Source organism: Mesomycoplasma ovipneumoniae, assembly GCF_038095995.1.
Taxonomy (GTDB): domain Bacteria; phylum Bacillota_I; class Bacilli_A; order Mycoplasmatales; family Metamycoplasmataceae; genus Mesomycoplasma; species Mesomycoplasma ovipneumoniae_F.
Genome location: NZ_CP146005.1, coordinates 980415 through 1038085 on the forward strand (window position 1 = coordinate 980415; position 57671 = coordinate 1038085).

Sequence of the window (57671 nt, forward strand, 5' to 3'; positions counted from 1 at the left end):
TTCCAGAAAATCTTCCTTGGGCAGAGTCGTATTTTAAAAGGTGAGCTAAAACAGATGCATCAGTCAGATCATTAATTGCAACAACCTCTAAATTTTCATCTTTAAGATCTAGAAGTTGGCGAAGTGCTAATCTACCGATTCTTCCAAAGCCGTTAATTGCAATTTTTTTCATTTTATTCCTCATTTCATTAGTCTAATTTTTTTAAAAAAATTGACTAAAATTTTTTTTATAGTAAATTTTACCACTTTCTTACTAGTTTACTTTAAAATTTCAATTATTATTTTATTTTTGTATAAAATTCTTAGTATAAAACCCAGAAAGGCTTATATGACTTATTCAGTTGAGAAACTTAAACTTTTAAAAGGGCTTGAAGCTGTAAAAAAACGACCTGGAATGTACATAGGTTCAACAGACATTAACGGACTTCATCAATTAATCTGAGAAATTTTTGACAATGCAGTTGATGAAGTAATTGCTGGTTTTGCAAATGAAATTAAAGTGGTAATAAATCTTGATAATTCAGTTGAAATTAGCGACAATGGTCGCGGAATTCCGACTGAAATTCACAAAAAGACCGGTAAAACTGGTGTTGAATTAGTTTTTACAGAACTTCATTCAGGAGCTAAATTTTCTGATGAAATTTATAAAACCGCCGGCGGACTTCACGGAGTTGGCTCATCAGTTGTGAATGCATTATCGAAAAAAATGGAAGTTTTTGTTTCTCGTAACCAAAAATTGTTTTATACATCTTTTATTAACGGTGGAAAAATTGAAAATAGAACCCAAGAATTAGGTCCTAGCAAAATTAGTGGCACAAAAATAGTATTTTTGCCCGATTTTTCATTTTTTTCTCACAAAGAATATGATCCTGACATGATAATTTCAAGGTTACAAGAAACTTGCTTTTTAGTTAAAAATTTAAAAATCGAGTTTGTTGATCTAAAAAACGGTATTGAAAAAACTTTTCAATTTAGTAAAGGAATTGAAAATTTTGTTGAATTTTTAAACAAAGATAGCCAAAAAATTCATGACAAAATTATCGCTTTTAAAGAAAAAAGTCAAGAAATCATAGTAGAATTTGCATTTCAGTATGTTGATTCTCAACAGGAAAATATAATCTCATTTGTTAATAATGTAAAAACAAATTTAGGTGGAAGTCACGAAAATGGCCTAAAAGCCGGAATTGTAAAGGCAATTAATACTTATGGTCAACAAAATAATTTACTGAAAAATAAACAAATTTTTGACTTTAATGATGTAAAAGTTGGGCTTTCCTTAATTCTATCGCTGCGAATTCCTGAGCCAATTTTGGAATTTGTCGGCCAAACTAAAAATAAATTAGCAACAGTCTTGGCAAAAACAGTCACTGAAGAGGTCGTTTTTAGAAATTTAATGTCCTTCTTTATTCAAAATAAAGAAACCGCTCAAAAAATTATTACTTTTTTACTAAATGTTTATCAGCAAAAAGAAAAGTTAAAATTAAGTCTAACAGAAACAAAAATTTCTAAGTCAGTTGCAAAAGAAAAACGAATATTATCAGGAAAATTAACCCCTGCAAATTCAAAAAAAGCTATGAATCGCGAGCTTTTTTTAGTTGAAGGTGAATCAGCTGGTGGTTCAGCAAAACTTGCCCGAAATCGTGAATTTCAAGCAATTTTACCGCTCAAAGGTAAAATTGTAAATTCACAAAAAACTCGACTAATTGAAGTTTTAAAAAATGAAGAAATTATTGCCATTATTAGCGCTTTAGGAACTGGAATTGGTCAGAATTTTAACCTTAAAAACTTAAATTATGGCAAAATCATTATTATGACCGATGCTGACAATGACGGTGCTCACATTCAAATTTTAATTTTGACCTTCTTGTTTTATCATATGCGTCCTTTGATTGAAAATGGTTTTGTTTATATTGCCCAACCGCCTTTGTACCGAATTAGTGAAAAAAATAAGAAAGACATTTATATTTGAGAAGAAAAAGAATTCCATGAATATGTAAAAAAACATCCAAATGCTCAAATTCAGCGTTATAAAGGTCTTGGTGAAATGAATGCATCCCAACTTTGACAGACAACAATGGATCCTGAAAAACGAATTTTAGAAAAGGTTTTAATCGAAGACCTTGAAAAAGTTGAGGAAAATTTCCGCATTTTAATGGGAGAAAGAGCTGATTTGCGTAAAAATTGAATTCAAGAAAATGTTGACTTTTCACTTGAAGATAGTTTTATTGACAATTTAAAGGAGCCAGTCTATGAGTAAAAATTTCGATATAATCATTAACTCCAAGTTAGATCAAATTTTGGCTGAAAAATTTACGCGCTACTCAAAATATATAATTCAAAACAGAGCAATTCCAGATGTTCGTGACGGACTAAAACCTGTTCAGAGACGAATTCTTTATTCAATGTGACAGCTTGGTCTAAAAAATACTAAAAATTACAAAAAATCAGCCAGAGTTGTCGGAGATGTAATTGGTAAATTTCACCCTCACGGAGATTCATCGATTTATGATGCGCTAGTTCGGCTGTCTCAAGAGTGAAAAATCAACATCCCACTTGTAGAAATGCACGGAAATAAAGGCTCAATTGACGATGACCCCCCTGCTGCAATGAGGTATACCGAAGTTAGACTAGCCCAAATTAGTGAACATTTACTTGAATTATTGTCAAAAAATGTCGTAAATTTCTATCCTAATTTTGATGATAGTGAAAAAGAACCCACAGTTTTACCAGCAATTTTTCCTAACTTGTTAATTAACGGGGCAATTGGAATTGCAAGTGGTTTTGCTACCGAAATACCTCCTCATAATTTAGTTGAAGTAATCCAAGCTGTAATTTTAATGATCAAAAATCCTTTAATTACAAACGCCCAGATTTCTAAAGTTATTTTAGGCCCTGATTTTCCCACAGGCGGAATAGTTTATGGAAAAGCCGGAATTCTAGATGCTTTTGAAACCGGAAAAGGAAAAATTCAAATTTCATCATCATACAAAATTTCTGAAAAAAACAAGCAAAAAGTGATCGAAATTTCCTCTATTCCTTTTGGAATTTCAAAGGCTAACTTGATTCAGCAAATCGACACAATTCGATTTGAAGAAAAAATTAGCGGAATTAAAGAGGTTATTGACCAATCTGATCAAAATGGTGTGCTTATTTTTGTCGAACTTGAAAAAGACGCAAACGCCGAATTAATTCTTAATTATTTGCTGCAAAAAACAGATATGCAAATTTATTATTCCTATAATTCGGTAGCAATTTGTAATAATTCGCCAAAATTACTGTCAATTAAAGAAATGATTGCTTATTTTCTCGAGCATTTAAGAAAAGTTAAACTTGGCGAATTTAATTATGAACTTTTTAAAAGCAAAAAAAGGCTTGAAATTATAGAAGGATTTTTAAAAGTTGCCGATATAACTAATGAAGTAATTGAAATTATCCGTAAATCTGATAATTCAAAAGCGGGTGTAATTGCTGATTTAGTTAAATATTTAAATTTTACCGAAGTTCAAGCTGAAGCAATTGCTTCGATGCGTTTGTATAGATTGTCTAAAATTGAACAACAATCATTTTTAAATGAATCTAAAATTTTAGCCCAAAACATTGAAGAATTTCAAAAACTTATTGAAAATAAAGAAGAATTTGACCTTCATTTAATTTCTATGCTAGAAAATTTTGCTAAGATTTATGGTTCTCCGCGAAAAACTAAAATAGTTGACAAAGAATTGCAAGTAAAAATTAACCATCAAGATCTAATTAAGGATGAACAGTTTTATTTTTGAGTTTCTAAGAGTGGTCTTTTTAAAAAAATGAACATAAAAAATCATGCAGTCGATGAAATTGAAAAAATTCAGTTACCTTCAGAGGATTTTTTTGTTTTTCAAGGTAAAATAAATCAACGTCAAAAAGGGCTTTTTTTAACAAATAAAGGTGATGTTGGTATGTTATTAGCTCATCAACTCGAAGAATTAACGCTAAAAAATAATCCAAATAACTTAAAAATTTCTCTTGGTCTTAAAAATGACCACGAATTAATTAATTCTTTTTTTCTCGATGACCTAGATTCTAATCATTTTTTACTTTTTATAACTAAATTTGGTTATGCAAAAAGAATGCAACTAAAAGAAATAGCAAAAATTAGACCAAATAATATGATAAATTGCTTTAAACCAAAAGAAGGTGATGAATTAATTAGCATTTTTTTAGAAAATAAATTAAAAAACATCGTCTTAATCACATCGCAAAATCGCGCACTAAAAATAAGTGTTTCAGATGTTCCAATTTATGGGCGTATTTCTTCAGGTGTAAAAATTTTAAAACTTCAAAAAAATGAAAAAATTGTTGCATCTGTTTTAATTAATTCCTCTGAGAAAATCGCGGTTATTGATAATTATTCGCGTTTTGAAAAAATTGCATCAGAAAAACTTCATTTTGGTAACAGAACAATTGCTCCCAAAAGCTTTGATTCAAAACTTGATTTTTCTATAATTCCAAAAAGTGTCGAAATTTATAGTGAAAATTTGCAAATTTTCGATTTTGACACCACTTTAAAAATTGTTCCAGTCCAAAAATTTATCAATTTTGACCCTAATCCTAAAAAAAATTATAAATTATTTTTAACAACTGATAAAAATAACGAAAATTTACCAAATTTTATTGAACAAAATCAAGCAAATTCTAGTAAGATTTTAAAGACTAAACTTCAAGAAATAAGTGAAATTGACATAAATTTAATTCTTGAAAAGATTGAAAAGGAATAAACAATGGATAAAAATTTCTATAAAAATTCGCTCAATATATTTTCCACAGATTTCTCAATGAAAGCTAATTTGCCTCAAAAGGACAAATTTTTTACTGAATTTTGAAAAAATGAAGACATTTATCAAAAACTTTTAAAAAAAAATATTAATAATCCAAGATTTATTCTTCATGACGGGCCTCCTTATGCAAACGGTGACATTCATATTGGCCATGCTCTTAATAAAGTTTTAAAAGATATAATAGTTCGATATAAATCAATGTCTGGTTTTTATTCACCTTTTGTCCCAGGTTGAGATACTCACGGTCTTCCAATTGAAAATAAAATTATTAACCAAATTGAGACAAAATCGACATTAGAAATTCGCCAAAAAGCCAATGATTTTGCTAATTCACAAATTTTAGTTCAAAAAAAACAGTTTGAAAAATTGAATTTATTAACAGATTTTAGCCAAATTTATCAAACAAATGACCCATCTTATGAAGCAAAGCAACTAAAATTATTTAAAAAAATCGCCGAAAAAGGTCTAATTTATCGTGCTTTAAAGCCAATTTATTGATCTCCTTCAAGTCAAAGTGCCCTAGCTGAAGCCGAAATTGAGTATCTAAATCACCGTTCTCCTTCGATTTTTGTTGCTTTTGAAGTTAAAAATGGCAACAATTTTGTAAAAAGTAGCGATAAAATCATCATTTGAACAACAACTCCTTGAACACTAATTGCAAATGCAGGGGTTGCTGTTGGTCTAAATTTTGACTATGTTAGAGTAAAAGTTGGATCAAATTTTTACATTTTAGCAGAAAAATTATTACAAATATTAGCCTCAAGTTTTGAGTGAAATTCTTATGAAATTATTGACACATTTTTAGGGAAAAACCTTGTAAATATCGAGTATTTTCATCCTATTTTTGACAAAGTTTGTCCTATAGTTTCAGGTCACCATGTTACTTTGGATGCTGGTTCGGGTCTTGTTCATCTTGCACCGCTTTTTGGTGAAGATGACTACTGGATTGGTCGAGAAAATAGCCTTGAAATGGTTATGCACGTTGAAGATGATGGAAAATTTAATGAAAAAGCAGGACAATTTTCTAGTCAATTTTATGATTCAGCAAATAAATCAATAACCGAATATCTCAAAGAAAAACAGTCACTTTTAAAATTAAGTTTTATCACCCACTCATTTCCTCATGATTGGCGAACATTAAAACCCGTAATTTATCGTGGTACACCTCAGTGATTTGTTTCTGTTGAAAAAATTAAAAAAGAGCTTGAAACAGCGATAAATGAAATTGAATTTCCTGAAAAATGACTCAAAAACCGCTTAACAAAAATGATAATTGACAGAAAAGACTGACTAATTTCACGCCAGAGAAGTTGAGGAATCCCGCTGATTATTTTTTATGACAAAAATAAAAATCCTGTTTTAGATAAGCCAGAAATTTTTGACCATATAATTTCACAAGTTCAAGAATTTGGTTCTTCAATATGATACCAAAAAACAGCTGACGAACTTTTGCCTCCTAAATATCAAAATTTAGGCTGAACAAAAGAAAACGATATTTTGGATGTCTGATTTGATTCAGGTGTTAGTTTTCTGGCCGCAAATATTAACAATGAAAAACCTCCTTTTGATATTTATTTAGAAGGATCTGACCAATATCGCGGCTGATTTAATTCATCTTTAATAAATTCGGTGATATATTTTGGCTTTTCACCTTATAAAAAATTATTGTCTCACGGTTTTGTTGTTGATTCAAAAGGGAACAAAATGTCAAAATCAAGAGGAAATGGAGTTGATCCGCTTGTAATTTTGAATAAGTACGGCTGTGATATTTTTCGACTTTGGGTTGCAAATAGTGAATATTATAATGACATTGTTTATTCAGAGTCAATTTTTGAGCAAAATGTTGAAATTTACCGTAAAATTCGCAACACAGTTCGATTTTTAATCACAAATTTAGCAGATTTTGAACCAAAACAATATGAATTACAAGAAGTTGACCTGTTTATATATAATAAAATTCAAAAGCTAAAAAACGAAATAATTCAGTATTATGATGAATATCGTTTTGTCCGTGTTGTAAAAATAATTAATAATTTTATAATTGAATTTTCTAATTTTTATCTGTCTATTGTCAAAGATATTTTGTATGCTGATTCAAAAAATTCAGCAAAAAGACGCTCAATTCAATACGTTTTTTATGAACTTTTATTAGTTTTAAATATCGCAATTGCTCCAATTATGCCAACAACAGCTGAAGAAATTTATCAATTTGTTCAAAAAAGTGAAAAGCAAACATCAATCCACCTGGAAAATTTCTTTAAAAAGTCTAATTTTGATCCAAAATTAGATGAAAAATGAGTTGAATTTTTTGATGTCAAAAATTCAGTTTATCAACTAATTGAGCAAAAAATTCAATCAAAAGAAATAAATCGTTCAAATGAAATTGCGGTTGTTTTAGACTCTAATGCCTCAAATTTTCTAAAATCACTTGATCTTGTGAAATTATTAATGGTTGCAAAAGTCGAATTTAAGGACAAAATAAGCATTTATAATCTTAATTGACCTAAATGTCTAAGATGTTGAAACCATTTTGAAACAATCCAGGATGTTTGTGACCGTTGTTTTGAGGTTTTGAATGAAAACAAAAATTAACCTCGTTATCAGATATATTAATTCAAAATATATTAAAATCGGCAAAAAACGCTTATTAATTAACATTTTGATTGCTTTTTTGGTTATTCTGGTTACTCTATTAATTGATCAACTAACAAAAAATTTAATTTTTACCTATGATGAGTATAGAGAATCAACCGATAAAGGGTTTGTCAAAATTATTTCATGAGGTTTTATTGGTTTTCGTCCGCTTTTGCATCAAGGTGTAACTTCGGGAATTAATAATATTATTGGTTTTACAGGTATTCATATTTTTGCCTTTTTATTAAGTTTGTTACTTTTGATTTTGATTCCCTTTTCAAAAAAATATTCCCTAACAATTTTTATGGCCATATTATTAGGTGGGAATTGAGGCAATGAAATTGACCGAATTTTGGATGATAATCATGTAAAAGACTTGCTTTTTCTGCCATTTGTAAGGTCAAGTGGGACATTTAATTTTGCAGATATTTTTATTTTTGTCGGCCCCATTGGAATTTTTATTGTCTCTCTTTATGATCATGCTCAGCCTTGAATTTCAAAAAAACTCAAAAATAAAATCTTTAGGAAAAAAAGTAAAAATTAAAAAAAACGCTGTAATTTACAGTATTTTTTACAAATAAGACTAATAATTTGTCAAAACAGTTGAGTTGCCCAGTTTGATGGTAAGAATTTACTGTTTAGTGAATATAAATATGAAAAATACCCGTAAATACGGGTTTTTTAACGCTAAAATCTTAATTTTTATTACTTTAAAATTAGCCTTTTGCAAAAAAAAAAAAAAAAATGCTCCCGAGTTTCCCAGTTTGATAAGGTAATTTTAAAAAAGCATCTGGTTTTAGGCACTTTTTTAAGTTTTTCGGTAAAAGTTAATAACAATTTTATTAGTGATTTATTAAGATATCAAAGTAAAAATCATACCTATTTCAAATATTCGGATCACTAGGAACACCATCTCGATTTTTAAATGTTATTTGCTGATCTAAAGTGTTAAATTCAACCCTTTGCCTTAATTTTTGCAACATCGTTACTAAACCAACCTCAGTTAATTGATTGTTTTCAAATAACTTGTTATCACTAATATGTTTGTTGATTTTAAATATTATAGTTTTTAAAATAACTAGTGAGATAAAACACAAAAGTGTATGAGCTAGAATGTGCTCGTCAATTCTTAAAAATACGGGCCGAATATTCAACAAACCTTTTAGACTTCTAAAATTAGCTTCAATATTCCACTGTTTTTGGTATTTTTCAACTATATCTAAGACATTTAAATTCAGTATATTTGTTTCATAAACATAGTAGCCATCAAATTGTTTGTCTTTGTCAATTTTCCCGAGTTTCCCAGTTTTAAGACAAAAATTCACTTTTTAGTGAATATAAATATGAAGAAACACCCGTAAATCGGTGTTTTTTTAATGTAAAACCTTAATTTTATAAGTAGCATTTGGTAGCATTTTAAGTAATTTTATGGTATAATTATAAATTATGAAAAAACAAAAATTAACTAAGTTGGTTTAGTATCGATGTTGCAAAAATTAAGACAAAGGGTTGAATTTAACACTTTAGATCAGCAAATTATATTTAAAAAACACGATGGTGTCCCTAGCGATCCAAACATTTGAAATAGATATGATTTTTACTTTGATATCTTAATAAATCACTAATAAAATTGTAACCAACTTTTACCAAAAAACTTAAAAAAGTCCCTAAAACCGGATACTTTTTTAAAATTACCTTATGAAACTGGGAAACTCGGGTTTGTCTTTGTCAATTTTACTTTGATCTAATTCAAATTTCATGTTTGAAATTTCCTTAAAATATTTAGGTTTTTTACCAAACAATTTGTTTACTTCAATAAAACCGTCTTTATTTTGTTTTTTAATAAAACTTTCGATTTGCTCTTCACGAGCTTTTCTGTCTTTTATCGCTCTTTTTGTACTGTAAGTAATAATTCTTCTTCTAATATTTTCAGTGTATCTTTTATTTTTATAAGATGAATAAAATTCTTCTTTTTTATACTTAAAATCCGCATTTACATCAACATAATCCCTTGGATCTAGTAAATAATTTTTGAATTTTTGAGTCCCTACCTTTGCACGATATGAAATAATAAAATTATAGTTTCTTGATTCAAGAAATCGAATATTTGCAGCAGTTGACATGCCGCGATCAGCGATTATTGTCATATTTTTGATATTATATTTGGATTCAACATCTAATACAAAAGGGATTAATGTACTAGAATCGCCGGTATTTCCTTTAAAAACTTTAATATGAAAAGGAATACCATTTTTATCACACGCTAAGCCAATGACAATTTGGTCTTCTTTGAATTTAGCATCTTTAGAATAGCCAGGAATTCTTAATCCATTTCTTTCAAATGTCTCAAAATAGATTGTTGATGAGTCAAAATAAAATTCACTGTCCCTTTTTCCAAGTTCGCTTGTTACCATTTTGTTGACACTATTTAAAAGTTGATTTTGTGACTCAAAGACAAGATCTAGGAGTCTATAAAAGCTATTTTTGGAAGCATTTATTTGATTTGAGTAGTCATCCTTTTTATCAAAAGCATTAATAATGCTGCCAGGATCAGTGATCCGTTTTGAAATTAAGTAGTTAAAAATTTCTTTCATATTTTTATGTCTACTTTTAGGAAGTGATTCAAAAATATTGTGCTTTTCAATAAGTTTTTCAATTAATTCCCCGCCAACAAAAACCGAACCTTCGATTATTGCGGAATTTTTAATAGAATCAAGTAAAATAGCCTTGACTTTATCTTTGTCATCTAAATTTGAAAACAATTTCAATTTTTCTTTGATAATTTGAACAGCATTTGGATTAATTTTTTCCAAATTCCGCTCATTTCCTAAACTAAATCAACGTTTTGGACCTTTGGAATAACCTTGTGTTCAGCCAACATATTTATATGGTTTATCTTTTGAAGATCCTCAAACACTAAATAAAAACAAATTTTGTTTTTTCATAATGTATAATTATACCATAAAATTACTTAAAATGCTACCAAATGCTACCAATAAAAATTAAGGTTTTACATTCAAAAAACACCGATTTACAGGTCTTTTTTCATATTTATATTTACTAAAAAGTGAATTTTTGCCTTCAAACTGGGAAACTCGGGAAAATTAGCCTTTTGCAAAAAAAAATGCTTGGTTTAAGAAAAAATTAAGGTATAATTACAATCAGTTAAGAATAATTAATAAATTTGGATATTGAATTAAGGGGGAATTAATTATGTTTTTGCCATAAAAAAATCAGAAAATGCGAATTATCCATTATATTTTCAAATATGATGGTATGCCTTAAATTTAACCGTTTAGAAATCTATATAAATTTAGGGCTTTTAATTATTGTTCTTTCAAAACTTCACATATTTTTTTAGGCTCAATGCAAACAAAAATGAGTTTTCTATTTGTATTGAGTTTAAATAGCAGTTGTATTTTTTTATGATTTTTGTTAGCGTTTTAACTAAAAAAGGTAGTTTAAATATTTCATATTTTGCTTTTCAAGTTAAAAATTTTAGTTTTTTTAGTTTGCTTTATTTGATTAATAAGTAGATTTTTCTTTCGTGAGTGTTAGATTTAAAAAAACACTGTAATTTACAGCATTTTTTACAAATAAGACTAATAATTTGTTAAGACAGCGCTAATTTTTCCGTCTCAAATATTGGCGCTTTCAATTTTAACATCAATAAATTCACCTAATTTAAATCGATGTTTTTTATTATATAAACAAAAATTATCTTCCGCTAACACATAGGGATCATTTTCGCTATCAGGAAGACTTTTATTAATTATTAAGGCATCAAACATTCCGTCAATTTCAACAAAAAATCCGGATTTAATAATAGAAGTTATCTGTGCCCTAAAGGATTTTCCAATCAAATTTTGGACATATTCAGCTTTTTTTATATTTATAATTTTTCTCTCTAAATTAAATGCTTTTTGCTCTAATTCAGTTGTGGAGTAGGAATTTTTTTCCAAAATTTCCTTATAAGTTTCAATGTCATCGCTTTTTTTAAACAAAAAGTTATGGATAATTCTATGCAATAATAAATCAGGATAACGACGGATAGGGCTAGTAAAATGACTATAAAAAGTAGCCGCAAGACCAAAATGACCTTCATTTTCAGTGCTATAAATTGCTTTTTGCATCGTTCTTAAAATTGAATATTTAAGAAAATTGTCATTATTTTCTAGTTTTATTTGATTAATTTTATGTGCAAACTCTTTAGAACTAGGATTTAATTTTAAGCTATGTTGTATGCCTAAAGATTTAATGACTTGATTAAAAATTGTTATCTTTTCAGGATCAGGGGTTGCATGAATTCGGTATAAAATCGGAATTTTTTTCTTGGTTAAAAATTCCGAAACATTTTCATTTGCCCTAATCATAAAATTTTCAATTAATTCTTCAGAAATTCCTCTTCGTTTTAGTTTTAGGGATTGAGTATATCCTTCTTGGTCTAAAATAATTTTAACTTCATCAAGCGCAAGGTCAATATAGCCTTGTTTTTTCTTGAAATTTGACAAAATAGTGTTTAAATTTAGACACTTTTTTAACATGTTCTCTAAATCTGTATCACCAAATGAAAATGAACCGGCAAAAAAATTATTTACTTTTTCATAAGTTAGACGCCATTTTGAATTAATTACAGAAGGGTAAATTTTAATGTATAAATTTTCACCCTTTTTATTTATAAGAGATTCCATTGTGATAGTAAATCTATCGACATTAGGCATCAAAGAGCAAATTCCGTTTGATAATTCTTCAGGTAGCATAGGAATTGCCATGTGCGGCAAATAAATTGAAGTTCCCCTTTTTTGGGCTTCAATATCGATTGCTGAATCCTGTTTTACATAATGTGCGACGTCTGCAATATGAACTTTTAAGAGAAAATTTCCCTCTTTTGTTTGTTCAATAGAAATGGCATCATCAAAATCTTTTGTGTCATCGCCATCAATTGTTACCACGAGTTCATTTCGCAAATCTACTCTATTTTTGTCGATATTTTTTATTTCTTGTTCAATTTTTGAAGATTCAGCTAGAACTTCTGGGCTAAATGTGTCAGTAATTTCTGACTCAATTATAGGAATTTTTACATGTAAAAAAGGCTCTGATTTGTGTCCAATTTTTTGAATAACATCTAGTTTTAGCACATTTTTTTGATAATCAATAATTTTTACTTTATAAAAATTATTGATTTCTAGATCTTGAGTTGAATTTCAGCGAAAGAAAAAATTCCCCTTAAAATTAATAGGTTCAAAATCTCAATATTTATCATTTTTAACAACTTTTCCGATTAAAAATTTAGTGTTTCGCTGAATAATTTTAGTAACAACACCGAAAAATTGATCACTTTTGAATCTGTCAATATAAATATTGATTTTGACTTCATCCCCCTCAAGAGCATTTGCAGTAAATCTTCCGGGTATAAAAATATTATTTTTTTGGGCTGGATTTTGTTTATCTTCAACAAAACCAAACGAGGATTGGGTAGCGCGGAAAATACCAACCCGAGTTTCTATGAATTTAGGTCAATAATATTTGCCTTCCAGAGTTTTGAAAACCTGGAAATTTTCAATTAAAGTGCTTATTTGGTGCGTCAAATGTTGGTTTAAGTCAAAAGGCACGTTAAATTTTCTAACAATTTCAATAAAAGTCTTTTCATCTTTAAGAAAATTTTTGAGTTTTTCGTGAGATATAATTTCCATGAATTTTACAACAACCTAATTACTAACGATAGAGCTAAAAAAATAAAGCCCAATATAAACATTGCTCATTTTGTGAACTTTTTGATACCACGTTCTTTTGATACTTGGAATAAATCCAAATCGCTCGATCCGATTAGTGCTCCTGAGAATGAGTTTGAATGTGGTGACATAATTAGCGAAACTAAAACAATCAGGAAACCAAAAATCGCAATAAAAATAACTAAAACTGTTTTTAACATGATTAACAACCAAAAATAAGTTAAATTATACTATAAAAAAGCTAATTTCTAAGCCAAAGTTTTCAAAAAGAAAATTAAAAACTTAAAAAAATTAGAAATTTTATTAAATTCTTTTACTTCAACAATAATATTTTGTTTTTTAAGTAAGTCAATGTGATTCAAAAGCTTGTTTAAAATTTTACCTTTAAAAAATAAATTGGTTTCATACTGAAAAAATAAAGATCTAGCATCTAAATTCGATGTCCCAATCATTCCGATATTATCATCAATAATTATTGCTTTTCCGTGAAAAAAGATTTCCTTAAAAAAGTAAATTTTAGCACCTTTTTTAAACAGTTTGTATGCAAAATAGTGATTAAAAGTTTTGATCAATAAAATGTCATTTCTGCCTGGTATAAAAATTTCTACCTCTATTTTTGCAAGTAAAACATCTTTTAATGCGTCGATAATTTTTTGTGTTGGCACAAAATATGGCGAAAAAAGCTTAATATTTTTTTTGGCCGAATAAATACTTTTTAAAATAAAACCCTCAATCAATGAGTCAGGTAAATTTGGCCCGTTTTGAATAACAACGCCTAAATTTTTTATTTTAGTAGATTGGGTGCTGTTTTCTTCAGGTTTGCAAAAATTATTAATTTCAGATTTAGAAATATTTTTTTTACCTCATTTTGACCAGTGAAATAGGAAATTTCGGCAATAAGTTTCGACAATTTCGCCTTCAAGTCGAAGATTTAAATCCATTCAGTAGCCATAATTTTTATCAAAACCTGAGTATTCTTCAGAAATATTATTTCCACCAGTATATACAATTTTTCCATCAATTAGAAAAACTTTTCGGTGGTTTCTATAAAAACTTTGCCCTGAAATAAAAGGCACTTTGAAGGCATTAAACAAAAGAACTTCAATTTTTTGACTTCTTAATTCAAGTCATTGCCGTGTTTTTATGTAGTAAGTTCCAAAAGAATCGACGATAATCTTAACTTTTATGCCTTGTTTGCGCTTATTAATTAACAGTCTTTTTAATTTTTTCCAAATAAAGTCGTTTTTTACAATATAAATATCAATAAAAATGAATTTTTTCGCCTTTTGAATGTCGTTAAAAAGTTTTTCAAAAAAACTATGACCATCAACAATTAATTCGCCGGTAAATTTTTGAACAGGTGATAAAAAATATTTGCTTGAATAAACCAATAAATCTCGATCAGTTTTAGGAATTTTTTCTAGCAACTTTTCATCAGTTTTACTTGAGCCAATAAAATACTGATATTGTGAAAAATAATGCTTAACATTTTGGTGATTTGAGTATTTTCGCCCTAAAAAAATATAAGCAATTGGCCCGATTATTGGCAAAATAGAACAAGCAATCAGCCATGAAATTTTTGCTTCATGTCTTCTTCTTTGCAGCAAAATAAATAAATTAAAAACCGAGGTAGAACTATAAACCGAAACAAATGTTAAAATCGCGATTCAATCAATATTTCTAGACAGAAAAACATAAATTATGTAAATAGTTCCGCTAAAACCCGCAAGGAAAATTAATAAAAAAAAATAGTAAAAAATCCATTTTGCTCTTTTGAACATTATGGTATAATTTTACTATATTTCTGAACTTTCCTTTTGATTTTCGTTAAGTTTTTCAGTAATTTGCTCCTTTATTTCATTAAATAATTTTTCATTATTTTCAAGTAACAGCTTCAAATTCATTTTTCCTTGAGCAATATTTTCGCCATTATATGCAAATCATGATCCTTTTCTGGTAAGAATTCCTAATTCTTCTCCTAAATGAATAAGTTCAGTAGATTTTGAAATACCTTTTGCAAAAACAATTTCAACTAAAGCTGTTTTAAATGGGATTGCAAGCTTATTTTTAACAACTTTTATTTTTACACTATGCCCTGTTATATCATTTCCTGTTGAAATTTGTTGAACTTTTCTAACATCAAGCCGAATTGAAGCATAAAATTTTAGTCCTCTTCCACCTGGTGTTGTTTCTGGGTTTCCAAAAATTACTCCTACTTTTTCACGAATTTGATTGATAAAAATAACTGTTGTACCGTTTTTATTTAATGATGCAGTTATTTTTCGAAGCGCTTTTGACATTAGTCGAGCTTGAGCCCCAATTACTTGATCTTTCATTTCACCTTGCAATTCTGCCATTGGCACTAAAGCGGCAACCGAGTCTACAACAATCAAGTCAATAGCTTTTGTTTTTGCCAATGTGTCGACAATATCAAGGGCTTGTTCACCTGAGTCTGGCTGAGAAAGAATTAAATTATCAATATCGATTCCTAAATTTTTTGCATATTGAGAATCAATCGAGTGCTCAGCGTCAATAAATGCTGCAATTCCGCCGCGCTTTTGAACTTCGGCAATCGCGTGCAAAGTAATAGTTGTTTTTCCTGATGATTCAGGCCCATAAATTTCAATAATTCTACCTTTTGGGAATCCGCCAATTCCCAGAGCCATATCAATGGCCATACTTCCAGAGGAAAAAACTTCAGTGTCAATCGGTGGTTTTTCACCTAAAACCATGATAGATTCATTTCCAAATTTTTTCTTAATATCACTTAAAGCTTGTTTTAATAGTGATTTATCGTTAATTTCAGTCATTTTTGTCCTTTTTAAATATTGGGTTATAAATAATTTTCTTGTTTTTTCTTATTTTAATTTAATTTTTTTTGTAAAAAAACTTCAAAAGTAGGAAAAATCGACCAATTTTCCTATTTTAAGAAAAAATTAGCAGTTTTTCTTAAAATAGTACGCTAGGGCGGAAAAAGAAACATTTATTTTTGTCCTAGCAAGAATTATTAGCTTAAAATCCTAAAAATCTAATAAAATTTATAGCATGAAAAAAATTTCCATTGGTTTTACTAATAAATCTTTTCGCAAGGATTCACAATTTATTCAAGAAAAAGTTTATAATGGAATGAACCATCAAATTGATTATTCAATTTTATCAAATTTTGATTTTGTTCCAAAACTAATATCTGATTCAAAAGAAGTGATTATTTGAGAATGAATTGAAGGATCTAATGTTGAAATTACCGCTGAATCGCTTGAAAAAATCGCTTATCAATTAAGGGAAATTCATAATTCAAATTTAGTTTTTCCACCATCTAACCATGCATTTCGGGTAGAACAATATTTAAAAATTCTAGCTGAAAAAGGGATAAAAAACCCCACAATCGAAAAATATAACCCATTTATCAATGAAATTTTGGTAAATATGGATAAAACCAAACCACTTCATAATGACTTGTGATTAATGAACATGGTTAAAAAAGACAAAAAAATTTATTTTTTAGATTGAGAATATGCATCACAAGGCGACATACATTTTGATCTTGCATATTTTATAGAATCAGCAAGGTTAGATGATGATCAGGAAAAAATTTTCCTTAATTTCTATGGAAAACTAAATTATAAATTAATATTATTACATAGAATTTTCGTTCTTTACCTTATAATTTTATGAGTAAATGCTCAAGAAACTAAATACTTTGACGACACCCCTTACATGGAAAAATTAGATAATTTATATGAACAATATAAATTATGAAAGGAATAAAATGAGATTTATTGATCAAGTTTCAATAGAAATTCAAGCAGGTAGGGGCGGTGATGGGGTAATATCATTTCGCAGAGAGGCTCATGTTGATAAAGGTGGGCCAGATGGCGGCGATGGTGGTAATGGAGGTTCTATTTATTTTATTGGAGATTCTGGTCTAAATTCGTTATTTCCGTTTTATTATACTAAAAAAATTTTCGGAAATAACGGTGAAAATGGTAGATCAAAAAACAGGACCGGAGCTAATGGCAAGGATATTTTTGTAAAAGTCCCCCTTGGAACACAAGTGTTTTCAAAAAACACTTTGATTTGTGATGTAGTTACTCAAAAAAAATATTTGATTGCCCGTGGCGGCAAAGGCGGTCAGGGCAACACCCGTTTTAAGAATTCAAAAAATAAAGCACCTCGAATATCTGAAAACGGTGAAGAAGGTCAAAAATTAGTTCTTCAACTTGAACTCAAAGTCATGGCTGATATTGGTCTGGTTGGTAAACCAAATGCCGGAAAATCAACACTTTTGTCATTAATTTCTAACTCTAAACCCAAAATTGCTGATTATGAATTTACAACAATTGTTCCGCAACTGGGCATGGTCAAATCTTACAATGATTCATTTGTTGTTGCAGATTTACCTGGTTTAATTTCAGGAGCAAGTTTGGGAAAAGGAATGGGAATTGTTTTTTTAAAGCATATCGAACGTTGCCGTGCAATTGCTCATGTGATTGACTTTGGCAGCCAGGAAAAAAACCCGATTGATGATTTTAAAAGTATTAACGCCGAGCTAGCTAACTTTAGCCAAAAATTACTAAAACTAAAGCAAATAATAATAGCAAATAAATCTGATTTACCCAGTTTTAAAAAAAATTTTGAGCTTTTTCAACAAGAATTTCCCGAAATTCCCGTAATTGAAGCCAGTTTGATTTCAAATAATAGTGTTGAAATTCAAAATATAAAAAGAAAAATGTTTGAACTTATTTTGCAAGCAAATCAAACCGAAAATATTGAACAAACAGAAAAAGAGGAAGATTTTGTTGAATATAATCTTGAGGCACCATTTTTAATTACTAATAAATTTCCAGGATTTTACGAGGTTACTGGCGAGTTAATTAAAAAAATAGTTAATAAAATACCATTAAATTCTCAGGAAAATATTTTTAGATTTAACTCGAAAATTAAAAATATCGGCTTGTGAAATGAACTTTTAAAACTAGGAATAAAATCAGGGGACACTGTTAAAATTTATAATTTTGAATTTCAATGAAGTTAAAATATTTTGACCATTTATTAATTTTTTTGAGGTAATTTAATTTAATTTTTACAGGAGATATAAAAATGGATGATTTCCGTAAACCTGCAAGATCATTGCGTAAAAAATTAAAAGATCCATCAGAATGGACATTTGTTCAAAAAAAATCACTAGTTGCTTTTTTATTCCTATACCATAAAACTAATAAACTCCATTCACAAAAAGAAAAAGTTTATGAAACTTTAGGAATTACAAATAAAAATGATGATTTACCAATTTCAGCGATTGATAGAGCTCTTTCACTCTTAGAACCTAGATATACCAAGCTTTTAATCAAAGAATTTATCGATAATGACCGTAACTGAATTAAAAAATACTGGTCTAAATCAACATATTATAAAAATATGCACAAAGCAATCGACCAATTTATTATAATTTTAAATCTTTAGTTTATGAATTTAGATCTTATTCCAAGCCAAAGCCCTGAAATTCAAATTGCAAGAAGCTATGGCCAAATTTCTTTTAATTATGCATCAAATTCATCACCTAATGGAATTAGACAATTTGTAAAAATCGAGCGCGACATTGTTTCAAACAGATATACAGTAATTGTTACTGTTTTTTCAAAAATACCGGGAAAAGTGGATGTTTATGTTCAAGTAAATAATTCAATTCCTGCAGGCCCAAAAGTTTTAGAATTATTACCCGAGCGATTTAATCAAGCAATTTTTACTTTTGGCGGTCTTGATGGCGAAAAAAGTAAAGATAATGCTGACAAATTTCAAAAAATAGATAATATTTTAGTGTATTTGACAAAACATAACGAGCAACAAATGATGCTTGATAATGTGGTAAAAATCCGCAACTTTTCAGATGTACGCAAAGAATATTCTATCCAAAACCAAGGGATTGGCTTTAAACTCTTAAAGTCAATAAAAATGGCAAATTTAGGAGCTGATGCCTCGCTTGAATTTTCTAAAACTTATGAAAAAATCGACGAACAAACAGTTTATTTTTTCCCTGTTAAATTTATTCAAGAAAAACATAATATAAATATTTTTAAGGTTGGGGTTGATCCTGAGACTTTTCATGCCGGAAATATCGATCGCCAGATCAATATTTCTGACTTAAAATTGACAAATCTGCCAATAAAATCAGCCACAGCAGCAAAAAATTTTTTAAATTTATCCTTCCAATTTCGCCCAGATATCTATAATAAAAACACAAAACCTGAAATTGTCGAGGGAAAATACATAATTGGGGATATTTTTATAACTTCAAGTACCTTTTATGATTCAAAAGAACGGGTTGTTTATAGTGGAAATTCACAAATTTCCCAACAAGGATTCATTATTCCTTATAATTTTTCAGGATACTTAAATCCAAAAGTTGAAATGTCAATTAATTCTGATTTTGAGAAAATCAGTGTTGGTTTTTCACAACAAATACACAAAAAATTGATTGACTATGAAAAGAAAAAAGGAATTTACCGTCTGAAAATCACAAATTATCCAACTCCTTTTATAAAATCTGATGAAATTAAAATTTCTAATCAAGATTTTAAATATGTTGCAACAAATTTTTTAACAATCGAGCAGCTTAGAGATCTTTCTTTTACTAATTTTAAAGAAGATGAAGAAAATCAGTTAGAAGAATAGATGCAAATCACTGCTAAAATTTTATCAGGCCTTTTTGCAACAGGGATTATTGTCGGCGGCGGAATTCTAGGTTGATACTTGTATAACTCAAGAGTTGAAAAATCATTATCACCTTTAAAAAAACAGCTAGATTTTGAAGTCAAAAATGAGTCAGAATACAAAGAAAACGATGTTTTCCCCAATATTTATGCTAATGATTTTTACGATACAATAAAAGTAAAACAAGGAAAAGTTTACATTGATGAGTGATTAGTTGAAAATGTTATCAAAGAAATTATTTCAAAAGTTAAAGTATCATTTGGATCTTTGAATTTTCGGTACAAAATTGACGAAAATCAGCAAACAATTTATATAGAAATTCTCTGAAAATATAAAAAGAATAAATTAAATAGAAATTATAAAATTAGCCTGTATCAAGATATTTAGTGCTAAATTGTAAAAAAATAAAATAATAGTATAATTATTTTTGTCATATGCCAAAAATAATTGCCCACATTGATATTGATACTTTTTTTGTCTCATCAGAAATTAGACTTGATCCAACATTACAAGGCCAGCCAATTGCTATTTCTCGAAAAGAGGATTTTGCAATGGCTGTTTCTATTTCTAAAGAGGTTAAAGAAAAAGGCTTCAAAATCACAGATAAAACCGTATATATTAAAAAAAAGATCCCAAATTTGGTCGTAATTGAACCAAATTTGGCTTATTATCGCTTTTTATCAAGGCAATTTTTTGATTTTATCACTAAAAATTTTACAAAAAAAATTGAAATTTACTCAATTGACGAGTGTTTTTTGGATTTAACTGATTATTTTAGAAAATTTAAGACAATTTACCAAATGTTGTACTATATTAAGAAAAAAGTGCAAAAAGAACTTAAACTACCAATTTCAATCGGCGTTTCACATAATAAATTATTAGCAAAAATGGCCACTAATTTAGCCAAACACACACGAGAAAAAATCACTGTTATTCCAAGGGATAAAATAAGACCACTTATTTATTCCCAAAAAATCGAAAAACTTTTTGGAATAGGAATGTCCACAGCTCAAAAACTAAAAAATATTGGAATTTTTACCATCAGTGATCTAGTAAACGCTGGAGTTGATAATGAAAAAATTATTCAAGTTTTAGGCGTTCAGCGTTATGGATTTTTTCAATCTTTAACTTCAACAGGGGACAACATTGTTTCAAACAAGCCCGAAAATTTCAAAAGTGTCTCACATTTTCGCACTTTTTCGCATTATGCCAGTCCAACAAAAACAGAAACACTACTTTTAATTTCAGAATTTTTGCCAAGTTTAGTCGCCAAACTAGACCAGTTTAATAAAGGGACAAACCGTGTTGAAGTATATTTTAAGCTAAAAAACAAAGAACAAAACCGTTTTTTTACAGATTTATCTCAACCTTCAAATAATTATGATTTGTTGTACAATAATTTAATTGCGCTTGCAAACAAAATCGAAGATTTTTCTTTATTATCAGGATTTGGAATTTGCTTGTCAAAAATTTCTGATTATGATATAAGTGTGTTAAATACAAGTCCAAAAGTTAAAAATATTATCGCAAGTGTAAATAGAAAAATAGGTTTAAAAAAATTAGTTGTGCTAAAATCATTTAAAAATTAGGCCATTTAAAGCAATGAAATATTTTTATTACTTCTATTTTAAGATTTTTTTAGCAATTGCCCTGATTTTATCTTTGGTTGCAATTTGAAATTACACACTAATTTTAGGATGATTTTTCTCTTTTTTTAGTGTTGCATCCTTTTTGCTTTCAAAACACCTATTTTTTAGTGCCATAACAAAAAAAGCAAAAAATAAAGAAAAAACCTCTTCATTTTTTGCTTTTTTTATTTATATTATATTAATTCTGTTCCAAGCTGCAATTTTGATAGCTATTTTTTTTATTAATAAATCATTTCAAATAGCTGCTGAAAATAGTTATGATTTTTTACTTGGACCAATAAATATAATTTCTTTTATTTTTGGTTATACAATTTTTCCAATTAGTGCTATAATTTATTTTTTATTATCAAAGCATAAAAAAACAAAGGAGTAAAAATGGATTTTTTTTCACACTGAAATCAACCGCAATTATTTACTCTTTTTATTTTAGTAGTTTTTGTAATAATTTTATCAATTATTATCTTTTTTCACATAAAAAAAGCAAAAGTTGATAAAGCTCCTTCAGCAATAGTTTTATTTGCAGAATCATACTTTTTATTCATTGATGATCTGGTTGAGTCTTCCGGTGAAGGTTATGTAAATAAAGCAAAACCTTACATTTTTTCTCTTTTTACCTTTTTTTTATTAGGTAATTTATTATCACTGGCAGGTCTTGAACCAATTTCTACTTCACTTTCAGTAACCCTAAGTTTGGCGATAATTAGTTGACTAGGGATTTTTGTTGTTGGATCAATTTTTGCAAAAAGATATTATATACTTGAATTTGCAAAAAATCCACTCAAAATAATAGGGGCGCCCGCTCCATTAATTTCACTTTCTTTTAGGATGTATGGGAACATAATTTCTGGTTCTGTTTTCTTTTTGATTATTTATTCAGGTGTTCTTTGACTTTACCAAAAAATCCCGCTAGGTGCTTTTGGTAATTTTAATTTACCGGTTGTATTAATTTTCCCACCGTTTCTTATCTATTTTGATATTATCGGCTCGTTGATACAGTCATTTATTTTTGTAATTCTAACTGTTTCATACTGAGGAATGGAAGTAATTCACCCGCCACAAAAGCAAAAAACTGAACAAAAAACATTGAACATTGTTCAAACTTAATTATTTTGGAAACAAAATAATTAAGTTATTATAGATTTATTATAAACAAAAGGAAAAAAATGGAATCTGTTATAAATTTCTCGCAAAAAGTTGTTCAAAATTTTCAAGAAACTGCTACTAACACTGCTAATTCAGGACTAAATGCGACTGCATTTGCATATTTAGGCGCTGGACTTGCGATGATCGGAGTTATCGGTGTTGGTGCCGGTCAAGGTTATGCTGTTGGAAAAGCTTGTGATGCTATTGCAAGAAATCCTGAAGCACAAAAAAAAGTTTTTCGTGTGTTAATAATTGGAACAGCTATTGCAGAAACATCATCAATTTACGCGCTTTTAATTGCCTTTATCCTAATTTTCGTACAAGGTTAATTCCAAAAAATTTGTAAGAAATGCAACCAAGTATTAATCAATCATTAAGCGAATTGTTTAAAGGGATAATCCCTAATGTTTATGTAGTTGCTGCAACACTTGTTAGTTTTTTAGTTTTATTTTTGGTTTTGACTTATTTTGTTTATCGCCCACTTAAAAAATATATCAAACAACGTAAAGATTTTCTCCAAAATCACATCGACTCAACAATTCAATCAAATAATGAAGCTAAAGAATTAGCAAAACAATCGCAAAATCATTTAGAAGAAACAAAGCAATATTGCATTGATTTAAAACATGAATCTCAACTTGAGGCAAATAAGCTTATCGAAGACTCTAAAAAACAAGCCACCGAAGAAGCTCATCGCCTTATTTCTGAAGGTCAAAAAGTTTTAACCGAATATGAAAAAGAAATTGTAAAAAAATATCAGGAAAATATTATTAATGTTGCCGCTGATATAAGTAAAAAATTCTTGATAAATCAAGAGCAAAACAACAAAGATTTACACGAAAAAATGATTTTAGACCTAGAAAATTTACTAAAATCTGAGAAAAATATTAGAGAATAAAAAATGCACCCACAGGTAAAAAATATTTATGGATATTCTGAGTCGCTCTTAGAAATTTCAATATCTGAAAAAAAAGTAGATCAATTTATAAATGATAGTTTTTATATAATTGATTTAGTTAGCGCCAATCCTTCTTTAATTTCGATTTTGACGTCACATTTTATTTCAAAAAGTGAAAAATATACTTTGATAGAAAAAATTTTTGAATCAAAAATTGACACTTATATGATAAATTTTCTTAAAGTAATATGCAAAAACAATCTTTTTTCACATTATAATCAAATTTTAATTAAATTTATAAAGCTTGCAAATGCTCATTTAGGCCAAAGTTGGGGTCAAATTCAAAGCGCATTTCCACTGTCACCATCAGAAATTGCTAAATTTGAAGACTTAATTTCCCAAAAACTGAACAAAAAAATAGTTTTACGACCAAAAGTAAATCCAAAATTAATTTCTGGAATCAAAATAAGCATTGATAACCATATTTTTGAACATTCACTCTCATCACAGTTGCGCTCGCTCAAGCAGAAACTTATAAAAAATATATAAATTTTAAAGGTTTTTTAACATGAATAAAGATATAAATTTAACCGCAATAATTAAAAATGAAATTAAAAATTTCGAATCCAAAATCCAACATGATGATATTGGAAAAGTTATTGTTGTTGGAGATGGAGTTGCGCTTGTTTCCGGGATTGAAAAAGTAAAATTTGGTGAACTTGTTCAATTTGAAAATAGTGTTTTTGGAATTGCGCTAAATCTTGAGCAAGATTTAATTGGTGTTGTTATTATGGGGAATGAAAACTCTGTTTTTCAGGGCTCAACTGTCAAAAGAACAAAGTCTGTCATTTCAATTACAGTTGGCGATCAACTTTTAGGCCGTGTTGTTAATGCTCTTGGTCATCCAATTGATGGAAAAGGTGAATTTGACAATAATATAAAATCTGAAATTTTTACAAATGCACCTTCAATAATGGACAGAAAAAGTGTTGATCGTGGACTTCAGACCGGAATTTTAGCAATTGACTCACTAGTTCCAATTGGAAAAGGACAACGTGAGCTAATAATTGGCGACCGTCAAACTGGAAAAACAACAATCGCTATTGACACAATTTTGAACCAAAAAGGCAAAAATGTCTATTGTGTTTATGTTGCAATTGGCCAAAAAAATTCAAGTGTAGCCCAAATTGTTGCCCTTCTTGAAAAAAAAGGTGCCCTTGACTATACAACAGTTGTGGTTTCAGGAGCTAGTGAATTATCACCTTTACAATATTTAGCCCCATATTCTGGAACTTCAATTGCCGAATATTGAATGCATAAAGGCAAAGATGTTTTGATAATTTATGATGATTTATCAAAACATGCTATTGCATATAGAACGCTCTCACTTTTATTAAGAAGACCACCTGGAAGAGAAGCTTTTCCTGGGGATATTTTTTACCAGCACTCATATCTTTTAGAGCGTTCATCACAATTATCTGATGAAACAGGTGGCGGATCCATCACCGCTTTGCCAATAATTGAAACTCAAGCCGGCGATATTTCAGCTTATATTCCTACAAATGTTATATCTATTACCGACGGTCAAATTTTTGTTCGTGATAATCTTTTTAATTCTGGGCAAAAACCGGCAATTGATATAGGTCTTTCAGTTTCGCGGGTAGGTTCAGCAGCTCAATCTAAATTGATGAAATGAGCTTCTTCATCATTAAAATTAGAACTGGCACAATATAATGAACTCAAAGCTTTTGCACAATTTGGATCTGATTTAGGACCAAGTTCGCAGTTAATTCTTGATCGCGGGAATAAAATTTATGAACTTTTAAAGCAAGAAAATCAGCAACATTTTTCCCAAATTCAGCAAATAATGCTGTTAATTTTAATTAGAGAACATCTAATTGATCAGTTGCAACTGGAATCTATGCAATCTTTTAAGTCAGTTTTTCTTAAATATTTAGATACAGATTCTGAAATTAAGTCAATTTTAGAAAAAATTGATCATAATGTTAATTTAAAAACTGACGATTTAAATTTAATTTTAAATTCAGTAACAAAATTGATTGAAAATTTTAATTCAGGTCGAAGTTTTTAATTGGTTTTTTATAAAAGAGAGCAAAAATGCCTAAATTAAATAGAATTCGCGCAAGATTTATCCAAATTCAAAATATAAAAAAAATTACTGGCGTTATGGAAATGATAGCTAATTCAAAAATTCCCAAAATTAAACGTCAATTTAAGTCATCTCAAGAATATTTTGAAAATTTAGACCATATTATGCAAAATATTTTGGCAAATTTATGCAAAACACCTGAGGAGCTAGTAGCATCAAACTCTGAAAAAAATCTTTACATTATTTTTGGTTCAAATTTAGGTTTTTGTGGCGCGCTTAATAATCAAATTTTGAAAAAAATTACTCCTGAATTAACAAAAAATGATGAAATCATTATTTTTGGCAAGAAAATTTATAACTACATATCACTAAGGTATCCTAAAAATATTATCAAATATTTTCCCGGAGTTGAAGAGACGAATTTTTCTGAACCAATTATTCAAGTGACAAACTTAATAAATAAGGCAATTTCTGAAAAAAAATATAAAAAAATTTTCATTTGTTATAATAAATTTATAAATATAATTCAATCAAAGCCAAATATTATTAACTTATTTGATTTTGCAAAAAATAAAACAAAACAAGAGGGCTACGGAATTGAATTTGAACCCAGTGCAGTTGAAGTACTCAAAAAATTAATTCCTTTTTATATAAAATCACTTTTGGAAAAAATATTTATCGAATCTAAATTAGTTGAGACATCCGCTCGTCGAACTTCAATGGAAAGTGCAACAGATAATGCCCAAGATATTCTTCAAAAATTAGAACTTGAAATAAACTCAAGCCGCCAATCGATGATCACTCAAGAAATTATCGAAATTATCAGCGGAAAAATGTAGTAAAAGTAGGTAAAATAATGAAAAAACAGATTAATATAGGTCATATAGTTCAAATTTTTGGTCCTGTTATTGATGTTCAATTTCCAAACGAGCATATGCCTGCAATTCTTTCAGCCCTTGAAGTTGAAGTTGACAATCAAAAAATCGTTTTTGAAGTTGCCCAACATTTAGGCGAAGGAATTGTCCGTGCAATTGCAATGTCAATGACTTATAATTTATCAAAAGGTTTAGAAGTAAAAGACACAGGTTCACAAATTTCAGTTCCGGTTGGAAATCAAGTCTTATCACGAATGTTCAATGTTTTAGGAAATCCAATTGATAGTGGTCCGGCTCTTGATTCAGTTGAAAAAAAACCTATCCATTCAGCAGCCCCGACATATTTAGAACAAAAAGCTGTCAGTGAAATTTTAGTTACAGGAATTAAAGTCATTGATTTATTAATTCCATTTGTAAAAGGTGGAAAAATCGGTCTTTTTGGAGGAGCCGGAGTCGGAAAAACCGTTTTAGTTCAAGAACTTATTAATAATATAGCAACTAAACACGGTGGACTTTCAGTTTTTGCTGGAGTAGGTGAGCGTTCTCGTGAAGGGAATGACCTTTATTTTGAAATGAAAGCTAGCGGTGTTTTAGACAAAACTGCCTTAGTTTTTGGTCAAATGAACGAGCCTCCTGGTGCCCGAATGAGAGTTGCTCTTTCTGCCTTGACAATGGCCGAACATTTTCGTGACCAAGACAATCAGGACGTTCTACTTTTTATTGACAACATTTTTCGATTTACCCAAGCTGGTTCAGAAGTTTCAACACTTTTAGGTAGAATTCCATCGACAGTTGGCTATCAACCGACACTTTCAACTGAAATGGGTCAACTTCAAGAGCGAATTACATCGACAATCAGGGGTTCAATAACTTCGGTTCAGGCCGTTTATGTTCCTGCTGATGACATCACAGACCCCGCGCCTGCAACTACATTTTCGCACCTTGATGCCAAAACAGTTTTAGACCGTGGGATAGCTGCTCTTGGAATTTATCCTGCAGTTGATCCTTTAGCGTCATCTTCGAGAGCTTTAGATCCTAGCATTGTCGGAAAACAACATTATGAAGTAGCTAAAAAAGTAGTTCAAATTTTGCAAAGATTTAAGGAATTACAGGATATTATCGCAATTTTGGGTGTTGATGAGCTTAGTGAGTCAGATAAACAAGTTGTCGCAAGAGCCCGCCGAATTCGAAACTTTTTATCCCAGCCGTTTTTTGTGGCGCAAAAATTTTCAGGAATTGAAGGCCAGTTCATTAAAATTGAAGACACAGTTAATAATTTTAGCGAACTTTTATCTGGCAAATTTGATAATGTCCCTGAAGAAGCATTTTTATACGTTGGGACAATTAATCAAGCATTAGAAAAGGCAAAAAAGATGGGATGAAGTGAAAACAATTAATCTTAAAATCTTTAGTCAAAAAGGAATCATTTTAGAATCCCAGCCAGTTTCAGTTACTGCAAAAACACAACTAGGATACCGTGTTGCCCAATACGGAATCACACCTTTTTGTGGAATAATTTCACCATCGGTTTTGTATGTTTTAAACGAAAAAGAAGAACTCAAATTTAGAATTACCGACGGTGTTATATATGCTTCTAAATCTGAGGTTTTAATTTTTACCCAGGGGGAGCTGCATCCCGCTTAATATTAATAAATTTTTAAATTTTAGGCTAAAAATGAGAAAAATTGCTTGTTTTTCCCATTTTTTTCCTTTTTTGGTCAAAAAAAGCTTAAAAATTTAATTAAAAATATGAATCATAAAAACCGCGGAATGTTTCTTGAAAAAATTATTAACAACACAATTGAATTTTATTATCAAAACGACATTGCGATTTTTCACAAAAAAAATCTAGATATTGGTTTTAAAGCTGTTCAAAAAGATTTGACCTTAAATGATGCTTTTGTATTAAAAAAGTCAACCGTTGATTATTATGGAATTTATAAAGGAATTTTTGTCGCCTTTGAAGCCAAAAGTACCAACGAAAACGTCTTAAATTTAAAGCAAATTCCAGAACATCAAATAAATTATCTACATAAAATTAGAAAACATTTTGGTTGTGCATTTTTCATCATTTTTTTCAAACAACTTGAAAAATTTTACATTTTAAGTGTAGACAAAATCGATTTTTCAAAAAAGTCAATTTCTGCTCATTTTTTAGAAAAAGAAGGGATAGAAATCGCACTTACATACCCTGGAATCATTGATTTTATTGCATATATTGATCAAATGATTTAATTTATTGTTTATTTTTAATTTTATGGTATAATTTAATTTTTAATTTATATTAGCTCAAAATATCATTAAAATGGATTCAGATAGATGTGCTTTTTTAAGTTCTATTTGTTAGAAATTTTAAGTAGAAACAACAAACAAAAGGAAATATTACATGGATAAGGCAACAACAGCTAAACAAAACCAAAATATCGAACAAAAAGATAGCCAAATGTTAAACATTGGTGAAATTTCTACTGAAAACTCAGCGGAAATTCCTATTGTTTCAAAGCAAAAACTATTAGAAGCGGGTGTTTATTTTGGTCATAAATCATCACAGTGACACCCTAAAATGGCACAATTTTTACTAAAAAAAAAGCGTAATGAAACTCACATTATTGACGTTTTAAAAACTCAAAAAATGTTAGAAATTGCTTATAAATTAGTTGAAAAATTTGCCCAAAAAGGTGCTAAATTTATTTTTGTAGGTACAAAAAAACAAGCAAAAAAAGCCATTGAAGAACAAGCAATCCGTACAAATTCAATATACGTTTCTGGTCGTTGATTAGGCGGAACTTTAACAAACAGTCGTACAATTTTGTCACGTCTTAAAGCAATGGAAGAACTTGAACAACAAACAGCAGAAAATTTTGAAGGTTATACAAAAAAAGAAATACTTTCAAAACAAAAACAATTAGCTAAATTACAAAAAAATCTTAACGGAATTAAAGGGTTAAAAGACGTTCCACTTTTTTCATTAATAATGTTAGTTGCCGATCCTTTAAAAGATATAATCGCAGTTAAGGAAGCCCGTAAAAAAGGAATTAAAATTATCGGAATAACAGATTCAAATGTTGATCCATCTTTGGTTGATTTTGGAATTCCAGCAAATGATGATTCAACTAAATCAATCACATTAATTTTTACTATTTTAGCTGATGCAATTTCATCAGCAAAAGGTGGCAAAAAACTTTTTGCATATCAGCCTGATGAGCAAATTATTTTGCCTGAAGATCCTGAAAAAGAGCAAAAACAACAAAGATTTCGCCGTAATTCATTCGATAAATTTGAAAAATTTGATAAATCAAAAAATAAACCAGGCGATAAAAAAGTACAAAATCCTAGCCAGTCTAGCGAATCTAAAATTGCATAATTAATAAAAAAGGAGTAAAAAATGTTAAAAATAGATAAATTAGCAAAAATTAAAGAATTAAGAGAAATTACGGATGCTCCTTTTGTTGATTGCAAAACAGCTCTTGAAAACTCTGATTATGAAATAAATGGTGCTATTAAATGACTTCACGAAAATGGTAAGTCAAAAGCACTAAAAAAAGCTGACCGTATTGCCGCAGAAGGTTTAGTTTTAGCAACTAAATGTGAAAAACATGCTTTAATTTTCGAACTTAATTCAGAAACAGATTTTGTTGCTAAAAACCAAAACTTTGTAAAACTTCAAGGTGAAATTGCCAAATTACTTCTAGAAAATGACTTTGATAATTTAGAAACAGCTTTGACTATTAAAAATCAAGATTCCCGTACAATTGCAGAAATGTTAATCGAATCTACCGCAACTATGGGTGAAAAAATCACTTTGCGCCGGGTGCTAAAAACCAAAATTTTAGAAGGACAAAAAGTTGGACTTTATACACATTCTAACGGACAAATTGCTTCTGTTGTTGTTATAGATGGCGGAAATTGCACTGTTGCAAAAGATATTTCTATGCATGTTTCAGCTCTAAAACCAGAATTTAATTTTGAGTCCGATTTGCCTCAAGAAAGACTTGCAGAAATCACTCAAAAAGTTGAAGATTCACTTGCCTTAGATAAGAATTTTGAAAAGAAACCTGAAGAAATCAAGCAAAAAATTAAACGTGGTAAGATTGAAAAAGAATTGTCAGAATTCGTTCTTGAATTTCAACCTTTAGCAACGGATAGCGCCATTTCTGTTGGTAAATATTTAGAACAAAATTCTGCTAAATTAGTCCAAGCTGTTCGTTTTGAAGTTGGTGAAGGCATCGAAAAACAAGCTGTGGATTTTTATACAGAAGTTAATTCACAAATAAAAGAAGCTAAATAATTATTAATTTAAAATCAAAAAATATAAAGAAAGGTATAAAATTTTTCCTGTTTTTTTAGGAAAAATTTTCTATTTTTAAAATGTTAGATTTTTTGACCAATAGAATTCAGTCATCTTTAAAAAAAATTCAAAAATCTGTGACCATTAATGAGCAAGATTTAGCAGAAATTATTCGTGAAATTCGTCTTGCTTTACTTGAGGCTGACGTTAATTTATTAGTTGTCAAAAACTTTATTGCTCAGGTAAAAAATCAGGTTTTAACAAACGGGTTGACTTCCAAACTCAATCCCCAACAAGAATTTTTGAAAATTTTACACCAAAATTTAGTTTCAGTTCTTGGAGTTAGTGCAAAACCTATTAATTTTGCTAAAAATCCAACAACAATAATGCTAGTTGGTCTTCAAGGTTCAGGAAAAACTACAACTACGGCAAAACTCGCAGTTTATGCTCGTCAAAAAAATTTTTCAAAAAAAATTTTACTAGTAGCATGTGATACTTACCGTCCTGCGGCGATTGATCAATTGAAACAATTAGGAAAACAAGTTTCAATTGATGTTTTTTATATCGAAAAAACTCCTGTTGAAATCGCAAAAGATGCCCTAATTTATAGCAGAAATAACAATTATGACCTTGTTATTTTTGACACCGCCGGTCGTCTTTCAATTAATTCTGAATTGATGACTGAGTTAGTTGAAATTAAAAAAGCTGTAAAACCTGATCAAATTCTTTTTGTTCTTGATGCTCTTTCTGGTCAAGATATAATAAATGTGGCCGAAACTTTTCATAAAGAAATTAATTTAACCGGGTCAATTATTACAAAATTAGACTCAAATGCACGTGCAGGAGCGGCTCTTTCAATTACACATTTGCTTAAAATTCCGATTTTATTTATTGGTTCAGGTGAAAAAATTTCTGCATTAGAACTGTTTCACCCCAACAGAATCGCTGATCGAATTTTAGGTATGGGCGATGTGATGTCACTTATAGAACAGGCCGAAGAAAATATTGACAAACAAACCGTTAAAAAATTGTCTCATCGTATGTTTTCTGGTCAATTTAATTTAGATGACCTCCTAAATAGTCTTGCTCAAATTCAAAAAATTGGAAAATTTTCGAAAATAATAAAAATGATTCCTGGATTATCGGGCAAAATTAACGCAAGTCAGATTGATGAAGTTGAGCAAAAAATGAAACTTTATAAAATTTTAATCTCATCAATGACTTATGAAGAACGCAAAAAACCAAAACTTTTAAAAAATCCATCTCGCAGGAATCGAATTATTCGCGGTTCAGGTCGAACAGGTGCTGAATTTAACCGTTTAATTAATGAGTTTGAATCAATGTCCAAAAAAATGTCTGAATTTTCAACAAAAAATATTAATTTTGATTCATTTTTTAAATAAAAATGAAAATTAAAAGGATAAATTATGGCCAAATTTGAAAACTACCAATTTTTTATTAATTATCTAAAGAATTTAGGATTTATTTTTCCTAGTTCCCAAATTTATGGAGGTTTAGCAAATTCTTATGATTATGGCCACCTTGGTGTTCTTTTAGCTAAAAATATTGAAAATTTTTGGGCTGATTTTTTCATAAATAAACATCTTAATGCCTTTTTTATTGACACAAAAATTCTGCTAAACCCAAAAGTTTGACAGGCCTCAGGTCATCTTGAAAATTTTAGCGACTTACTAGTTGAAAATAAAATTAATAAAAAACGTTATCGTGTTGACCATTTGTTTGAAGATATTTTTCCAAATTTAATTTTTGAAAAATTAAATCAACAAGAAATTCAGCAATATTTGGCTAAAATTGAAAATTATGATGGATCAAAAACCGACTGATCTATTCCTAAAAATTTCAATCTTTTATTCCAAACCGAACAAGGTGTTGTTGAAAATGAAAAAACAACATTGTATTTGCGACCTGAAACAGCTCAAGGAATTTTTATAAATTTTAAATCACTTTTAAGATTTACTAAAAACACCTTGCCTCTTCGAATTGCTCAAGTCGGAAAATCTTTTCGAAACGAAATTTCACCTGGAAATTTCATCTTTAGGACCCGCGAATTTACTCAACTAGAACAGGAAATTTTTGTCAGACCTGAAGAAGCCGATGAAATTTTTCACTCTGAAATAGAAAAAGTTCAACTTTTTTTAACCAAATTAGGTTTTTCGCCCGATTCAATCCGAATTAGCAACCATCAACCAGAAAAATTAGCCCATTATGCAAAAGCAACCACTGATTTTGAATATTTTTTTAATTTTGGCTGAGGTGAACTAATTGGAATTTCCAACCGTGGAAATTTTGATCTTAAAAATCATATGGCTAAAAGTGGCGAAAATCTTGAGTTTGTCGATTCTGCAACCGGTCAAAAAATTTTACCGTATATAATCGAACCATCGATTGGCTTAGACAGACTTATGTTAGCGATTTTAGAACAAAATTTTGTTCATGACATCGAAAAAGACCGTTATTTTCTTAAATTTCCTTTCATTTTAAGTCCATATAAAGTTGCGGTTTTACCGCTTTTAAAGAAATTTTCACCGCAAGCAGAAGAAATATGAAAAACGCTTGTGAGCCACGGAGTTGCTGCAACTTTTTCAAACACAGGAACTATTGGCAAAAGATATTATTATCAAGATTCAATCGGAACTTTTTTTTGCATTACAGTCGATGAAGAGGGAATTCAAAATCAAAGTGTAACAATCAGATTTCGCGATACTTGTGAACAAAAAAGAATAAAAATCACCGAAATTATCCAATTTATAGAGGAAAATTCTTCAAATGAATAAGCAGCAAATTTTAGCTCATATTTTAAAAAACACCGATATTTACGGACTAATTTCACAAGCAATCCAGCTTTCACCTAATGGAAGAAACACATTTGTTGGACTTTGTCCATTTCATGAGGACACAAATCCGTCACTGTCAGTTTCAATTTCTAAGCAAATTTTTAAGTGTTTTTCTTGTCAAAAAGGTGGAAATATTGTTAGCTTTGTAATGCTTTGAAAAAATTTAAACTTTTTTCAAGCTGTTGAATATCTTAACAAAGAATACAATTTAAAACTTGAATTAGCAAATAATTTGGCCCCTGAAAAAGTTTATTCTGAAATTGAACTTCAAGTATTGCGCGCTTTTGAAAATTCAGTCTCACTTTATCTTTTAGAGCTACTTACAATTGCATCAAGAGCTAAAAAAAGCCCTAAAAGCCGACAAGAATTGGAAATTTACAACTTTATAAATTCGCGAGGACTAAGTCGCGAAATTATTGAAAAATTTAAAATCGGCTTTGCGCCAAGTTCATTTTTAAAGCCGCGACTTGTTGATTCAAAATTATTTGATGAGGAAACTTTGAAGGATTATTCACTTTTAAATCAACAAGGTTTTGATTTTTTTCAAAATCGAATTGTCTTCCCTATTGAAAATTTAGAAGGAAAAGTTGTTGGATTTTCGGGCCGTTGCTTGCCTAATACTAAATGTGAACCAAAATATTTAAATTCACCATCAAGTAAGCTGTTTTCTAAATCTGAAATTTTCTACAATTATAAAAACGCAATCGCTGATAATCCCAAAGAAATTTTTATTACTGAAGGTTTTTTTGATGTTATTGCATTTTACAAGGTCAATATTAAAAATGTAATTGCGCTTATGGGTACTTCTTTGACTAAAAAACACTGTGAATTATTGAATAATTTTACAGTTGTCATTGCCCTTGATGGTGATCGGGCTGGTCTTGAGGCTACCTTAAAATCGGCACTCATACTTTCGCAAAACCGAATTAAAACTTACATTATATCAGGTTTTGACGGAAAAGATCCTGATGAGTATTTAAATAATTTTGGTGCCGAGAGTTTTTTAGAAAAACTTTCAGACCGCAAAAATTGCTTTGATTTTGCCTATAATTTTTACAAAAATCAAATCAAAGAAAATTCTAGTGATGAAATTACCGAATTTGTCAACAAATTTACACCGTTTTTACAAAGTTTAAATGCTCAAAATAACCCATTACTAGGCGTTTTTTTGAAAAAAATTTATGAGGACTTAGGTATTGAAAAAAGTGCTTTTCGCTGAATAAAACAAATTCAGTATCCATCTAAATCTACTCCGGAACTTGAAAAAGATTGAGATCTTTATGAAAATAGACAAGTAAATAAAAGGAAAAGCTATGAAAACCAGGCAGATCCACTTCAATATATTGAGTTAAGATTATTTTTAATTATTTTGAAGGATTTTCTTGAAGGTGATCAGGAAAAATTTAAACATTTTAAAACATTAAATTTTAAATTTTTAAATCCACTTAATAATAGGTTTGTTGAAACATTATATCCTAGCGATAGAAAAAATCGCGAAATTCGCGAGATAACTAAACAAAAAATTCGTGAAGTAGGCGCTTCATTAAAAGAATATTTACGAAAAGAATATTCACAAATATCAGATGATTACTTTATAAATTTTAATATACATGAAAAAACAATAGAAGACGTTGACAACTCTGTTGATGATATTAATCAAAAAAGAAAAAGAGAAAATAACGAAAATTTACATCAAGGTTCAAAATATAATGAAAATCATTTTGTAATTGATATGTATAAGGACGAAATTCAAGGGAGCGGCGATAATGAAAATTGGTAATAAATTGGCGATACAAGAACCTAAAAATTCCCAAAAAGTTTATAGTTTTTCTGAAAAATCTACAAAGTCAGCAACTAAAACCGCTGAAAAAAAGGTAAAAACTTCACGTAAAAAAACAAAGGAGCAAGTCCAGGTAGATTCTAATTTAAATTTGAATGTCGATTCTGACAGTTTGAACACTAAAAATTCAAAAAAAATTATTGTTAATGAAAAAAGAAAAAACTCATATGAACAAATTGAGAATTTTTTTAATGTTATTAAAACAACCAAGCATCAATCTGATTTTCTAAAAAGTATTGAGGCATTTCGAACTAAAACTTTAAATCAATTATCAAAAAATATTAACTCAACTAATAAAACTTTAAAAGCAAAAGCTAAAGTTTCTTCAACCGTAAAATCTAAAGCCGTAAATAATGAGTTTTTAGAATCAGAGCAAGAAAAATTAGAAAAACCCAAAAAAAAGACAAAACAAACAAAAACAACAGCAAAAGAGCAAAAAACCTCCAAAAATAAAGAACTTTTTGAAGAAAACCAAAAACTGCAAAATTCAGATAATCTTTCAGAATCAGCTAATAGCCCCGAGTCACGATATCAGTTTGTTATTGAAAAGTTACAAGAACAATTAGAAAAAAAACAAAAGCAAACAACGAAAAAAAGTTCGAAAAAAATTGCTGAAAATGTATTTTTAAGTCACGAAGATGTTTATAAATATATTGAAAATTTAAACCTTTCAGTTTCAGAGGACGAATTAGACGAGTTTTTTCAAATTTTAATGCAGAAAAAAATAATTAGCGATGAATTAGACAAAGAAGATCTTGAAGATGTCTCAAGTTCAGATTTTGCTGATCAAATTGGTCAAAAAAATTCTAAAAATAAATCAAAGAAAAATCTTGACAATCTAGACGATGACAAAGATTTGAGCCTAGATGATAGACTTGATGACCAAGAAGATTTTGACGACTTGGGCCAAGATGACAGTGGCGAAATGGAATTTGGTCACTCAGTTGATGAATCACTAAGAATCCAAGATATTGACGATCTTGATTATATCAATGATGAAAATTCAAGTCAATTTCGCAAACCTAAAGTTTACAGTGACGATGTTTACCGAAATAAACTTACCGACACAAACGACATGATCAAATGATACATGCGCTGAATCGGAAAATACGGAAAATTATTAAGTCAAGAAGAAGAACAAGAACTGGCCCGTAAAATGCAAATTAAAGGTCGAATCGGTAAAAAAGCTCGTGATACCTTAATAAAACGTAATTTAAGACTGGTTGTAAACAGTGCAAAACGCTATAAAAACCGTGGCTTAAATTTTATTGACCTAATTTCTGAAGGTAATTTAGGAATTATTAAGGCCGTTTCAAAATATGACCACACTAAAGGATTTAAATTTTCAACTTATGCAACTTGATGAATTCGTCAGGCAATCACAAGAGCTGTGGCTGATCAAGCAAGACTAATTAGAATTCCGGTTCATATGGTCGAAACTATTAATAAAATTAACAAAGCTGAGCGAGAATTACAGCAAGAAAAAGGGCTAAATCCAACAGCCGAAGAAATTGCTCAGCGTCTTGGACCTGAATTTACAGCCGAAAAAGTCCGTTATATTAAAAAAATAAATGTCGACCCGATTTCGCTAGATAAAGCAATTGGGAAAGAAGAAGATAGCTCTTTTTCTGATTTTATTAAGGATGAAAATTTAATTTCGCCAGCTGAATATGCCGAGCGCGAGGAAAAGGCTAAAGTTTTACTTGAAATAATCGAGTCAACGCTTGATTATGACGAAAAAGATTTTATCAAACGCCGTTATGGAGTTGGCGTTGATGAAAATGGTGTCCCATATCAAGCTCATAGTTTTGAAGAATTAGCTGCCATGCGTCGCGTTACAAAGGAGCGAGTACGTCAAATAGAGGGTAAAATTCTTAAAAAATTAAGAACCCCTCAAAAAAGATGGTCACTACGTGATTTTAACTAAAAAAGTATGAAAACAAAAGTAATCGGCGATTTTTTGCTTGAAAAATTTCCCTTGGAAAACTGTCAAGACTGAGATAATTGCGGTTGAAATCTCTTTTTTGATTCTGAAATTTCTAAGGTTCTTATTTGCATTGATCTTACACAAAGTGTTTTAGATTTTGCTATTAAAAATAATTATAATTTAATAATTTCCCATCATCCTTTCTTTTTTTATCCCACAAAAAAGGAAGAATTTCAAAATTCGCCATACAAGAGAAAAATTTCGAGCCTTCTAAAAAAACACTCAATTAGCGTGCTCGGGCTCCACACGAATTTTGACTCAACAGACAACCAAACTGCATTTTCAATCGCCAACCAGTGAGATCTAGATGCAAGTGGCGCTATAAAAATTGATGATTTTAACATTTTAATTGAAAACAATTTAAAGGTCTCAGAAATTTTAAAAAGAATTTCACTAAATAGCAATTTAGTGACTTTTCGAGCTAATTTTTCACAAGATTTTTTGCCAAAAAAAGTGGCAATTCTTCCAGGTTCAGGTGGAATTTTAGCATGTCTTTTAGCAAAAAAACAAAAAGCCGATCTTGTTATAACTTCTGATCTCAAATGATCAGATCAGCTTACGATCAAGCATCATAAAATCAAAGTTTTAGAAATTCCCCACCTTATTGAGCAAGTTTTTACTGATAAAATTGCCCAAATATTACAAGAAAAATTTAAAAACATCGAAATTCACAGTTTTAAATTACCTGAAATTTTAAGCGAGGTTAAAATCAAATGATAAAAATTGGATCACATGTACCTTTCAAAAAACCAGATTACCTTTTTGGTGCAATCGATATTTCTCTAAAAAATAAAGCAAATACGGCAATGATTTTTTTAGGCCCACCTCAGTCAACAATGAGAACTCAACCTGAAAATTATAAATTTGAACAGTATGTCGCTGAATTTTCCAAGCAAATTCCGCCTGCTGATATAGTCGTTCATGCTCCTTATATTTTAAATTTGGCTAATCCATTAAAAGCTAATTTTTCTATTGATTTTTTGGTAAAAGAGATCGAAAAAATGAACTTTATAGGGGCAAAATTTTTAGTTTTGCACCCAGGTTTTTTTACAACTTATACACGATCAGAAGCAAAAAATCAGCTTGTAAAATCACTTAAAGTTATACTTGAAAAAACAAAAAATGTCGAAATTTTACTTGAGACTATGGCCGGCAAAGGCACTGAAATGTGCTCAAGTTTTGAGGAAATTGTTGAGATAATTGACGACCTAAATTCAGAAAGAATTGGCGTTTGCCTTGATACTTGTCATGTCTGAGATGCTGGCTATGATCTTAAAAATTATGCTGAATTTCAACAAGAATTAATAAAAACTAAAATAATAAATCATATAAAAGTTATTCACCTAAATGATTCAGCAAATCCGCTTGGTTCAAAAAAAGATCGTCATGCCAATATTGACAAAGGTTTTATTGGTCTTGAAACTCTTCAAAAAATTGTTCATGACCCACTTTTTGATAATATTCCAATAATTTTAGAAACGCCTTATGTTGATAATAAGCCAATTTATGATCAAGAAATCGCCCTTTTATTGAAAAAATAGCACTAATTTTGGAGAGTTTTTCTATGTCTGACAAAAATAAAATTGATTTTCTTGATGAGTTAAAACAAAGAGGAATTTTAAAAGATATCACTAATCCTGATAGATTTTTAAATCTTTCTTCTGAAAATGGAATTTATATCGGCTTTGATCCAACGGCGCCTTCACTTCATTTAGGTAATTACATTTCAATAAATCTTTTACAGCGTCTTCAAAATTTTGGGATTAAAGTTCTTGCTGTTGTCGGAGGGGCCACTGGAATGATTGGCGATCCGTCATTTAAACCTAATGAGCGAAAATTACTTGACTTTGAAAGTGTCAAAAATAACACTGAAAAAATAAAAAATCAATTAAAATCGTTTAATTTACCTGTTTTTGATAATTTTGAAATTTATAAAGATATGAATATTTTAACCTTTTTGCGTGATATTGGTAAAAATATTAATATTGCTTATTTGTTGGCTAAAGATTCTGTTTCTTCTCGGATCGAATCTGGACTTTCATATACAGAATTTTCTTATCAGTTAATTCAAGGGTGAGATTTTAAATTTTTAGCCCAAAATCACGACATAATTGCCCAATCAGGAGGATCTGATCAATGAGGTAACATGGTGACTGGCCTTGATTTTATTAAAAAATCAAACTTAAAAAATAAGGATAAGACCTTTGTTTTTACAACAAATTTGCTTACTGATGAAAATAATGAAAAATTTGGCAAAAGTCTTGGAAAACCGATTTGGCTTGACAAAAATATGTATTCACCTTTTAATTTATATCAATTTTTGTTGAATCAAAGTGATTCACAGGCCGAAAAAATTATGCTCTGACTGTCATTTTTAGATCTGGATTCAATTAGGCAATTAATTTCTTTGCACAATCAAAATAAAAAAGATCGAATTTTGCAAAAAGAATTGGCAAAAGAGGTTGTTTTTAACATTCACGGCCAAGAAGGGCTTGAAATTGCAGAAAAAATAACCCAAATTTTATTTAATAAAATAAATTATTTTGAAATAACTTTTAATGATAAGTTAGAACTAAAAAAAATTTTGCCCTATTTCAGTGCAAAATTTTTTGACCAAAACAGCCTAATTGAATTAGGCATTTTTAGCTCAAAACGTGAATTAAATGAATTTATTTCACATAAAGCTCTCGAAATTAACGGCATAAAAATTGAATCTTCTTCTGAAATTAATACTAGTTTAGCTGATCAAAATAACCTCTTTTTAATTAAAAAAGGCAAGAAACAATTCTTTATTTTCGAGCTAATTTAAATAAAACTACAAAAAATATTTTATAATATTATAATAAAACTTGATTTACATAAGGGAAATATGGAAGTTGACAGTGTTCGTGAAGATCTAAAAAAATGACAAAATAAATTGCTTGATGTTTCCAAAAGAAATCGATTAATCAATTTTAATTTAAACATCCCAACAAAAACAAGGCCAATAAAACTCGGAATTTTATTGCCTAATTTTAATGATTTTCTTGATAATGTTGTCGAGGCTAGAGCAAAAATATTTTTTCGTTATCCCGAAAAAAAAGCTAAAAAGCAGTCAACTTCAAAATCTAAAAATTTTACACCTCTAACGCTAGAAGAAATTCAAAATGAATTAATAAACACTAAAAACATCTCAAATTTGATAATATCAGACTTTCCCGTTGAGCAAGAGAATTTAATTATCAAAAATTTGTACTCAAAATCCAAAAATTTTAAAGAAGAAAAAGCGATAAATATTCTTTATCTTGGTATTGGATTTTTAAAATGATTTGAAAAGGATGATGAAAAAACCCCTTATTATAGTCCTATTTTTTTATTTCCTGCCCAACTTAGTCGAATGTTAGAGCAAGGAAAAGAGAAATATTGACTTGAATTTCTTGATAATTCATCTTTAAGCATAAATTTAACTCTTCTTAAAAAACTGCAAATTTTAAACTTAGACAGCCAGTTATCTAAATTTAAAATTGATACAACACTATCAATTAGGGAAAATTTTCTAAATTTTGAAAAATTATTTCACAAAAATAACACTAATTCAAATTGAGAAATAATTCGCTCAATTCAATTGAGCCTTTTTGATTATAGTAAAATTGAGATTTACACTGACTTAGTTGAAAATGAAGAAAAAATAATTAATAATCCTTTTTATAATGAAATAATTGGAAATTCTACCCCCAAACCAAATAATTCTGTCGCCCCTATCGGTGAAAATAATCAAGATACTGTCGTCGGTTCTAGCTCTAATAATGATCTTACCCCGTCAGATTATTTTCATATTTTGCCGGCCGATTCATCTCAGGAAAAAGCAATTCAGGCCGCAATTCGTGGTGAAAATTTCATTCTTGATGGTCCACCTGGAACTGGAAAGTCCCAAACAATCACTAATATAATTAATGAATTTTTAGCAAGAAATAAAACAGTTTTGTTTGTTTCAGAAAAACTAGCCGCACTTAATGTTGTTTATTCAAACCTTAAAAAAATTGGACTTTCTGATTCAGTTATAGCAATTCACAACGAAAATATTAACAAAAAAGATGTAGTTGATAATCTTTTAAGCACGCTCGAAAAAGGGGCTAATTCAATATTACTGAATGCTTCAGAGTCTGCTTTAATTGAAAATAATTATATTGAACTACGTCAAAAACTGAATAATTACGGTGAAAAACTGACTCAAATTCGTCCTCCGTTACAAAAAAGTGTTTATGATTTAATTGCTGAATATCAAAATTTGATTGATATTCCAAATTTTGAATTTTCAATTTCAGAAGAAAAGCTAAAAAAAATTGACTATTTTGCCCTTCAAAAAATTGAATGACGTCTTGGTGATTTATTTCAGAAAATAAAAACTATCAACTTTAATTTAAAAAAACACCCTTGATATGGTTTTAGTCAAAAAACTATTGACGAATTCAAAAAAGACAAATTTAAAACATGAATTTTAAGCTTGACAAATTTAAGTCATACTATTTTCAATAACATCAAAGAGTTTAATTTTTTCTTGATGCATCCAGATCAACATTTAAATAACATTCTTTACTTGTTTGATTTTTTAAAAATTTTAAATAATTTAGAAAAAATTGATTTAGCTGAGCTCGAAAAGTTGCAAAATTTGTCCCAAGAAATTCAAAAATATTCACAAATTTTGCAAATCCAGTCAGAAATTTCAGACTTAGAAAAAAAACTTTACGTTCATTTTAGGCAAATTCCTTTAGACGTTCCTATCAAAGAGTGTTGTCAAATTATTGAAGATCATCTCAATAAAAAACTTAAATTTTTAGACTTTAGATACAAAAAAATTAAACAAAAATTAACTCCGTATTTTAAGAAAGATTTTTCTGACACAACTTTTCTTGAAAACTCATCAGAAATTATTACCTTAAAAAACAAAAAAATCTCGCTTGAAAAATGACTTTCAACCCTTTTGTTCAAACCTGGTGAAACAAATCCTAGCCAAATCCAGTCAAATTTTTATCAATTAAAGTTTTATAAAAAGTTAAAAATCTTGAATGATACAACAAAAGTAAAAGTTCAAGACAAGCAATTTGTTGATTTTTTCCTTGATTCAAAATATACAAGAGAGCTTTTGAATAAAAAATTATTTGAGCCTGTTAGTCAGTTTATTGATATTTGGAGAGAATTTTCGCTTGAATTTGATTCAAAAGAGGTTAATTTTAACTTTTTAGAAAAGAAAAGATTTGAAAACAACCTTCAGACAAAACTACAAAAAATCGACAAAATTCATGAAATTGCGCAAATTAATGCCAATATTTCCCTTTTATCTGATTTTGGAATTGATGACTTTATAAATAAAGCAATTGAGGCAAACTTAGAAATTGATTTTTATAAAACTTTTGCAAAAAAATTTTACAAAATTTTAATAGATCAAATAATTAACACTGAATTTCATAATTATGATTGGCAAACACTAAGTTCAAATCAAAATAAATTTGAGTTAGCCCAAGAAAAATTAGATCTACTGTCGGCTAAAAGAGTTGATGCCATTCTTCTTGAAAAAATTCCCCAAATTGATTCAGTTTCTGAATATACTCCAGAAATTAGAATTTTAAGACAAGAAGCTAATAAATCTCGACGTTTAATGCCGTTTCACGAACTTTTTGTCAGAATTCCGAATTTATTAAGAAAATTAAAGCCTTGTTTGATGATGTCGCCGCTCTCGGTAAGTTCCTACATTAAAAATAGTGATATGGAGTTTGATCTTGTTATTTTCGATGAGGCTTCACAAGTAAAACCCGAAAGCGCAATTGGAGCAATTGTCCGTGCAAAACAATATATAATTGCTGGTGACAAAGAACAAATGCCCCCAACAAATTTTTTTGACACAATTCCTGAAAGCGAGGATGAAGAATCTGATTTTACCGACTTTAATGTTTCAGATTATCTCTCAATTCTTGATGTCAGTCAAACATTTTTAAAATCTTATAGACTAACATGACATTATCGCTCAAAGTTTGAAGAATTGATTCAACCTTCTAACATTGAAATTTATAATAATGATTTAGTCACTTTTCCAACAAGTCAAAAACCTCATGATTTACAAGGTATTAAGCTTGTAAAAGTTGAAAATGCGCTTTATAAAGAGCGAAGAAATGAAAAAGAAGCAGATGCTGTTATTGAAATACTAGACCAAATTCTTACAAAATATCAAAATAAATTTTCGATAGGAATTGTTACAACTAATTCAGTACAGCGAAACCTCATTCAATCAAAATTAGAAAAATTTAAAGCAAATAAGCCTTATTTTTCCCAGTTTTTTACCGATGAATCTTCAACCGAAATTTTTGTCAAAAATATTGAATCAGTTCAAGGTGACGAGCGCGATATAATCATTTTTTCATTAAATTTTGGTCCTAATGAGCAAAACAAAGTTTCACTTCATTTTGGAGCCATTAACCAAAAAAATGGTTATAGACGTCTAAATGTTGCCTTTACTCGTGCAAAATATTCAACAATAATGATTACATCACTTGATCCTGAGCAAATCGATTTAGAAAAAGTCCGCACACGTGGCGCAAGTTTTCTTAAAAAATATCTAGAAATTGCTAAACATAATTTGTTTGTAGAAAACAAACCTGATAATACTTCAGATTCACAAGTAAGTTTTGAAGACTCGGTCTACAAAGAATTAACAAATATGGGACTAAAAGTTGTAAAAAACGTCGGATATTCAGATTACAAAATCGATTTAGCAGTCTTAAATCCGCAAAATGAAAACAGTTATTTACTCGGAATTCAATGTGATGGGTCTGGTTATTTAAAGCATAAAAACGCCCGTGATCGTGAAATTTTATGAAAAAATGTCCTTATGTCTCGAGGTTGAAATATCCTTAGAATTTGATCACTAGATTGATTCCAAAATAGAGGTAGTCAACTTAAAAAAATAAAAGAAATAATAAAAAAACTTAAATCTCAAGAAGAAAAACCGCTGGGTGTTGAAGAAAATCCTTCTGATTTACCGCCAAAAACAGCTGAACAACTTAGCGCCCCATTAGCTATTGTTAAAAAAAGACAACCAATTGATTTTAGGTCCTTTTTTGAAAAAAGATTTTTATTTACGGATGAAAATTTGACTGACTTATGAAATCAAACTAAAACCGAATATTCTTTTTTTGAGGAAATTTTTAAAAGAGTTAAAATTCTCAGTAAGCTAGAACACCAAAAAATTGTCCTTTGATTAAGTGGAAATTCAAAAATTACCAATTCTATAAAAGCAAAAAGTGTGAAAATTGCACATAATTTTATAGAAAACAACGTTATTTTTGAAAGTCCGTCGCATTATTTTTTAAAAAATGTAACAAAATATAATTTTTTCCTTGAACCAAAAAGACCAATAAGGGAAATACATTATTTTGAAATTAAGGATTTGATTATAACAATAATTCAAAAAACTAAATCAATTTCAAAAGAGGATATATATTCATTAATTCTCGAAGTAACCGATTTTTCTTTCCTAAAGAAAAAGACTCGCGACTATTTAGATCAATGTTTTCAAAAATTACTTGATGATAAAATAATTTTTGAAAACAAAGGAGAAACTTTTTCCTTAGTAAATCCTTAATTTTTCCCTTTTTTCAAAAAAATCATTAAAATTGCATTATTAAGTGAAAAACATACGTTTTTAGCGCTCATGTGGTATAATTTATCTTTAAATATTGAGGTTTGGTCTAATGAAAAAAGCTTTAAAAATTCTCTTTCAAACATCCACACCATTTCTCTTATACGCTGGAATTATTTCAAGCGCAGTTGTTTTTAGTGCAAAAAACACTAATTTATCGCCAAATTTGTTGAAAAAATCAGAAACTGGGTTGTTAAAAGAATTAAAATATTTAGCTCTAGGTGATTCGCTTAGCTCAGGTTTTGACTGAGAAAGCAATCTTGATGGGCGCGGAAAAATGACTGACGGTTCTATTAGCGGGATCTCTTTTCCTGCTTTTTTTGCCAATTTTGCCCAAAGTATTCAACCTAATTCTGTAAAATCTTTTAAAAATTTAGCGCTAAATAATTCCTCAATTCTAGATTGAATTTATCTTCTTGATCCCAAAAATAATATTATAAGTGATGAAAATCTTGTTAATCTAAGGACCCAAACTTATAATTCTTCAAATTTTGCCGACACAATTCGTTCAGTATTTGAAAATTTTAGTGGCGATTTTCCAAACTTAAGAAATGAAATTCGAAACGCTAATTTAATTACAATTTCAATTGGTTTTAAAGACTTTCTTAATACATTTAATAGCACTTTTTTTGACAATGTTCTTTCAGGTAATACATCCCAAAATTCATACGAGACAATAACAACAAATATTAATTACGCATTCACAAAAATTAAACATAACTTGAAAAGGTTAATAACTTTAATTAAAAATATTAACCCTGAAACTTACATAAATTTAATCGGATATTATAATGAACATGCAAAAATTGATAAATTTTTAAATGATTTGCTTAAAAATTATTTGTTAGAATTTGAACCTAATTTACTTTCAGTAAGTCGTCTAAACGATGAAATAAAAGAAGTCTCACAACAAATGGGCGTTAATTTCATAAATCCATTTTTGGAAAAATCTTGAGATGGAAAATCAGACCCATTTTTTGATACAGATTTAGATTTCAGACCTCAAATAAAAGCTAACAAACAAATTGCCCAAAATTTAATTATCTCATTAGCTTTATCCCCAAAAAGTCTTAATAAATCTATAAAACGCGATGAAAACGATGAAATTTTACTAACTAATTTTTCGGCTAATAATTTTGACTCTCAGCAACTAGATTTTGGCTCTAACAGTGAAATTTTAGAAAAAATCACTGTCAATGGTTCGCTCGAGAATTTTATTAATGAAAATTCTAGTTTTGAAGAAAAAAGCATTAAAGATCTGCATACAATTTCATTTCGGCAGCCAGAATCAGCAAATTATGCCAGCGCTTTGACTCAATTTGTTGGCTTTTTTGATTCAGAACAGAGTGATATTGTCAACGTATTTAAAGATTTAATTAACACTTTTTCCAATAGATCTCAACCAAATTTTGAAGCATTCAATAATGTTGTTGAAGTAATTTTAAAAAGTGAATTTTTTACAAATTTAACACAGTATGCTCAGGAATTTATTGCAAATTCAGCTATCCAAAATGTTGAACAAAACGAATCTGATTCGACTTTAGACCAAGAAAGTTCTGACTTATCCACATCGGACCAAACAAAAACATCTCCTGATTTATTAAGTTTTTTGAAAAAAAAATCCCTTTCTCAGGAAAATATTCTTGGACTTTTAAAGGAAATTTTGTCTAGTCAATATGTTCAGAGTCACCACACTAAAACAGTTAATTTATTTTATAATTTACTATTTAACCAACCGGCAATTTCTAAATTATTAGTTAGCTCAATTTCAACTCAAGAAAATATTCAGCAAATAATAAAAGAAGTATTTCAATTTAATTCAGTTCAAAAATTTGTCACCTTTATTTTTACAGAACTGATAAAAAATAATCAAGATTATACATCCGCTAAATCTTTTAGTCAAGTTCTGTATTTATTTTTACAAAATTCAAATAACTACAATAAATCAGTAACTTTTATTAAACATTTTGTAATAGAAGCCCTTAAAAGAACTAATTTTTTGAATGCTATTTTTGAGACTTTATCAAATCAATTAGGCTTTAATATTGAAAAAGAAGACATAAATTCGCTTATAACTTTGATCACAAGCGTTAGCGACATAATAGTTAATACTAAAACTTTCAAAAATTTAATTGATTTGTTAGCTAACGAAGTTATTTTCGGAATAAAAAGTGGTGTAAGCAATAATCAGTCGGATTTTTCCTTCTTTTCGAATATTATTTCTAATTTAACCAATAAAGTTAGTGATTTTATCAAAGATAAGGCAAATATTTATAATCTTTTCCAAGATATTATCTCTTTTTCACCTTCAGCTAAACAACTAGATTCTGTTAAGTCTTTGCTTGGTAAATTTTTACCATTTATTTCAAAAATTAATTTAAGTTTTATACTTGACAAAAATTCTGAGAATTATCAGTCTTTAAATTCAATTTTTGAGTCTTTTTCAGATTTCCTGGCGCAAGATGGCTTTAAAGAATTAAATGATTTAATTAGTGCAATTATGGACGATGTTTTCTTGGTTAATAATTATAAATATCAAAACAGCCCCGATTTATACGGCATAATTTTTAATTTATTGTCTAATAATTCCCAAAAATTAAAACCAATTTTGTATAAGTTTATTGACAAAAACCTTAACAACACCAAGGTTCTAGATGCGCTTAAGTCTTTTTTTGCTAAAATTTTACCACAGGAATTTCTTGAGAAATTAGGTCAAACTAACCAGTCAGATTATTTTAAAAAGCTAATTGACTATGTTTTTGAGGTTATTTCTGAATTAACTATTGAATATAATACCAAAATTGAGCTAACGAAAAACAACGGTTTTATCGAAAAAACAGATAAAAAATCAGAAAATACTTTAGATTTTAATCACATATTAGACAAACTTAAAAGCAAAAAGTCATAAAAAAACAACTACTATTTAAACTCAATGCAAATAGAAAACTCGTTTTTACTTACATTGAGCCTAAAAAAATATCTGAAGTTTTGAAAGAGCCAAAAGAAAAAGCCATAAATTTGTAGATTTCTAAACGGTTAAATTTATGGCATTGCATCATATTTAAAAATATGACGGAAAATTCGCAATATCAGAGCACATTAGACAAAAAACATAACTAATTCCCCCTTAATTCAATACAAAATTTATTAATTATTCTTAGTGTGAGTAATTATAACATAATTTTTTCTTGAACCAAGCATTTTTTTTATTTTTTTGCAAAACCTTAATTTTAAAATAATAAAAATTAAGGTTTTGCCGTCAAAAAAGCACCGATTTACGGGTATTTTTGCGTATTTACATTCACTAAAAAGTGAATTTTTTCATCAAATTGGAAAATCGTGAAAAAACCATAAATTTAAAATTTTTTAATTTCAAAAAATTTTAAATTATTTTATTCATGCAAGAGACTTTTTAGTGTATTTCTTTTCATTTTTGATTTTACAAACATATCAACTTTTTCTTGCACATTTTGAAAAAAATTAAATACTTTTTGGTCAAGTTTTATAATATTGCCTTTTTGATCAATTACATGGCTAGTTTTGTGCTTTTTGTTTTTAACAAGGCCAAAAATAGGTGCCTGAATTCCGATGTTTTCTAAAACACTTGCAATCACGTTGACTTGATTACTTGCGCCGTCAACCAAAATTACATCGGGTTTAAGGGAGTTTTTAATTTTAAAGTATTTTTCAAACCCTTGCCTCATATAGTTCGTGTCGCCCTTTTTAGACCCAGAAAAATTAAAAAAACGACTATAACTAGGCTCATATGATCCATCAATGTAGAAAATAATTCCGGTTGTTGGGTAATTTTTTTCTGTTTTTTGTGCAGTTTTTTCAACATTTTTCACAAATGTTAAAAAAGAATTGTCAATTGCCATTATTTTGTTGGTACTTTTTATTTTCAGGTTTTGCTTAATTAGTTCCAAAATTTCAAAATTTTGGACTTTATTTTGATTTTTAGCATTGCCAGCGATAAAATCAAAGTGATTTTCCTTTAAATTGTCCAAAATTTGCTTGTATTGTTTGCTTTTTGCAATTTTTAGCTTAATTTTGCTGTCAAAAAAATCAAAATATTTATCAAAGCTAAAATCAACTATTAATTTATCAGGAGAAATATGATTTTTATAGTATGAATTTAAAAAATTAACTAAAGTCTCAAAAGTATTTAGAACAATTTCGAGATAAAAATGCTTATTTGACAAAAAAATTCCATTTCGGTAAAAGGCAAAACTGACAGCCAAAAAGTTAGATTCGGGAGTAGAAAACCAAAGAAAATCGAGATTTTCTGCGTTATTTAGGTCAATATTTTGCTCTTGACTTCTTGCATTTTTCAGTCCACTGATAGCATCAAAATATTCTTGCGCCAGTTCAAAGTGAAAATTTTGTTTAGCGGCTTCTAATTTTTCCTCAAGAAGTGCGATTTCGTTCCTTTTTTGTAGCAAATTTTTGCAAAAAAGAAACTTTTGTCGAAAAAATTCCACATCTTGGTTAGAGGCTTTTTCACCTTTTTCATATAAGGCTTGGCTTTCAAGAAACTTTTTTAAGGCAAAAGCGTATTTTTTACTTGGAAAAGGGCCATAAAAAAAGACATTTGGATCATTTTTTCTTCTAGGAACTTTGTAAACCAGGGAAATTTTTAATTGTTTAATTAATTCTAATTTTATATAAGGATATCCTGAGTCATCTTTTAGTTTGATATTATAAATTGGCTGATATTTGCTAATATATTCTTTTTCAAGGATTAGCGCTTCTTTTTCGTTGGCAACAATGTCATATTCAATTTTTCTAATTTTTTGTATTAACAAAAAAGTTTTATAAGAATTTGTTGACCCTTTTGCATATTGATTGACTCTTGAGTGCAAATTTTTTGCTTTTCCAACATATAAAAGTGAACTATTTTCATCATAAAAACGATAAACACCTGTTTTTTTAGGCAGATTTGTACTCTTAATTAGTTGGTCAAAATTTTCCATAATGTTCCTTTAATAATAAAATTATAATTAATTTTTTGAAATACTGTTATGATTTAGTAAAAATTTGATATAATTATTATTTAAACTATTGGATTACTTGGAGGAAGAAAATGGATTTTGAATCCTATAAAAGAACGGCAGAACCTAAAATAAAACAAATTAAAAAAGTTAGCAAAATTTTTTTAGCGCTTTTTTTCACCTTTTTACTTGTTTTTATCGGCTTGTTGACTTATTATATACTTCAAGTTAATGGTGAAGAAGGATTTCGAACCGAATTTGTCGAGGCAACTTGACTTGCAATAGCATTATTGTCAGCTGTAATTGCAATAGTTTTTTTAGTTTCTTTTTTTATCGGAATTTATAAAATAAAAGCGATGAAAAAAGTTGAAAAAAATATCGAAAGTCAACTAAAAGAACTTTAAAATTTTTAATTTAAGTTCAAAAAACCCTTGAATTTATTGCCTTTTTTGTTTCTTTAAAAAAAATTAGCACTTTTTGCTTGTGAGTGCCAAAAAATATGTTATACTATTTGTTGTCATAGAAAAAAAGACAAATTTTTTATTTTTTATTTTTTTAAATGAAAGGAAAACATAATATGGCAAAAGAAATAATTTTAGGTATTGACTTAGGAACAACAAACTCAGTTGTTGCAATTATTGAAAATCAAAAACCTGTTGTTCTTGAAAATCCTAACGGAAAAAGAACAACTCCTTCTGTTGTTGCATTTAAAAACGGTGAGGAAATTGTTGGTGATGCGGCAAAACGTCAGTTAGAAACTAACCCTGAAGCAATCGCATCTGTTAAAAGATTAATGGGTAGCGATAAAACTGTTCGTGCTAACCAAAGAGACTACAAACCTGAAGAAATTTCAGCAAAAATTCTTGCATATTTAAAAGAATATGCTGAAAAAAAGATTGGTCACAAAGTTTCAAAAGCTGTTATCACAGTTCCTGCTTATTTTGATAATGCTCAACGTGAAGCGACAAAAAATGCCGGGAAAATCGCAGGATTAGAAGTTGAAAGAATAATTAATGAACCAACAGCTGCCGCACTTGCATTTGGTCTTGACAAAACAGAAAAAGAAATGAAAGTGCTTGTTTATGACTTAGGTGGTGGAACTTTTGACGTTTCAGTTCTTGAATTATCTAACGGAACTTTTGAAGTTTTATCAACAAGTGGTGATAACCATTTAGGTGGTGATGACTGGGATAATCAAATCGTTGAATGAATGGTTAAAAGAATTAAAGAAGAGTACGATTTTGATGCAAAAAGCGACAAAATGGCACTTACTCGTCTAAAAGAAGAAGCTGAAAAAACCAAAATTAACCTATCAAATCAAAGTGTTTCAACAATTTCCTTACCATTTTTAGGTCTAGGAAAAAATGGCCCAATCAACGTTGAACTTGAACTAAAAAGATCAGACTTTGAAAAAATGACAGCTCACCTAATTGACCGTACAAGAAAACCAATCGTTGATGCCTTAAAACAAGCAAAAATTGAAGCTAGCGACCTTGACGAGGTTCTTCTTGTTGGTGGATCAACACGTATGCCGGCTGTTCAGACAATGATTGAACACACTTTAAATAAAAAGCCAAATCGTTCAATAAATCCTGATGAAGTTGTGGCAATTGGTGCTGCAATTCAAGGTGGAGTTCTTGCTGGTGAAATTAGTGATGTTTTATTATTAGACGTTACTCCTTTAACTTTAGGAATTGAAACCTTAGGTGGAGTTTCAACCCCGTTAATTCCAAGAAATACAACAATTCCGGTAACAAAATCACAAATTTTCTCAACAGCCGAGGACAATCAAACCGAAGTTACAATTTCTGTAGTTCAAGGTGAAAGACAACTTGCTGCTGATAACAAAATGTTAGGTCGCTTTAATCTTTCAGGAATCGAGCCTGCTCCTCGTGGTCTTCCACAAATTGAAGTTAGTTTTTCAATTGACGTTAACGGAATTACAACTGTTTCAGCAAAAGATAAAAAAACTGGAAAAGAACAGACAATTACAATTAAAAATACTTCAACTTTATCTGAAGAAGAAATTAACAGAATGATTCAAGAAGCCGAAGAAAATCGTGAAGCTGATGCAATCAAAAAAGATAAAATTGAAACAACAGTTCGTGCCGAAGGTCTTATTAATCAACTTGAAAAATCAATAACTGATCAAGGTGAAAAAATTGATCCTAAACAAAAAGAACTTCTTGAAAAACAAATTCAAGAACTCAAAGATCTTTTAAAAGAAGAAAAAATTGACGAACTAAAAACAAAATTAGACCAAATTGAGCAAGCAGCCCAAGCTTTTGCCCAAGCAAGTGCTCAACAAGCTAACAGTGCAAGTGAAACTGATTCAGATTCAAATACAATTGATGCTGAAATCAAACAAAATTAAAACCTAAAATTTATAAAAAACACACTTGCTTTTTAGCAGTGTGTCTTTTTATATTAATATTTAAGACTTTTGCTTTAAAAAGTCTTAAATTTTTATTATTTTTCCCAAAATAATAAAAAAGTTTTTAAATTTAAAAAAGGAAATGTCAATTTTATGGCAAAACAAGATTACTATAAAACTTTAGGAATTGACAAAAACGCAACATTATCTGATATTAAAAAAGCCTATCGAAACTTAGTTAATATTTACCACCCTGATAAAAACACAAAAAAATCACCCGAAGAACAAAAACAAGCTGAAGAAAAATTCAAAGAAATTCAAGAAGCTTACGAAATTCTTTCCGATGATTCAAAAAGAAGTCAGTATGACCGTTATGGCCATTCGGCATTTGATCAACAAGGTGGCGGTGGTTTTTCTGGATTTGGCGGTTTTGATTTTGCTGATATTTTTTCAAGTTTTACTTCCGGTTTTGGGTTTGGTTCTTCGCGACGAAGTCAAAAATATAGCGGACCTTTAAAAGGTGAAAATTTAACTGCCCGAATTTATATTAGCTTTATTGAGTCAATTTTAGGGACAAAAGTCAGCCAAAAACTTACTAAATATTCTCAGTGCGATCAGTGTAAAGGTACAGGTGCCAATTCTGACTCAGACATAAAAACTTGTTCAAACTGTCATGGACAAGGGGTTCAAAACGAAATTATTAACATTCCCGGATTTGGTCGCATGCAAAACCAAACAACTTGCTCGGTGTGTTCAGGAAGTGGAAAAACTGTTACAAAAAGTTGCAAAAAGTGCCGTGGAAAAACAATAATTGAGACCAAAGAAGAAATTGAAATTTCAATTCCCGCCGGAATTAGAGATGGAATGTTCATTCGGGTTGCAGGATTTGGTGGCCCTGGTCACAAAGGTGGACCTTCTGGCGATCTAAATATCGAAATTAATATTCGCCCGCACAAATACTTTTCAAGATCAGGAAATGATATTCATGTAGAGATGCCAGTTTCGATAGTTGATATTATTAATGAAAATAAAGTTGAGGTTCCTAGTCCAACTGGAATGAAAAGTCTGCAACTTTATAGTCATTATAAGTCAGGTCAGACGGTAATTATTGCCCGAGCAGGTGCGCCTGATCCCCAAAATCAAAGAATAATCGGTGATTTACGGGTAAAATTAGTTTTTTATGTTCCTGAATTTAACAGCAGACAAAAAAACGAACTCAACCAAGTTTTTAGCCAAATAAAAGATAAAGTCAAGACAAAATGGCTAAAAGAGTTTCAATAATTTAAAAAACAATTTATAATTCTAAATAAATTGTTTAGGGAATCAATTTTATATGTCTTTTAAAAAAATAAATATTGCAATTGACGGACCTTCAGGGGTTGGAAAATCTAGTATTGCCAAACAAATAGCACTCAAATTTGACTATTTATTTATAAATACAGGTGCACTTTATCGTGCAGTTGCCTTATTTTGCCAAAATCACAAAATTAATGCTGAAAAAGAGACTCAAGTAACAAAAAAATGAGATCCTAATGTTTTGTTACTTGATGAAAAAGGTGATGTTTGGCTTGAAAATCAAAATGTAACTGAACTGCTACGTGATGATTTAATTTCAAAAAATGCGGCAATAATCGCTCAGTATGGCAAAATTCGCGCTGATATTACCCAGCTTTTACACGATTTTCAAAGAAATAACAAAGGAATTGTCGTTGAAGGTCGCGATACAACTTATAATATTATGCCAGATGCAGATTTAAAAATTTTTCTATGAGGCGATGCCCAAACGCGCGCAAAAAGGCGCTTAAAGCAAAATGCTTGTTTAAATTTGGAAACCAATTTTCCTGAAGTTCTAAAATCAATCGAGCGCCGCGATTATCTTGATATGTCACGAAAAATTAATCCACTAAAAAAAACGATTGATTCAATTTTTATTGACACAACCAATTTTAATCAAGATGAAATTGTCGAGCAAATTTCAAAACTAGTCATGAGAAAAATTTCGCAACTGGAAAATTAATTTCTTTTTTACTTTAATTATGAAAAACTTAGTCGCCCTTGTTGGCAAAGCAAATGTCGGAAAATCAACACTTTTTAATCGAATAGTTGGAAAAAAAATTTCAATTACCGATCCGACCCCTGGTGTTACAAGAGACCGAATTTACGAAAATGCGCACTGAAATAGCAAGGATTTTACTTTAATTGATACAGGTGGAATTCAAATTGAAACCAAAAATTTTCAAGAACTAATCAGAATCCAACTCCAAATTGCAATCGAAGAAGCCCAAATTTTAATTTGAGTTCTTGATGGAACAGCCGGAATTGACTCAGAAGATCATTTTGTCCTGAATTTATTGCGAAAATCGCAAAAAAAGATAATTTTAGTGGCAAATAAACTTGATAATTCCAAAAATTTTGATCCAAGTATTTATGAACTTGGATTTGAAAAAATTTTTGGAATTTCAGCCCTGCACGGTCAAGGTGTTGGTGATCTTCTTGATTTTTTGGTCAGCAATTTTGAAAAAACTGCCAAAAACCAGCAATCTTTTTTTAAATTAGCAATCATCGGTAGGCCTAATGCCGGAAAATCTAGCCTTTTAAATCGAATTTTAGGTCAAAATCGTTCAATAATTTCTGACATTCCCGGAACTACGCGCGATTCGATTTCGGGACTGTGAAAATTAGAAGGCCAGACTTTTGAAATAATTGATACTGCTGGAATCAAAAAAAAATCTAAACTAGTAGAATCTGTCGATTTTTACGCACTTATACGGGCTTTTCGGTCTTTGGATGATGCTGATCTTAGTTTAATTTTAATTGATGCTACCCAAGATATTCATCATTTTGACCTTAGAATTGCTGGATATGCCTGAGAAAGAAACAAACCGATTATAATTGTTATTAATAAATGAGACTTGATCGAGAAAAATACCTTAACTCAACAGCAATTTGTTAAAAAAGTGCGTGAAAAATTTAAATTTCTCGATTGAGCCCCAATAGTTTTTATTTCAGCAAAAACCGGTGAAAAAATTCACAAACTTGCTGAACAAATTTTTGAAACTAAAAAAAATTTGTCAAAAAAAATACCAACAAACCACTTAAATCAATTTTTAATGGAAATTCAGCTAATTCAACCTCACCCGAATGTCAATGGAAAAAAGGTATTTTTTAATTTTATTAGTCAAATTAGTGCTAAAATTCCGAGTTTTGTCTTTTTTGTAACTGACAAAAATTTGGTTCATTTTTCATATCAGCGCTATATTGATAACCAAATTCGAAAATATTTTGATTTTTTTGGCTGTCCAATAAAAATTATTTATAAAAATATAAAAAAAAGTGGTAAAATAAGTTAAAATTAAAGCGATTTAATAAGAATGGAGCACAAAAAATGAACAAAAAAGAACTAATCGAACAAATTGCTAACGAAACAAATTTGCCTGTGAAAAATGTTGAGCTTGTTTTAAATCAATTTTTTGGAATAACAGCTGATGTTGTAAAAAAACAAGGCAAATTGGTTATAAATTCTTTTGGAACATTCCAAGGAGTTTTTAAACCTGCCTCTTCATCTTTTAATCCGCTCACCAAAAGTCAGATTACAGTCGAAGCTAAAACAACAATAAGATTCAAACCTTCAAAAGTTTTAAAAGATTATATTGCCTAAAAAAGGTTGTAAATGTTCAAAAAAAAACGAAAAAAAGGTAATTTTAAGTACAAAACTGCAAATCAAGTAATATATGGCAATGTTGTTTTACAAAAACTAAAAGAAATTAAGTACGGTAAAAAAATAGCCCTATTTTTACTTCTTTTTACTCTGGTTGCTGTCCTAGCTTTAATAATTATTTTTATTGTTTTTCATTTTGCTGGAAGCGGAAATAATATCCAGGAAGTCGTTTCGCGAAACTAAATGGAAAATACAAAAATTCGCAATTTTGCAATAATTGCTCATATTGATCATGGAAAATCCACTCTAGCCGACCGAATTCTTGAGTTTACAAACACAGTTTCAAAGCGTGAATTAAAAGATCAGCATCTTGATTCAATGGACCTTGAAAAAGAACGAGGCATCACAATCAAACTAAATGCTGTTCAAATACGTTATAATTCTTATATTTTTCACCTAATTGACACCCCAGGACATGTCGATTTTACTTATGAGGTTTCCCGGTCACTTGCTGCAACTGAAGGTGCACTGCTTTTAGTTGATGCAAGTCAAGGAATTCAAGCCCAAACTTTAGCAAATGTTTATTTAGCCCTTGAGAATAATTTAGAAATAATTCCAATTATCAATAAAATTGACTTGCCTTCGGCAAATGTTGAAAAAGTTAAGCAAGAAATTGAGTCAACAATTGGAATTTCAGCTCAAAATGCAATTCTCATTTCGGCAAAAAACGGCATTGGGATTGAAGATGTCCTTGAGGCAATTGTAAAATATATCCCGCCTCCTAAATATTCAAGCGAAAAAGATCCTTTAAAAGCTTTGGTTTTTGATTCTTATTTTGATATTTATCGTGGTGTTGTAATTTTTGTTCGTGTTGTAACTGGAAAAATTAGTGTCGGAAATACTTTTAAATTTATGGCAAATAATTTAAAATTTTCCGTAATTGAGCTAGGAATTTCTAATCCAAATCAGGTCAAAAAAAATGAACTAGTTGCTGGCGAAGTTGGCTGAATTGCCGCCTCAATCCGTAATGCAAAAGATGTAAATGTTGGTGATACAATAACTTTGGTTGAAAATCCGGCCGACTCGCCGCTTCCTGGTTATAAAAAAATGGTGCCGGTGATGTATACAGGATTTTATCCGATTGATTCACAGCAATATAACCTTTTAAAAGACTCGCTTGAAAAAATTTCGCTTTCAGATTCATCAATAATTTATGAGCCAGAGTCGTCAAAAGCACTTGGTTTTGGTTTTCGCATCGGGTTTTTAGGCCTTTTACATATGGAAATTTTGCAAGAACGGCTTGAAAGAGAATTCAATGTCGGAATTATTGCCACCGCACCTTCTGTAGAATTTGAAATAACTCGCACTAACGGTGAGATTCAAAAAATTTCCAATCCAAGTTTATTTCCTGAACCTAATTTTATTAGCGAAATTAGTGAA

General features: G+C 29.4%; 45 protein-coding genes and 2 pseudogenes (2 of these 47 cut by a window edge). 39 read left to right on the forward strand and 8 right to left on the reverse strand.

What is annotated here, in order from left to right; all coding sequences use genetic code 4:
- Window positions 1-172, reverse strand: partial view of a type I glyceraldehyde-3-phosphate dehydrogenase gene (gene gap / locus V3249_RS03675; protein ID WP_333503717.1) — the 5' end (the start) only. The gene continues 839 nt to the left of window position 1, outside the view; only the first 172 of its 1011 coding nucleotides appear in the window; its start codon is at window positions 170-172; its stop codon lies beyond the left edge, outside the window.
- A gap of 156 nt (window positions 173-328) precedes the next feature.
- On the opposite strand from gap, the gene V3249_RS03680 reads away from it, so the two are divergent.
- From V3249_RS03680 to V3249_RS03695, 4 genes are read left to right on the forward strand one after another with little or no spacing between them, the layout of a single operon-like run.
- On the forward strand, window positions 329-2257 hold the full coding sequence (locus V3249_RS03680) for a type IIA DNA topoisomerase subunit B (protein ID WP_337902607.1): 1929 nt from the start codon (window positions 329-331) through the stop codon (window positions 2255-2257).
- On the forward strand, window positions 2250-4754 hold the full coding sequence (locus tag V3249_RS03685) for a DNA topoisomerase (ATP-hydrolyzing) (protein WP_337897027.1): 2505 nt from the start codon (window positions 2250-2252) through the stop codon (window positions 4752-4754). Before V3249_RS03680 ends, V3249_RS03685 begins: the two co-directional genes overlap by 8 nt.
- Window positions 4755-4757: 3 nt before the next feature.
- Window positions 4758-7406, forward strand: a complete 2649-nt coding sequence (gene ileS / locus V3249_RS03690; protein WP_341517508.1) for an isoleucine--tRNA ligase — start codon at window positions 4758-4760, stop codon at window positions 7404-7406.
- A complete protein-coding gene (locus V3249_RS03695; protein ID WP_337897029.1) occupies window positions 7390-7992 on the forward strand; it encodes a signal peptidase II in 603 nt (200 codons plus the stop codon). Before ileS ends, V3249_RS03695 begins: the two co-directional genes overlap by 17 nt.
- 298 nt (window positions 7993-8290) lie before the next feature.
- Here the strand turns inward: V3249_RS03695 and V3249_RS03700 are convergent.
- Window positions 8291-8740, reverse strand: a pseudogene (locus V3249_RS03700) (IS1634 family transposase); the annotation flags it as partial.
- Between the two features lie 192 nt (window positions 8741-8932).
- Between V3249_RS03700 and V3249_RS03705 the strand changes: the two are divergent.
- A complete protein-coding gene (locus V3249_RS03705) occupies window positions 8933-9073 on the forward strand; it encodes a hypothetical protein (RefSeq protein WP_252263094.1) in 141 nt (46 codons plus the stop codon).
- A 93-nt stretch (window positions 9074-9166) separates the two neighbouring features.
- Here the strand turns inward: V3249_RS03705 and V3249_RS03710 are convergent.
- From V3249_RS03710 to recA, 5 genes and pseudogenes are all read right to left on the reverse strand, one after another.
- Window positions 9167-10393: pseudogene (locus tag V3249_RS03710) on the reverse strand (IS1634 family transposase); the annotation flags it as partial.
- A gap of 657 nt (window positions 10394-11050) precedes the next feature.
- Complete coding sequence (gene rnr / locus V3249_RS03715; protein ID WP_341517509.1) at window positions 11051-13141, reverse strand: ribonuclease R; 2091 nt, start codon at window positions 13139-13141, stop codon at window positions 11051-11053.
- 5 nt (window positions 13142-13146) lie between these two features.
- Complete coding sequence (gene secG / locus V3249_RS03720) at window positions 13147-13380, reverse strand: preprotein translocase subunit SecG (protein ID WP_075949690.1); 234 nt, start codon at window positions 13378-13380, stop codon at window positions 13147-13149.
- 48 nt (window positions 13381-13428) lie between these two features.
- Window positions 13429-14961: a phospholipase D-like domain-containing protein gene (locus tag V3249_RS03725; RefSeq protein ID WP_337896641.1), complete on the reverse strand. Its 1533-nt coding sequence runs from the start codon at window positions 14959-14961 to the stop codon at window positions 13429-13431.
- A 15-nt stretch (window positions 14962-14976) separates the two neighbouring features.
- Complete coding sequence (gene recA, locus V3249_RS03730) at window positions 14977-15990, reverse strand: recombinase RecA (protein WP_337896642.1); 1014 nt, start codon at window positions 15988-15990, stop codon at window positions 14977-14979.
- A gap of 235 nt (window positions 15991-16225) precedes the next feature.
- Between recA and V3249_RS03735 the strand changes: the two genes are divergently transcribed.
- From V3249_RS03735 to V3249_RS03860, 26 genes are all read left to right on the forward strand, one after another.
- A complete protein-coding gene (locus V3249_RS03735) occupies window positions 16226-16948 on the forward strand; it encodes a phosphotransferase (RefSeq protein WP_337896643.1) in 723 nt (240 codons plus the stop codon).
- 1 nt (window position 16949) lies between these two features.
- Window positions 16950-18215, forward strand: coding sequence for a GTPase ObgE (gene obgE / locus V3249_RS03740; RefSeq protein WP_337896644.1), 1266 nt, complete (start codon window positions 16950-16952; stop codon window positions 18213-18215).
- 65 nt (window positions 18216-18280) lie between these two features.
- The gene (locus V3249_RS03745; protein ID WP_044284109.1) at window positions 18281-18643 is read left to right on the forward strand and encodes an MG284/MPN403 family protein; all 363 of its coding nucleotides are present in this window, start codon (window positions 18281-18283) and stop codon (window positions 18641-18643) included.
- Between the two features lie 3 nt (window positions 18644-18646).
- Window positions 18647-19852, forward strand: a complete 1206-nt coding sequence (locus tag V3249_RS03750) for an MHO_1580 family protein (RefSeq protein WP_318089010.1) — start codon at window positions 18647-18649, stop codon at window positions 19850-19852.
- Window positions 19853-20278, forward strand: coding sequence for an MHO_1590 family protein (locus tag V3249_RS03755; RefSeq protein WP_044284107.1), 426 nt, complete (start codon window positions 19853-19855; stop codon window positions 20276-20278).
- Between the two features lie 47 nt (window positions 20279-20325).
- The gene (locus V3249_RS03760; protein WP_341517510.1) at window positions 20326-21480 is read left to right on the forward strand and encodes a DNA polymerase IV; all 1155 of its coding nucleotides are present in this window, start codon (window positions 20326-20328) and stop codon (window positions 21478-21480) included.
- A gap of 435 nt (window positions 21481-21915) precedes the next feature.
- Window positions 21916-22644, forward strand: coding sequence for a F0F1 ATP synthase subunit A (locus tag V3249_RS03765; RefSeq protein WP_157356078.1), 729 nt, complete (start codon window positions 21916-21918; stop codon window positions 22642-22644).
- A 59-nt stretch (window positions 22645-22703) separates the two neighbouring features.
- On the forward strand, window positions 22704-23012 hold the full coding sequence (locus V3249_RS03770; RefSeq protein ID WP_252262564.1) for a F0F1 ATP synthase subunit C: 309 nt from the start codon (window positions 22704-22706) through the stop codon (window positions 23010-23012).
- A gap of 20 nt (window positions 23013-23032) precedes the next feature.
- Complete coding sequence (locus tag V3249_RS03775; protein ID WP_341517511.1) at window positions 23033-23581, forward strand: ATP synthase F0 subunit B; 549 nt, start codon at window positions 23033-23035, stop codon at window positions 23579-23581.
- A 3-nt stretch (window positions 23582-23584) separates the two neighbouring features.
- Complete coding sequence (locus tag V3249_RS03780) at window positions 23585-24130, forward strand: F0F1 ATP synthase subunit delta (protein ID WP_337896646.1); 546 nt, start codon at window positions 23585-23587, stop codon at window positions 24128-24130.
- A 19-nt stretch (window positions 24131-24149) separates the two neighbouring features.
- A complete protein-coding gene (atpA, locus tag V3249_RS03785) occupies window positions 24150-25673 on the forward strand; it encodes a F0F1 ATP synthase subunit alpha (protein ID WP_337896647.1) in 1524 nt (507 codons plus the stop codon).
- A gap of 26 nt (window positions 25674-25699) precedes the next feature.
- The gene (gene atpG, locus V3249_RS03790) at window positions 25700-26530 is read left to right on the forward strand and encodes an ATP synthase F1 subunit gamma (protein ID WP_337896208.1); all 831 of its coding nucleotides are present in this window, start codon (window positions 25700-25702) and stop codon (window positions 26528-26530) included.
- A 17-nt stretch (window positions 26531-26547) separates the two neighbouring features.
- Window positions 26548-27963 carry a F0F1 ATP synthase subunit beta gene (gene atpD / locus V3249_RS03795; RefSeq protein ID WP_337896648.1) on the forward strand — a complete coding sequence of 472 codons (1416 nt, stop codon included), beginning with the start codon at window positions 26548-26550 and terminating at the stop codon, window positions 27961-27963.
- Window positions 27950-28210, forward strand: a complete 261-nt coding sequence (locus V3249_RS03800; protein ID WP_044285688.1) for an ATP synthase subunit epsilon — start codon at window positions 27950-27952, stop codon at window positions 28208-28210. The genes atpD and V3249_RS03800 overlap by 14 nt, the downstream gene beginning before the upstream one ends.
- 105 nt (window positions 28211-28315) lie before the next feature.
- Window positions 28316-28801 (forward strand): Holliday junction resolvase RecU, encoded by a 486-nt coding sequence (gene recU, locus V3249_RS03805; protein WP_069099132.1) that lies wholly within the window; start codon window positions 28316-28318, stop codon window positions 28799-28801.
- A 151-nt stretch (window positions 28802-28952) separates the two neighbouring features.
- The gene (rpsB, locus tag V3249_RS03810) at window positions 28953-29930 is read left to right on the forward strand and encodes a 30S ribosomal protein S2 (protein ID WP_425355588.1); all 978 of its coding nucleotides are present in this window, start codon (window positions 28953-28955) and stop codon (window positions 29928-29930) included.
- A gap of 21 nt (window positions 29931-29951) precedes the next feature.
- Window positions 29952-30854: a translation elongation factor Ts gene (gene tsf / locus V3249_RS03815; protein WP_337896649.1), complete on the forward strand. Its 903-nt coding sequence runs from the start codon at window positions 29952-29954 to the stop codon at window positions 30852-30854.
- A gap of 80 nt (window positions 30855-30934) precedes the next feature.
- Window positions 30935-32257, forward strand: a complete 1323-nt coding sequence (gene ffh, locus V3249_RS03820; RefSeq protein WP_337896650.1) for a signal recognition particle protein — start codon at window positions 30935-30937, stop codon at window positions 32255-32257.
- Window positions 32258-32281: 24 nt separating this feature from the next.
- Window positions 32282-33649, forward strand: a complete 1368-nt coding sequence (locus V3249_RS03825) for a glycine--tRNA ligase (RefSeq protein ID WP_337896651.1) — start codon at window positions 32282-32284, stop codon at window positions 33647-33649.
- Window positions 33642-35489 (forward strand): DNA primase, encoded by a 1848-nt coding sequence (gene dnaG, locus V3249_RS03830; RefSeq protein ID WP_337896652.1) that lies wholly within the window; start codon window positions 33642-33644, stop codon window positions 35487-35489. Before V3249_RS03825 ends, dnaG begins: the two co-directional genes overlap by 8 nt.
- A gap of 610 nt (window positions 35490-36099) precedes the next feature.
- Window positions 36100-37476 carry an RNA polymerase sigma factor gene (locus tag V3249_RS03835; protein ID WP_425355593.1) on the forward strand — a complete coding sequence of 459 codons (1377 nt, stop codon included), beginning with the start codon at window positions 36100-36102 and terminating at the stop codon, window positions 37474-37476.
- A gap of 6 nt (window positions 37477-37482) precedes the next feature.
- Window positions 37483-38256 carry a Nif3-like dinuclear metal center hexameric protein gene (locus V3249_RS03840; RefSeq protein WP_337896653.1) on the forward strand — a complete coding sequence of 258 codons (774 nt, stop codon included), beginning with the start codon at window positions 37483-37485 and terminating at the stop codon, window positions 38254-38256.
- Complete coding sequence (locus V3249_RS03845) at window positions 38250-39077, forward strand: deoxyribonuclease IV (protein ID WP_337896654.1); 828 nt, start codon at window positions 38250-38252, stop codon at window positions 39075-39077. The genes V3249_RS03840 and V3249_RS03845 overlap by 7 nt, the downstream gene beginning before the upstream one ends.
- Before the next feature lie 23 nt (window positions 39078-39100).
- Window positions 39101-40345 carry a tyrosine--tRNA ligase gene (gene tyrS, locus V3249_RS03850; protein ID WP_337896655.1) on the forward strand — a complete coding sequence of 415 codons (1245 nt, stop codon included), beginning with the start codon at window positions 39101-39103 and terminating at the stop codon, window positions 40343-40345.
- A gap of 60 nt (window positions 40346-40405) precedes the next feature.
- Window positions 40406-45151, forward strand: a complete 4746-nt coding sequence (locus V3249_RS03855) for a DUF4011 domain-containing protein (RefSeq protein ID WP_341517512.1) — start codon at window positions 40406-40408, stop codon at window positions 45149-45151.
- Window positions 45152-45260: 109 nt separating this feature from the next.
- The gene (locus V3249_RS03860) at window positions 45261-48116 is read left to right on the forward strand and encodes an SGNH/GDSL hydrolase family protein (protein ID WP_341517513.1); all 2856 of its coding nucleotides are present in this window, start codon (window positions 45261-45263) and stop codon (window positions 48114-48116) included.
- A 484-nt stretch (window positions 48117-48600) separates the two neighbouring features.
- Here V3249_RS03860 and V3249_RS03865 read toward each other — a convergent pair whose 3' ends face one another.
- On the reverse strand, window positions 48601-50181 hold the full coding sequence (locus tag V3249_RS03865; RefSeq protein ID WP_337897003.1) for a GIY-YIG nuclease family protein: 1581 nt from the start codon (window positions 50179-50181) through the stop codon (window positions 48601-48603).
- Between the two features lie 110 nt (window positions 50182-50291).
- Between V3249_RS03865 and V3249_RS03870 the strand changes: the two genes are divergently transcribed.
- The 8 genes from V3249_RS03870 to lepA form a co-directional block, all read left to right on the forward strand.
- Window positions 50292-50603: a hypothetical protein gene (locus V3249_RS03870; RefSeq protein ID WP_044285677.1), complete on the forward strand. Its 312-nt coding sequence runs from the start codon at window positions 50292-50294 to the stop codon at window positions 50601-50603.
- A gap of 173 nt (window positions 50604-50776) precedes the next feature.
- Window positions 50777-52573 carry a molecular chaperone DnaK gene (gene dnaK, locus V3249_RS03875; protein WP_313320293.1) on the forward strand — a complete coding sequence of 599 codons (1797 nt, stop codon included), beginning with the start codon at window positions 50777-50779 and terminating at the stop codon, window positions 52571-52573.
- Between the two features lie 153 nt (window positions 52574-52726).
- Window positions 52727-53854, forward strand: a complete 1128-nt coding sequence (locus V3249_RS03880; RefSeq protein WP_341517514.1) for a DnaJ C-terminal domain-containing protein — start codon at window positions 52727-52729, stop codon at window positions 53852-53854.
- A gap of 52 nt (window positions 53855-53906) precedes the next feature.
- Window positions 53907-54590 carry a (d)CMP kinase gene (gene cmk, locus V3249_RS03885; RefSeq protein WP_341517515.1) on the forward strand — a complete coding sequence of 228 codons (684 nt, stop codon included), beginning with the start codon at window positions 53907-53909 and terminating at the stop codon, window positions 54588-54590.
- Window positions 54591-54609: 19 nt separating this feature from the next.
- Window positions 54610-55923, forward strand: a complete 1314-nt coding sequence (der, locus tag V3249_RS03890) for a ribosome biogenesis GTPase Der (RefSeq protein WP_341517516.1) — start codon at window positions 54610-54612, stop codon at window positions 55921-55923.
- 35 nt (window positions 55924-55958) lie between these two features.
- Window positions 55959-56231, forward strand: coding sequence for an HU family DNA-binding protein (locus tag V3249_RS03895; protein WP_010321324.1), 273 nt, complete (start codon window positions 55959-55961; stop codon window positions 56229-56231).
- A gap of 12 nt (window positions 56232-56243) precedes the next feature.
- Complete coding sequence (locus tag V3249_RS03900) at window positions 56244-56474, forward strand: hypothetical protein (protein WP_252262543.1); 231 nt, start codon at window positions 56244-56246, stop codon at window positions 56472-56474.
- A protein-coding gene (lepA, locus tag V3249_RS03905) for a translation elongation factor 4 (protein ID WP_337897000.1) crosses the window boundary here: on the forward strand, window positions 56475-57671 show its 5' portion. Its footprint extends 600 nt past the window's final position; the window shows 1197 of its 1797 coding nt (coding positions 1-1197); the start codon lies at window positions 56475-56477; its stop codon lies beyond the right edge, outside the window.